Raw genomic sequence first — 56,284 nt, 5'->3', positions numbered from 1 at the left:
GGCCGTCGCGCTCGCCGGGGCACCGGACTGGGAGGCGGCGTTCGAGGCGCGGGCCGCCCGGATGGACCATGAGGGCACGGGCGCCGTCCTCACCGTCCTCCAGGCCGCCGACCCCGGCGCCGTGGACCGGCTCCAGGCACGGCGGGACGACCTCGTCCGGTCCGCCCGGGAGGTGCGCGACCGGCGCGTCGAGGAGGCCCGCGACCTGATCGCGCGGTCCCTCCGCGACGGCCTGCTCACCGAGGACCAGGTCCGCGGCACCGAGGAGACGCTCCGCCCGCTGACCGCGCACCGGCACGACTTCGACCGGATCGGCGGCGAGCTGGACGGCCTGATGGCGACCCTGGCCGAGCAGCGGCGGACCGCCATCGGGCGCGAGCGGGCCCGGCTCGCGGAGCAGGCGCCCGCCCTCGACCCCGCGGACCTGGAGCGCATCGGGAAGCACGTCGACGACGGCGACCTGACCACCGCCCGGGAGTTCCTGGCACAGCTGAAGGCGGGCAACCAGCTTCCCGACAAACCCGCCGAGAACGACTTCGGCCGGTTCTACCCCGCCTTCCCCGAGGTCTTCGCCCGGCTCGCGCGCCGCTCCGGCAGCCGCGCCCGCAGGCAGGAGACCAGCGAGTACATCTCGGAGCTGAAGTCCGCGCTGGCCGTCGGACGTGACGTCGGCGACCGGGACCTGGAGACCGTGCTGGCCGGCGCCGGTGTCAGCATCCCCGGCCTGCGCAACGCCAGCAGGCAGGTGGCCAGCGAGGGGCTCCGGCACTGGCGGGCCTGCGGGCAGGGCCACAAGAGCGCCGGTAACCTCCGGTCGTCCATCACCGCGATACTCAAGATGATCGGCCTGGAGGGGGAGCAGAGCGCGGCCGACACCGCGCCCGACCGGCTCTGGATCGACCTCGACCGCGTCCACCATGTCGGCTCGGACGGGGCGCTGCTCCCCGCGTTCGGGACCCGGATGAGCCCGTCGGGGGACAGGCTGCGGCTCCTGCTGGTCTGGCGGCGCCCGGCGCCGCGGCAGCTCGTCGAGCTCCTCAAGGGGCAGCCCGAGAGCCAGACCGTGCTCGTGTGCTACTTCGGCGTCCTGTCCGCCGACGACCGCGCGCAGCTCGCCCTGGCCGCCCGGGGCCGCCCGGCGCCCGTCGCCGGCGTCCTCGACGACGCCGCGATCGGCTACCTGGCGTGCCATCCCGAGAACTGGACCGCGACCGTCGCGGTGATGGCGCCGTTCACCGCCACCAACCCGTACACGCCCGCCGGCGACGTCCCCGACGAGATGTTCTACGGACGCGACGCCCAGGTCCGCGAGGTCACCGACCGCAACGGCTCCTCGTTCGTCTACGGGGGGCGGCAGCTCGGCAAGTCGGCGCTGCTGCGCAAGGCCGAGCGCGGCATCCGCGACACCGACCCGCACCGCACCGTCATCCTGGAGAACATCCAGACGGTGGGGAAGGTCCCGTCGAACTCGCTGTGGCCGAGGCTCGCCGACCGGCTGGCGAAGGCCGGGGTGGTCCGCCCGGGGCTGATGCGCCGCGGCCAGGTCATCGAGGCGGTCCGCGAGTGGACGGCGGCCGATCCGCACCGCCAGCTGCTGATCCTCCTGGACGAGGCGGACCGTTTCCTCAACCAGGACGCCGACCAGGGACGGTTCGAGAGCGTCACCGCGCTGCGCGACCTGATGTCCGCGACCGACCGCCGCGTCAAGGTCGTCTGGGCCGGGCTGCACCAGACGGCCCGGTTCCTGAGCCTGCCGAACCAGCCGCTGGCCCACCTCGGCACCCCGATCGCGGTTGGCCCGCTCGATCCGCAGGACGCGTTCGACCTGCTCGTCCGGCCCCTCGCGACGCTCGGCTTCCTCTTCCCGGAGACCCTGGCGGCGCGGGTCATCGCCGAGGCCAACAACGCCCCGGCCCTCGTCCAGCTGTTCGCTGAGAAACTCCTCGCGCGGCTGCGGGACACCTCCGCGACGGCGCGCCACCTGCCGTACCAGATCACCCGCGAGGACGTGAACGGCGTCTGGCGCGACAAGAAGCTGGCCCGGGGCTTCCGCGACCGCTTCGAATGGACGCTGAACCTGGACAAGCGCTACAAGGTCATCGCCTACACGGTGGCCTTGCACGCCCTCGCCGAGGGCGCCGCCGCGACCCTCAGCGTCGACGAGCTCCGGGCCGAATGCGGTGACTGGTGGCCGGACGGCTTCAGGGACTGCACGAGCGACGGCTTCCGCGGCCTGCTCGACGAATGCGTCAACCTCGGCGTGCTCGGCGTCGACACCGACCGGTACCGCCTGCGGACCCCGCACATCCTGAACCTCCTGGGCGGGGTGCGCGAGGTCGAGAACGTACTGCAGAACACCGAGGACTTCGAGCCCCCGGACCAGTTCGACGCCCACTCCTACCGCATGCCCTTCCACTCCGGGCCCGAACGGTCGCCGCTCAGCATCGGCCAGCTCGCGCGGCTCCTGCGGGCGCGGCCGCCCATCCACGTCGTGGTCGGGTCGCTGGCCATGCACGCCGAGCGTGTGGCCGCCTCGCTGAAGAACGAGGAGACGACCCAGCCGGACCTCAGGGTGTGGCTCGTCCGGGCGGGCGAGCTGTCCCTGGACAGCGCGCTGCGCGGGGCCGCCGCGAACCGGGGCCACAGCGTGATCATCCTGGACCTGCTCAGCGGGCACGACACCGGCACCTTCGAGAGGAGGCTCATCGAAGCGGAGAAGGGCGTCGCGACCCATCCGGGCCGAGGGCTGTCGATCGTCCTGGTCGCGGGGCCGATGCTGGCCCCCGCGTGGGTGCGGATCGAGACCCGGGAGGGGATCGAGCTGGTCGGGCTGCGGCGCTACGACCTGCCGGCGATCCGGCAGTGGATGTGGGAGGACGCGCTCGGCTTCCCCGACGACGCCGGGCAGAGGGAACTGGTGGCGCGCACCGGGGGCTGGCCGACGCTGGTCGGGCGGGTGGTCACCTCGCTCACGCGGCACGGCGGCGACCGCGACCAGGCGCTGGGCCGGTGCCTGGAGCAGGTCTGGAGCAGGCCCGAGAGGATGCTCGGCGACGCCGGGGTGCGCGGTGAGGAACGGCTGGCCGCCGCGTGGCGGGTGCTGGTGGCGCACGACGAGCCCGAGACCCCCGAGGACCTCGCCGCGCTCCTGGCCGCGCACGGCGAGGAGACGACGCCGGAGCTGGCGCTCGACGCCCTGCACGCCTGCGGCTACGCCGGGCCGCGCGACCTCGTCGAGGCGCTGCGCGTGCTCGGGGTCCTCGTGCCCGCCGGCGGGAGGCTGGCCTGCGAGCCCGTCCTCGCGGAGGCGACCCGCCGGGCGGAGGGCCGGTGACCGCCGACGCGGAGGCGCTCGCCGCGGTCCTGCGCGCCGTCGCCGTCGCGGTGCTCGCCCGCCCCGGGGCCGCGGCGCTGCCGCCCGACCCGGACCGGCTGGTCGAGGAGCGGACGCCGATGCTGCTGTCGGCGCTGGAGCGGTTCCCGGTGCTGCGCCGCCACGCGGCCGGGCACCTGGCCGCGTCGGGCGCCGACGACCGGGCCCGCGCCCTGGCGGCGGTCCTGCTGCATCCCGACGCCGGGGTCGTCCGGGCCGGCCTGGCCTGGACCAGGCCGGTCCGGGACCGGGCCGCCGAACGCGACGCCCGCAAGATCGAGGCGCTCCGGAAGCGGCTCAGGACGTCCGAAGGGCGGCTCGCCTACGCCAGGAAGGACGCGCGGGACAACGCCGAGCGCCTCGCGGAGGCCCGCGAGGCGCTCGCCGAGAAGGAGGGCCGGGTCGCCGCCATGACGCAGCTGCTGGCGATCGAGCAGCGGCGCTCCGCCGACCCGCGCGGCCTGGCCGCCGCCCTGCTCCACGTCCTGGAGCAGGGCGGGTCCGCGCCCGCCGGCGGCGCCGAGGCCCGGGATCCCCAGGCCCCCGCCCGCTCCGAGGACGCCCGGCACAACGGCCATCTGGTCGCCGCCGCCCGGGCGACCCGCCGTTCCCCGGAGGAGGTCCTGGTGTTCCTGCGGGACATGGTGGAGCCCGCCGCGCCCCCGCCCGCCGTCACGGCCGACCTCGGCCTGCGCGTCGTCCCGCTCGGCGGGCACGACCACATCGGCGGATCGTGCCTGCTCGTGGAGGCGGGCGGGACCCGGATCCTCGTCGACGCGGGCCTGCGCCCCGGCGAGCGCGCCCGGCCGCCCCGCGACATCGAGCGGGCGCTCGACGGCCGTGTGGACGCGGTGGTCGTCACCCACGCCCACAACGACCACTGCGGCTACGTCCCCAGGCTCGTCGCGGAGCGCCGGTACCTGCGGGTCCTCGCCACACCGGAGACCGTGGCGCTCATGCCGATGATGTGGGCCGACAGCGTCAAGGTGATGGCCGCCGCCGAGCGCGGTCACGCGCGCTGGGGGACGGACACGGCCGCGCTCTACGGGTCCCGGGACGTCGAGGAGGCCGCGCAGAACTGCGAGGAGCTCGCGTACGGCGTGACCCGCCGGATCGGCGAGCTGAACATCGAGCTCTTCCCGGCGGGGCACATTCTGGGCGCCGCGGGCGTGGTGATCCGCGCCGGGGACCGCCGCGTGGTCGTCACCGGCGACATCTCCGGCTTCCGGCAGGAGACCGTCGGCGGCTACGCCCTCTCCGAGTCCGCGCGCTCCGCGGACCTGCTCGTCATGGAGTCGACGTGCTGCGGCGAGGAGCACGACGACAGGGAGATCGGTGTGGGCGCGCTCGTGCGCGCCGTCGAGGAGGTCCACCGGGGCGGCGGGCGCGTGCTGATCCCCGCGTTCGCGCTCGGACGGGCCCAGGAGATCGCCCTGATCATGCGGCGGCACCTGCCGGAGGTCCCGGTCCGCCTCGACGGCATGGCCGTCGACCTGGCCGCGGTGTTCGAGGGCCTGGACCGCGGGCTGCGGATCTTCGGGGGCGGCACCGCGGTGGCGGACCGGCCCGCCGAGCTGGACACGTTCCGGACCGGGGTCGTCATCTCCACCTCCGGGATGCTGAACGGCGGGCCCGCCGTCCAGTGGGCCCGGCGGATCCTCCCCGAGCCGGGCAGCGCCGTGTTCGTCTCCGGATACCAGGACGAGGAGGCGCCCGGCCGTGCGCTGCTCGACCTGGCGGACCGGCGCGGCGGCTTCGTCCTGCCCGCGAACGGCCGCGACGTCACCGTCCCGGTCCGGGCGCGGGTGGAGATGATGCGGCTGTCCGCCCACGCCGACCGCCGCGAGCTCCTCGACATCGCCGACGAGGTCGCCGCGCGGGAGGTCATGCTCGTCCACGGCCTGCCGAAGCGGCAGGAGAGGTTCCGGGACACGCTTCGCGTCCGCGGGCACAACCCCGTCGCCACCGTCCCTTGGCGCGCCGGTTAGGTGAGTCGGCACCCGGCGCGCATCACCGGGGCGATCTGCCACGCCGTCAGGTGAGGCGGGCGATCAGCTCGCGGAGCCGGGGGGACATTTCGGCGGGGAGGGCGTCGAGGGGGCACCAGCGGGCCTCCAGGATCTCCGCGGTGTCGAGGTGGAGGCGGCCGCCCGCCACGCGGGCGTCGTAGTAGACCTCGACGCGGTAGCGGTAGCCGCCCGCGAGGTGGACGGGCGGCCCCGCGACCTCGGCCGTCAGGGACGTCTCCTCCCGGATCTCGCGGATCACCGCGTCCTCCGGCCTCTCACCGGCCTCGATGTAGCCGCCGGGCAAGCCCCAGGCGCGGTAGGCGGGCCACAGCCTGTGCCGGAGCAGCAGGATCCGGCCGTGGTCGTCGCGGACGATTCCGGCGGCGTACACCAGGAACGTGTCGTGCCGCAGGCGGGCGAGCCGCCATTGCGCGCGCCCGCCCAGGCGCTTCCACAGGCGTGCGAGCAGGCGGGGGAGCAGCGTGCCGCGATGATCGGCGGACCTTCCCCCCGGTGGGCGGATCTGTGCTTTCACGTGGGCGTCTACCTGTTCCCGTTATGTGATCTTCGCGGCGGGGCCGATGCGGGTCCATTGTCGCGGCTTCCGGCGGTACGCGGGCCGTCCCGCGCCCGCCGTGGCGATGACCTGCGTGGACGGGTGCTCTCACGAGGGCGGGAGGTAAATGTGGCGTTTCTAGGGGACAGCGTGCTTTGTCGAAGTCGTAGTGAATTCTTGAGTGGCGGAAGTTACGGTTCCGGAGGATTGAGTGCGGCAAGGGCGAAATCTGACAAAGATTGTTGATCAGAACGTGCGCTTCCCGGAAAGGCGCGCGGGGTATAAAGGGGTGGATCTTTTCCCGTTCCCCGTTCCCGTCCCGGAGTCCCGATGCGCCTCCCCCGCCCCTGCCTGCTCACCTTCGGCGCGGCCGCCTTCGCCGCCGGTTCCCTCACCTGGCCCGGGACCGCCTCGGCGGCCACGACGAACTACGTCGCCCTCGGCGACTCGTACTCGTCCGGGACCGGCGCGGGGGACTACGACCCCGCGAGCGGCGCGTGCAACCGCAGCGCCAACGCCTATCCGAAGCTGTGGGCGGCGGCCCACGCGACGGGTTCGTTCAAGTTCGTCGCCTGCTCCGGCGCGACGACCACCACGGTCGCCGACGGCCAGCTCGGCGCGCTGGGCTCGTCCACGACGCTGGTGAGCATCTCGGTCGGCGGGAACGACGCGGGCTTCTCCGACGTCATGCTGACCTGCGTACTGCAGTCGGACTCGGCGTGCGTGACCGCGGTGAACAAGGCCAAGACCTATATGAAGAACACGTTGCCGGGCAAACTCGACTCGGTGTACACGAAGATCCGGTCCAAGGCGCCGTCCGCGCAGGTCGTGGTGCTCGGGTACCCGCGGCTCTACAAGATCGTCGATGTGTGCGTGGGGCTCAGCAACACCAAGCGCACCGCGCTGAACGGCGCCGCCGACGCCCTCGACTCGGCCATCGCCTCGGCGGTGGGGCGCGCCGGCTTCACCTGGTCGGACGTGCGCGACGAGTTCTCCGGGCACGAGCTGTGCTCCGGCGAGGACTGGCTCAACTCGGTGACCGTCCCGTTCGAGTCGTCCTACCACCCCACGGCGAAGGGGCACCGGGGCGGCTATCTGCCCGCGCTCAGCGGCTCCGCCAAGGTGCCGGTGCACGCGCAGACCTGAGCCGGGGACGTCAGGCCCGGCCGCTCCGCCGGCGCCAGTACGCGACCGTGACGGCGGCCAGCAGCGGGCCCCACAGCACGAGCGGCGCGTAGGCGGAGAAGGCCAGCACGCCCTCCCAGGTGTGGAGGTCCATGGGGCCGTCGCCCTCGGCCGGGCGTCCCTGGAGGGTCCTCCCCAGGGGGATGGTGACGGCGGCGACCGTCCACAGCAGCGTCAGGGCCGCGGCGCCCAGGGCGGCGGGGATGACGGCGCCGAGGGGCGGCACGCGCCGTCCGCGCAGGAAGGGGACCCAGCGCGGGAACACCTCGCCCCATCCCGACACCAGCCCGACGGCGGTGAAGGCGAGGCCCTCCGACAGGACCGACAGGAGCACCACGTAGATCTCGATGGGCAGCCAGCCCGGGAGGCTCCCGCCGTCCTGGAGGTCGTCCCCGCCCGCGATGATCGGCAGGTGCAGGGTGATCCCGGCGATCCGCCACAGGCCGGACGGCAGGGCGAGGAACGGGATGGCGCAGGCGGCCACCCGCGCCCAGCGGGGGACACCGGCGGCGGGGGCGTGGGCGGACTTCCAGGCCGCGCCCATCCGCGCGGTCGCGAGGGTCGTCATGTCCTTGACGATCGCACGGGGCGTGGCGCCGGCTGATCGCCCCGGAGGGGGAACCGCCTCCCCCGGGCGGGGGATCTGTCTTACTACGTAAAGGTCACCGGCGGAGTGTCCGATAAGCGAACAGGCCCACCGGCACCGGCGCCCAGAACGTGATCGCGCGGAACAGCAGGACGGCCTGCAGGGCGGGCCCCGCCGCGATGCCGAGGGCGGCGAGCGCGGCGACGAGGGCCGCCTCGGTGGAGCCGACGCCGCCCGGGGACGGGACCGCCGAGCTCGCCGCGGCCCCGACCAGGTAGGCGGCCAGCAGCGCGAGGACGTCCCCGGGCCCGGTGGTGGTGCCCGGCACGGCGAGGACGCTGAGCGAGAACGCCAGCCCGAGGACGAGGGTGGTCGTCGCGGACGCGCCGAGGGTGACCGCGAGGTCGCGGGGCCGGCGGCACAGGTCGGCGAGGCCGCCGACCGCGCGTCCCACCGCGGCGGAGCGGGCGGCGCGGCGGCCCATCAGCACGGCCGCGGGGACCAGCACCCCGGCGACGACGAGCAGCGGGACGGGACGGACGAGTCCGGCGGCCTGCGCGGCGTGGCTGCCGAGGGCGTCGAGCATGCGGTCGTCCCCGCCGCCGGTGCCGAGGACGGCGGCCATCAGCAGCAGGTCGGCGGGCAGCCCGGCGACCTGCAGCACGGCCACGGCGACCGCGGCGCGGGGGAGCGGGAGGCCGCGGCAGACGAGGTAGCGGGTGTTGACGGCGACGGCGCCGAGGCCGCCCGGTGTGATCCGGTTGGCGGCCGCGGCGGTGAACTGCGTGAGCGTCGTCTCGTACAGCGGCAGCGCGCGGCCCGCCGCGCCGCGCAGCGCGACCGCGGCGAAGACGTAGTGCAGCAGGGACAGCAGGACGAGCACGGGCAGGAACCCCCACCGCATGTGCCGGACCACGGTCGCGGCCGGGCCGAGCGGGCCGGGCCCGAAGACCAGGATCGCGACGGTGGCGAGCCCTGTCAGGAGCAGGCCCGCGACGGCCCAGCGGGTCCGCGGGGACGGCGGGGGTCTTCCGGTGATCGCCGCGGCGTCGCCGCCGTCGTCGGGGAGCCTGGCGGGCGCCGCGTGTCCAGCGCCGGCGGTGATCGTCTCCACACCCTATTAGTCGGCCTTTTGTCTGAAGCGTATGCGACCGGGGGCTGCCCGGCAGCGGAACGTGCCATGGGGGGTTGGTGGCGGGCGCCGGCGGACCCGCCCGTGCGGGCCCGCCGGGGGGAGTCAGGCGGTCCAGCGGGGGTCGCGGCCGAGGTAGTGCAGGAGCGCGGCGACGTCGTCGTCGCCGTCCCCTTCGATCGCGTCGGCGTAGGCGCCGTACTGGCGCAGCGGCTCGACGATCTCCTTGGCGACGGTGAGCAGCTCGCGGGCGAGGTCGCCGGTGAGCGGCGACGGCCGTCCGGTGGCCATGGCGATGTCCCAGGCGTGGACGGCGGCGTCGAGCGCGGCGGCGCCGGCCCCGACGCGCGGGGGGAGGGCGTTCGGGGGGACGGGGACGGGCACGGTCCCGGCGTCCTTGTCGACGGTGGCCCAGGCGGCGGCGCACGCGGCCAGCATCGGCTCCAGGAACGCGCCCGGGTCGCCGTCGATGGTCCCGGACGGCGCGAAGGGGTCGAAGCCGGGGCCGGGCCCGCCGGTGATGGCGGCGGCGAAGGCCAGCTGGTCGCCGGCCGCGTGCTGGACGACCTGGGTGACGTCCCATTCGGTGCAGGGCGTGGGCCATGTCCAGGCTCCGGCGGGGACCTCCCGGACGGCGGTGCGCAGGGCCTCGTGCGCGGTGTCGAGAACGTTCCAGCCTGACGTGGTCGCGTCCATCATCGTCTCTCCCTCGGTGCGTTGCGGTGTCTCCACTATAGCAGAACGGAACGATACGTTCCACTCGTGAAGTTTTCTCGGAGCAGGCGTCGTTTTGGGCACCGTCATTGATTCTTTTCACACTATGATTAGGAAGAACTACGTTCGGTGACCATCGCCCGATGGGGGAGTGAGACGACCATGACCAGCGCCCACCAGCGATTGGGCGAGCGCATCCAGGACTTCCGCGGCGCCGTGGGCAGGCGCCGCGCACGCCCCGCCAAGGCGCCGGGGACCAGGGCGATCGTGCTGACGTGCAGCGACTATCTCGCCATCGCCGAGCATCCGGAGATCAGCGGCGCGATGATCGCGAGCCTGCGCGCGGCGGAGGGGGCGGCGCCGCTGCCCGGCCCGTGCCTGCCCGACGACCATCCGCAGATCCGGCTGGGCAGCGCCTTCGCGCGGCACATGGACGCCGGCGCCGGGGTGCTGTGCCCGTCCGGGTGGGCGGCCAACACCGGGCTGCTGCAGGTCGTCGCGGGCCCCGACGTCCCGGTCTACCTGGACGTCCTGGCGCACATGTCGCTGTGGGAGGGCGCGCGGGCGGCGGGGGCCGAGATCGCCTACTTCCGCCACAACGACCTCGGGCACCTGCGGCGCCGCATCGAGGTCGGCGGCTCCGGCGTGATCGTCGCCGACGCCGTCTACAGCACCGACGGCTCGGTCTGCCCGCTGCGCGGCCTGGTCGAGGTGGCGCGCGAGCACGGCTGCCTGCTGGTGGTCGACGAGTCGCACTCGCTCGGCACGCACGGCGAGCGCGGCGAGGGGCTGGTCTCCGCGCTCGGCCTCGCGGCGCGGGTCGACTTCCGCACCGCCAGCCTGGCCAAGGCGCTGCCCGGGCGGGCCGGCCTGATCACCTGCAACCGCGCGGACTTCGCGGAGTACTTCAAGCACACGGCGTTCCCGTCGGTCTTCAGCACGACGCTGCTGCCGCACGACATCGCCGGGCTCGCGGCGGCGCTGGAGGTCGTCCGGGAGGAGGGCTGGCGGCGGGAGCGGCTGCGCAAGGTCACCGGCCGCCTGCGCCGGGGGCTGACCGCGCTCGGCTACGACCTGGGCGAGGGCGACACGCAGATCATCGCCCTGCACGCCGCCTCGGAGGCCGACGCGATGCTGCTCCGCGACGCGCTGGCGGGCCGCGACATCTTCAGCGCCGCGCTGTTCCCGCCCGCCACGTCGCTGCGCCGCACGCTGGTCCGCCTGTCCATGCACGCGGGCCTGAGCGACGACGACGTGGAACGCATCCTGGTGGCCTGTCGCGAACTGTGTGACAAGGTGCAGATGCCCGCCTCCCCGCACCGGGCCTGAGACCGGGGGCGCGTCCGCCGGGACGGGCGGGCAGGACGGGCGGGCAGGACGGGCGGGCAGGACGGGCGGGCAGGACGGGCGGGGCAGGTTCGGCGGGGAGGACGGGCGGTCAGGCGGAGAGTTCCGCGGCGAGGGCGGCGGCGAAGGCGTCCACGTCGTCCTCGGTGAGGTCGAAGGAGCACACCCAGCGGACCTCTCCGGTCCGCTCGTCCCAGGTGTAGAACGCGAACCGCTTGCGCAGACGCTCCGCCGCGTCCTCCGGCATGACGGCGAACACCGCGTTCGCCTCGACGGGGCGGACGATCTCGACCCCCGGCAGGCCGCGCGCCGCGTCCGCCAGGCGGCGCGCCATCGCGTTGGCGTGCCGGGCGTTGCGCAGCCACAGGTCGCCGTCCAGGAGCGCGACGAGCTGGGCCGACAGGTAGCGCATCTTCGACGCCAGTTGCATGCCGGTCTTGCGCAGGAACGCCATGCCCCGCACCGCGTCCGGGTTCAGGACGACGATCGCCTCGCCCAGCAGCAGCCCGTTCTTGGTGCCGCCGAACGACAGCACGTCCACCCCGGCGTCGGCGGTGAAGGCGCGCATCGGCAGGTCGAGCGCCGCCGCCGCGTTGGCGATCCGGGCGCCGTCCATGTGGACGAGCATGCCCCGCCCGTGCGCCGCGGCCGCGACCGCCGTGATCTCCTCCGGGGTGTAGACGGTGCCCAGCTCGGTGCTCTGGGTGATCGACACCGCCGAGGGCTGGGCGCGCTGCACGTTGCCGAACCCCGTCGCGTACCGGTCGAGGAGGGCGGGGGTCATCTTGCCGTCGGGCGTGGGGACGGGGATCAGCTTCAGGCCGGCGACCTTCTCCGCGGCGCCGCACTCGTCGGTGTTGATGTGCGCGGAGTCGGGGCAGAGCACCGCGCTCCACCGTTCCGACATCGCCTGCAGCGAGACGACGTTCGCGCCCGTCCCGTTGAACACCGGGAACACCTCGGCGCGCTCGCCGAAGTGGCGCCGGACGACGTCGCCGAGCCGCGCGGTGACGGTGTCGGCGCCGTAGGCGGGCTGGTGGCCGTCGTTCACCGCGGCCAGTGCCGCGAGGACGTCGGGGTGGACGGACGCCTGGTTGTCGCTGGCGAAGCCGCGCGCCGCGGGCCCGCCGGGCGGCTCAGGAGAGCTCACGCCGTGTCCCGTTCAGCTCGGCGGCGGGCCGGATCCAGAGGCCCGCGACGGCGTCCGCCAGGTCGTCGACGTGGGTGAGGCGGCTGAAGTCGGCGTCGGGGCGCTTCTCGCGCATCTCGTCGGTGAGCAGCGCCTCGACCACCAGGATGACGGCGGCGGGGCCGGCGTCCCCGTCCGCGCCGCCCCCGGGGGCCGGGGGCGGGTCGGCGGCGAAGGAGTCGGCCATCGCGAGCGTCCACGCCTCGGACGCGGCCTTCGCGGTGGCGTACGCGGCGGCGTTCTGCTTGGGGTGGCGGGCGGCGTGCTGCGAGACGATCGCGAACCGTCCGCGTGGCGCGGCGCGCAGGTGCCGGTGGAAGGCGAGCGTCGCGTGCTGCAGCGTCCGGACGAGCTGGTCGTGCAGGAACGTCCAGTCGTCCAGGTCGGTGTCCTCGAAGGGGGTGCCGCCGCGCCAGCCGCCCACCAGGTGGACGAGCCCGTCGACGCGGCCGTGCCGCTCGGCGACGCCGGCGGCCCACGCGCGGGTGGCGGCGGCGTCCAGCAGGTCCACCACGGCGGGGGAGACGCGGTCGTCGCCCCAGTCGAGGGGGCGGCGGCCCGCGGCGACGACGTGCGTGCCGCCCGCCGCGAGGCGCCGCGTCACCGCCTGCCCGGCTGCGCCGTTCGCGCCGGTCACCACGACGACCCGTCCGGTCCCGCCTTCGCCGCCCGCAGATTCCGTCATGCGGCCCATTCTCGCGGATCACCGCGGCGCGCGGGACCCCGGGCCGGGCGGCCCGGGGCCGGTGGTATCGGTGTGGCAGGTGCGTGTGGCAGGCGGGTGTCAGGCGGGACGGTCGGTGACGTGCTCGGCGGGGTGCGGCGGGGACGGCTCGGGGACGGGGGCGGGAGCGGGCGTGTCGGCCGTGCGGGCGCCGGCGCGGACGCGGAGGGCGTCGACGTCGTCGCCGAGCCTGGCCATGGTCGCCTGCAGGTCGCGCCAGAGCCCGGCGCGCTGCTCGGTCTGGGCGAGCTTGGTGCGCAGGTCGCCGATGCGCCGCTCGGCGGCGTCGAGGCGGGCGCGGTTCCCGGCGGTGTCGCGGCCCGTGCGGATGAGGCTGGTGGCGACGGCGGCCAGGTCGCGCTCGGTGTCGTCCATCCGCTCGTCGAGGCGGGGCAGCAGCCGCTCGTTGAGCTGGGCGACGAGCGACTCCACCTCGGCGCGCAGCGCGGCCAGCTCCTCGTCGCGCGAGCGCACCGACGCCTCCAGGGTGCGTATACGCTCCGCGTACGACGGGAGGAGACGCTCCAGTTCCGCCGACCGTTCCAGGTCCCGGCCCAGTCTCGCGAGCAGGCGCGAGCCCTCGCGGACGCCCGTGCGCAGCCGCTGCTCCGCCTCGGCTGCGGCACGGCGGACGAGACCCGGGATCATGGTCATGGTGCTCCCCCCAGGGGTGGGTGTCGGATGTCCCCTCACTTTAGGCGAACTGGCATGAAACGGTTCATGTACGGTGCGTGTCGGTGCGAGAAACGGCGTGTTTTCGGACACCGTCCGGATACCGCGCCCGCGATGGGCGGGCGGGCAGGGCACCGCAGGTGCACAGTCCCCGCAGGACGATGAGCCGGGCGCGGTCGGCGGTGTAGTCGGTCCGGCTCAGGGCCGGGCGGACGCGCTGACAGGTCAGGCACAGCATGCTCTTCCTCCCCCTGGTGCCGGAGGCGGCGGCAGCGGCCCGCCCCGCCCGCCCCGCGCGCATTCCCCCCGGAGGCGCGCGGGGCGGCGGAGCCCACAGGATGGTCCGCTGCCTTCCGGCGTGGAGGTACGGTAGGCGCGGCCACGTTGCATACACGTTGCGACCATTCCATTACCGATGGTGTCCGGTTGCGGGCGGGTCGGGTTCGCGGGAACCGGTTGCGCGGCCCGGTGTCCTGGGCCGATCCTCGGACGGGCCGAGGGTTCTCCGTCCGGGAAAGGGCTGATGGTGGTGCACGATCAGGCCGCGCCGGCACCGCACGCGTGCCGCGAGCCCGGGGACCTGGCGCGCGGGCTCGCCCTCGCCCACGAGGCGGCGCACGCCGCGGGTCCCGGCGGATCTCGGGACGGGGGCGGCCGGTCCGACGCGAGCCCCGTCCCGCGCGCTCCCATCGCCGAGTCGTGGCGGCGGTCCCGGGAGGCCGGGGTGGACGCCGGGATGCCGGCGGCGCCGCTGGTGTTCGACCGCGACCGCCTCGCCGACGTGCGTGCCGCGCACCCGCTGGACCCCCACCTGCCGCTGCTGCGCGACCTGCTGCGCGGCGTCGCCGACGCGTCGGACCACCTGATGGTGATCGCCGACGCGGCGGGCCACGCGCTGTGGACGCAGGGCCCGCCCGCCGCCCGCCGCGCCGCCGACGTGGTCGGGCTGACCGAGGGGTTCTGCTGGTCGGAGGGGACGGTCGGCACCAACGGCATCGGCACCGCGCTGGCCACCGGCCGCCCCGAGTACGTGTACGCCGCCGAGCACGTCGCGCACGTCCTGCACCGCTGGTCATGCGCCGGCGCCCCGATCACCGATCCCGACTCCGGGCAGGTGATCGGCTGCGTCGACGTCAGCGCCGTCGCCGACGCGCTGCATCCCGCGACGCTCGCGCTCGTCGCCGCGGTGGCGCGGCTCGCCGAGGCCCGCCTGGAGGTCGACATGCGGCGGCGGGACGAGCGGCTCCGCGAGCGGTTCCTGCCGCGGCTGCGGGGGCTGCGCGGCGGCGGGCTGCTGGTGACCGCCACCGGCCGCGTCCTGGCCGCCGGGCCGGACGGGTGGCGCGGGCGGCGCCTCGGCGTCCCCGTCCCGGGGGGCGTCCTGACGCTGCCCGACGGCCGCGCCGCGGTCGCCGAGCCGCTCGGCGAGGTGTTCCTGCTGCGGATGCCGTCCGCGCGCCGCGCCGGGTCCGCCGCCGGGGCACCGGCCTCCGCGCGGGCCGCGGGCGGGGGGCCGCTGCTGTCGCTGTCGCTGCTCGGCACGGACCGCCCGTCCGCGCGGCTGGACGGCGTGCACCTGCCGCTCACGCCGCGGCACGCCGAGATCCTCGCGCTGCTGGCGCTGCACCCGGAGGGCCTGAACGGCGACCGGCTGTCGGCGCACCTGTACGGGGACGGGGGCAGCCCCGGCACCGTCCGCGCCGAGATCCACCGGCTGCGCGGGCAGCTCGGCGGCCTGGTCCGCGCCAAGCCCTACCGGCTCGCCTGCGCGGTGGACGCCGATTTCCTCACCGTCCGGCGGCTGCTGGACGAGGGGGACGTCGCCGCGGCCGTGCGGCTGTACGGGGGAGAGCTGCTGCCCCGCTCCGACGCGCCCGCCGTCCGCGCCGAGCGCGACGAGCTGGCGGTGCGGATCCGCGGGCTCGCGCTGGACCGCGGCGGCGCCGACGCGCTGTGGACCTACGCCCAGACCGAGCCGGGCCGCGCCGACCTGGAGGCGCTGGAGCGGCTCCGGTCCGTGCTGCCGCCGGGGGACCCGCGGCTGCCCACCGTCGCCTCCCGCCGGGCGCGCCTGCTCAGCGGCGACTGACGGCCGGGGGTCAGCCCGCGGGCGATCCCGCGGAGGTCAGGTGCGAGACGTCGTTGTAGCAGACGGCGACCAGCCCGCCGCCGTCGTGGCGCCAGCGGCTCAGCGAGGCGTTGCCGACCGGTGCCCGCTCGATGTCCAGGACCTCCCGCTCCGACAGCCCCTCCACCAGGTAGCGGGTCAGCACCACGATCGCGTCGTGCGCCACGACCAGCACCCGGCCGCCCGGCGCCGCCGCCTCCAGGTCGCGGTAGAAGCCGCGCAGGCGCAGCGCCACGTCCGTCCACGACTCGCCGCCGGGCGGGCGGTAGTAGAACTTGCCGAGCCGCCGCAGCCGCTCGGCCTCCGCGGGGAACCGGCTCCGGACCCCGGCGGGGGTGAGCCCTTCCAGGACGCCCTGCTCGCGGTCGCGGAGCCGCTCGTCGACCCGCGGGACCAGCCCGCCGGGGTCCCGCGGCGCGGCGTAGGAGGTCTGGGCGAGGGCGATCCGCGCGGTGTCGAGGGCGCGCAGGTAAGGGGACGCGACGACCATGGTGGGGCGCTCGTCCTCGGGGAGGGCGGCGAGCCGGTGCCCGAGCGCCGCCGCCTGCGCGCGGCCCTTCTCCGACAGCGGGACGTCGGCGTCGCGTTCACGGACGCCGGTCTCCTCGGCGCCGGACTCCAGCGCGGTCCCGTTCGCGACGTTGCCGGTGCTCTCACCGTGCCGGGTCAGGTTGAGCCATTGGAGGGCGTTCACCCACGCCATGCTGCCACGTCCCGCCGTCCCCCGGCGCCCGGACGGAGGGGCCCGGGAGCGCCGGAGGACGCCCGCGCGGCGTCCTCTACAGGGCGTAGTACTCTTTTCTCCCGTGACGGACGTCCTGGCCACCGTGATCATCGTGGTGGCGCTGCTGGCCGCCGCCCACGCCCTGGTGTCGGCGCTGCGCGACCGGGCGATGGGCGTCCCGCACCTGGTGGTGCTCGGGGTCCTGGAGGCGTTGCTGGTGGCGCAGGCCGTGGTCGGCTTCGTCAAGCTCGGCGGCGACGGGGGGCCCGGCGCCACGGCCACGTTCGTCGGCTACCTGCTGGGCGTGCTGCTCATCCCCGTCGCGGGCGCCGGGTGGGGCCTGCTGGAGCGCTCCCGCTACGGGCCGGGTGTGATCGTCGTCGCCTGCCTGGCCGTCGCGGTGATGATCGTCAGGATGCAGCAGATCTGGGACGGCACCGGTGCCTGAGCCCGAGGAGGTCGGGCCCGGAGCCCGTGCGGACGCCGGTGCCCGCGCCGGCACCGACCCCCGCACGGGCACCGCGGGGGCCCGCGCCGCCACGGGCACCGGGCCCGGGCGGCTGCTGGTCGCCGTCTACGCGATCTTCGCGCTGGCCGCGGGGGCGCGGGCCGGCGTGCAGATCGCCACGCGGTTCTCCGACGCGCCGGTCGCCTACACGCTGTCGGCGCTCGCCGCGGTCGTCTACGTCCTGGCGACGGCCGCGCTGGCCCGCGGCGGACGCGCCTCGTTCCGCGTCGCCGTCGCAGCGTGCACGGTGGAACTGGCCGGCGTGCTGGTCGTGGGCACGCTGAGCGTCGTCGACGCGTCGGCGTTCCCGGACGAGACGGTGTGGTCCGGCTTCGGGCGGGGCTATGGATTCGTGCCCCTCGTCCTGCCGGTGGTGGGACTTGTGTGGCTGCGCCGCACCGCCCGCACGGGTGGCGGTCCCCGTACGGGCGGTGGGCGCCCTGTGGGCGGCGGGTGAGCCCTCCGGCCACAGGTGCTGGGGCCACACGTGCGCGGGCGCGTCGTCGACGCGGCGTCCTGCGTCCGTGCGGCGGTCCGTTCCGGCGCCGGTGCGGCGCCCGGGAGCCGGACGGTCGGTGCGGGCCATCACTGCGCCGTCGGGACGGCGGCCGGCATGACGCGCCCGCCGATCGGCAGCGCGTGGACGGCGGCGCGCGTGATCTCCTCGACCTGGTCGGCGGTGTAGTCGGCGGTGGGGTTGCGGCGCATCCAGCGCACCAGCCTCAGCGGGCGCGCGAACGTGATGCCGTCCGCCTGGAAGGGCGTCCGGCGCGGCATCCGCCCGCCGTGGACGGCCAGCACCGGGGTCACCTTCACCGGCGTCCCCGCCCGCTCGGAGATCAGCCGCGCGGCGGCCTCGGCCCGCGCGGTCAGGCCGCCGACGAGCTTGGACTGCGTGCGGCCCTCGATGAACAGGCGCCCGCCGTGGTGGGAGAGCTCGAAGTCGGGCTGCCATGCCTCGTTGTGCACCAGCCACACGCCGCCGGGTCCGATGACGAGCTGGTCGGCGGGCCCGTGGCCGGGCACCATCCGCGCGATCAGCGTGCGGTGGCCGCGGCGTTCCAGGGTGAGGCGCAGCAGCCGGTTCATCCGGTCCTCGCCGCGCAGCCCGCGCCGCCACACGCTCGACGCCTGGTAAATCCGCCAATGCACCAGGGTGTCGGCGCCCGCGACCAGCAGTCCGGCCACGATTCCGAAAACGGCGTTGACCAGCGCCCCGCACAGTCCGAGCGCCACCAACGCCAGAATTGCGCGGGTCCGCAATCGCCCTTTTCGGTCCTTCTGCCAGAGTTCCTCGTAAACCGCCTGCGGCGAGCCCCCCGTGAACGCCGCCCTATCCCTGAGGTAGATGGAGCTGCCGATCATCCCGAACCTCCCGGCACCCTGCGATGACGACCTCATTATGGGGATACCCGAGGCTTTGTCGCCACACTTACCTTGGTGAGAGAAGTCAGTCCGCATGGCAACTTCGAGGGTCGAAGGTGCTGCTTACCTGGCCTTTCGTGAGGATTGGCCGGGCAAATTCCGGGGATGCTCTTAGAACGTTCTAGAGGAATGGACGAAATGCTCGATGCAACTATCACCGTAACCCGCACCGCGTTGTTCACGCCGGTGGCATTTCTCACATGGACGATCACCTGGCGGGCGCGGTAGTGACCACTGCCGCCACACTGGGGTGATGCAGCACACCCGCTCCCCGCGCCTGCCGGACGCGGAGGGCCTGCCCGTCCGCCGCGCCGTCCCCGCCCTGCGCGCGGCGCTCACCGGTCACGGCGCGGCCGTCCTCGCCGCCCCGCCGGGGACGGGCAAGACCACCCTCGTCCCCCTGGCCCTCGCGGGACTGGCCCTCGGCGGCCCGCCCGCCGACGGCAAGGTCCTCGTCCTGGAGCCGCGCCGCCTCGCCGCCCGCGCCGCGGCCCGCCGGATGGCCTGGCTGCTCGGCGAGCGGGTGGGCGGCCGCGTCGGCGTCGCCGTCCGCGGCGAGGCCCGCCCCGGCTCCCGCGTCGACGTCGTCACCACCGGCGTGCTGCTCCAGCGCCTCCAGTCCGACCCCGAGATCGCCGACGTCGGCACCGTGATCCTGGACGAGTGCCACGAGCGCCACCTGGACGCCGACACCGCGCTGGCCTTCCTGCTCGACGTGCGCGCCACGCTGCGCCCCGCGCTGCGGCTGGTCGCGGCGTCCGCCACCGCCGACACCGGCCCGTGGGCGCGGCTGCTCGGCGGAGCCTCCGGCCCGGCGCCGGTCGTGGAGACCGAGGCCGCCCTGCACCCCGTCGCGACGGTGTGGGCGCCGCCGCCCCGTCCCGTCCCGCCGCCCCACGGCACGCGCGTGGACCCGGCGTTCCTCGCCCACGTCGCCGGGACCGTCCGCCGCGCGCTCGATGAACGGGACGGCGACGTCCTGTGCTTCCTGCCGGGCGTGGGGGAGATCGCCCGCGTCGCGGGGCTGCTGGACGGCGTCCCCGCGGAGGTCCTGCGGATCCACGGGCAGGCGCCGCCCGCCATCCAGGACGCGGTGCTCGCCCCCGCCGCGGGCCGCCGCGTCGTCCTCGCCACCTCCGTCGCCGAGTCGAGCCTCACCGTCCCGGGGGTGCGCGTCGTCGTCGACGCGGGCCTGGCGCGCGAGCCGCGCACCGACCACGCCCGCGGCCTGGGGTCGCTGACCACCGTCCGCGCGTCCCGCGCCACCGCCGGGCAGCGCGCCGGACGCGCCGGGCGCGAGGCCCCCGGCACCGTCTACCGCTGCTGGGACGAGGCCGGGCACGACCGCCTCCCCGCCCGCCCGCGCCCCGAGATCGAGCTGGCCGACCTCACCTCCTTCGCCCTCCAGGCCGCGTGCTGGGGCGATCCCGCGGCGAGCGGCCTCGCCCTGCCCGACCCCCCGCCCGCCGCCGCCCTGGACGCCGCCCGCGCCACCCTCGGCGCGCTCGGCGCCGTCCACGGCGGCCGCGTCACCGCCCGGGGCCGCGCCCTCGCCCGCGTCGGCGTCCACCCCCGCCTGGCCCGCGCCCTGATCGACGGCGCCCGCGAGGTGGGCCCCCGCGACGCCGCCCAGATCGTCGCGCTGCTGTCGGAGCCGCCGCCCCGGGCGTCCGGCGACGACCTCACCGCCACCTGGCGCGCCCTCCGCCGCCCCGGCCGCCCCGAAGGCCCCCACGCCGCCCGCTGGCACGAGGAGACCCGCCGCCTCCGCACGGCCCTGGAGGCCGTCTCCGGCCGGGAGCCGGGCGGGGGTCCCGCCCGGAAGGCGGGGGACGACCTCGTGGCGGGGGCCGTGGTGGCGCTGGCGTTCCCGGAGCGGGTGGCGCGGGCGCGTCCGGGCGGGGGGTATCTGATGGCGTCGGGGACCGGGGCGGTGCTCGCGGACGGGTCGGCGCTGGCCGGGGCGCGTCCGGAGTGGCTGGCGATCGCGGCGGCCGACCGCCCGGCCGGGAACGCGTCGGCGCGGGTGCGGCAGGCGGTGGTGATCGACGAGGACGTGGCCCGGTCGGCGGCGGCCGCGCTGCTGGAGGCGGGCGAGGAGGTCGTCTGGCGGGACGGGGACGTGGTCGCGCGGCACGTCGAGCGGCTCGGCGCGATCGAGCTGGGGGCGCGGCCGCTGCGGGACCCCGGCCCGGGGCTCGTGCGGGCGGCGCTGCTGGAGGGCGTGCGCGCCGAGGGGCTCGGGCTGCTGACCTGGACGCCGGGAGCCGTCGCGCTGCGGCGGCGGCTGGCGTTCCTGCACGGCGCGCTGGGCGCGCCCTGGCCCGCGGTGGACGACGCGGCGCTGCTGGAGCGGCTCCCGGAACGGCTCGGCGGGGCGCGGCGGCGGGCCGACCTCGCGCGGGTGGACGTCGCGGCGCTGCTGCGGGGGCTGCTGCCGTGGGAGGCCGCGGCGCGGCTGGACGAGCTGGCGCCCGAACGGGTGCGGGTGCCGTCCGGGGCCCGGATCCGGGTGGACTACGCGGGGGAGCGGCCCGTCCTCGCGGCGCGGGTGCAGGAGCTGTTCGGCTGGGACGAGGCGCCCCGGCTCGCGGGCGGGCGGGTGCCGCTGGTGGTGCACCTGCTGTCCCCGGCGGGACGGCCCGCGGCGGTGACCTCCGACCTGGCGTCCTTCTGGGGCGAGGGGTACCGGGCCGTCCGGGCGGAGCTGCGGGGCCGCTACCCCCGGCACGCCTGGCCCGAGGACCCCCGCCGCGGTGACCCCCGGCGCGGTTGACGGCGGTCGGGGGGAGGCGGGTCAGCGGGAGGCGATCAGCGTCTCGATGCCGTCCAGGATGCGCGCCAGGCCGAACTCGAAGGCCCGGTCCGGGGCGACGGCGGCGTTGTACTCCTGGCCCGCGGCGGTGCCGACCCGGCCGCCGACCGGGTAGTCGGCCGGGTCGATGAGCCGCTCCAGCAGCGGCGCGGTGGCCTCCCACCACTCCAGGTCGCTGACGCCGCTGCGCCGCTCGGCCTCGGCGGCGTTCACCGACACGCGCGCGGCGCTCTCGGCGAAGCCGGTGACCAGCGCGACGACCGCGTCCATCTCCAGGTCGGTGAGCCCGACGCCCTCGATGGCCCGCAGCTCGTACTCGTACTTGGCGAGCATGTTCGGGCCCATCGGCGGGCGCGCGACGGCGACTTGGAGCATCCACGGGTGGCGGTGGAACAGCGCCCAGTTGTCGCGGGCGATGTGCTCCAGCCGGGCCCGCCAGGACGGGGCGGACGGCGGGGTCAGCCCGCCGACGGCGCGGTCCAGCATCACGTCGATCAGCTCGGCCTTGCCCGGCACGTAGGTGTAGATCGACATCGTGGCGACGCCGAGCTCGTCGGCGATGCGGCGCATGGACAGCGCGTCCAGGCCCTCGGCGTCGGCGATACCGACCGCGGCCCGGACGATGGCGTCCACGCTGAGGCGGGGCTTCGGGCCGCGCCGGGGCCTGTCCTGGACGCCCCACAGCAGCTCCAGGCTGCGCTTGGGGTCGCCGGTCCCGCTGAACTCGGTCGTCACCGTCGCATCCTCCCAGGGATGAAACTCCGTACTCCGTACGTTATAGTCGCCATGATGGTAAATCCGTATAGCGTACGGAGTTATGGGAGACCCATGAGCGAACCAGTCTTCGCGGTCGTGGCCGAGGGGCTGCGCAAGCGCTACGGCGACACCGACGCCCTCGCCGGGCTCGACCTGCGGGTGCCCGCCGGGACGGTGCACGGGCTGCTCGGCCCCAACGGCGCCGGCAAGACGACCGCCGTCCGCGTCCTGACCACCCTGACCCGCCCCGACGGCGGCACCGCCAGCGTCGCCGGGCACGACGTGGTGCGCGGCGCCGCCCGGGTCCGGACCCGGGTCGGCCTCGTCGGGCAGCACGCCGCGGTGGACGAGGTGCTCAGCGGGCGGCAGAACCTCGTCATGTTCGGCCGCCTCTACCACCTCGGCGCGCGCGCCGCCCGCAGGCGGGCCGACGAGCTGCTCGAACGGTTCCGGCTCACCGAGGCCGCCGGGCGTCCCGCCGGGGGGTACTCCGGCGGGATGCGGCGGCGCCTCGACCTGGCCGCGTCGATGATCCTCGCGCCGCCCGTGCTGTTCCTGGACGAGCCGACCACCGGCCTGGACCCCCGCGCCCGCGCCGAGGTGTGGGACGAGGTCCGCGCCCTGGTCGCCGGCGGGACGACCGTCCTGCTCACCACCCAGTACCTGGAGGAGGCCGACCGCCTCGCCGACGCGGTCTCGGTGATCGACCGCGGCCGCGTCATCGCCGAGGGCGCCCCCGACCGGCTCAAGGCCCGGCTCGGCGGCGACCGCGTCGAGGTCGTCGTGCAGGACCCGGCCGCGCTGCCGGTGGCCGCGGCGATCGTCTCCCGCGCCGCCGGGGCCGAGGCGGACGTCGACGCCGGGGCGCTGCGGGTGGGCGCGCCCGCGGCCGACCGCGCCGCCGCGCTCACCACGGCCGTCCGGGAACTGGACGCCGCGGGCGTGCGCGTCGCCGACGTCGGGCTGCGCCGGCCCACGCTGGACGAGGTGTTCCTGCACCTCACCGGGAACGCGACCACGGAGGTGCCCGCATGACGACCCTGCCGGAGACCCCGGCCGGACGGCTCCGCTGGGCCGTCGCCGACAGCCGGACCCTGACCGTCCGCGCCCTCGCGCACTGGGCCCGCAGTCCCGGCGACGTCGTCGTCGGGCTGCTGTTCCCGGTGATGGTCGTGCTGATGATGGGCTACCTGTTCGGCGGCCAGATGGACGTGCCCGGCGGCGGGCGCTACCGGGAGTTCATCGTGCCCGGCATGTTCGCGATGACGATGGTGTTCGGCGTGGAGACCACCTTCGCCGCCGTCGCCGGGGACGCCGCCAAGGGCGTGACCGACCGGTTCCGCTCCATGCCGACCGCGCCGTCGGCGGTCATCGCCGGGCGCGGCGCCGCCGACATGCTGCACTCGGCCGCCGCGCTGGCGGTCATGGCCGTCTGCGGCCTGCTCATCGGCTGGCGCGCGCACGAGGGCCCCGCGAAGGCGCTGGCCGGGCTCGGGCTGCTGCTGCTCCTGCGGTTCGCGCTCGTCTGGGTGGGCGTCTACCTGGGGCTGGTCGCCAAGGGGCCGGAGTCGGTCGTCACCGTCCAGATCCTGGTGTGGCCGATCGGGTTCCTGTCCAGCGCCCTCGTCGCGCCCGGGACCATGCCGGGATGGCTCGGCGCGATCGCCGAGTGGAACCCGATGTCGGCGACCGTCACCGCCTGCCGCGGGCTGTTCGGCGACCCGGCGGCCACGGGCGGGTCGTGGGCGGCGCAGCACGGCGTCCTGATGGCCGTGGCCTGGCCGCTGCTGATCACGGCGGTGTTCTTCCCCCTCGCCGCGCGCCGCTACCGCACCATGGGCCGGTGAACGGGTCCCGCCTGGGACGGGCGTCTCAGGCGGACGGGAGGAGCGCGGCGCGGTGGCGGGCGAGGGCCAGCGCCGGGTAGCACGCCCCGGGCGGGGCCTCCGGGCCGTCCAGCGCGGCGCGGAGCCTCGCCCCGGCCACCGCCGCGCCGTACGGCTGGACGGTGCACAGCTCCGCCGCCACCGCCTGCCGGGCCGCCGCCATGAGCGCCGGGACGTCGCCGACGACCACGACCTCGGAGAGGACGCCGCCGTGCGTCAGCCGGACGGCCAGCGCGTGCGTCCCGGCCGGGCCCTGCCCCTCATGGCGGAACTCGCAGACCAGCCGGTCCCCGTCCAGCGGCCCTTCCTGGATCAGCCAGACCCCGCCGGGGGCGACACGGCCGAGCGACGCCTCCCACGGCGCGGGCGGGACGCCGCCGAGCGCGTCCGCAGCCCGTCCCGCCGCGCGGCGGGTCTCCGGCGGGCCGATCGCCGCCAGCGCCCGCAGGAACGCCCGCGCGCCCGGCGTCGCCGCCGCCCGCAGGCGGACGACCAGGTCGCCGAGCGCCGCGCGGCGCGCCCGCGCGTGCGGCGCCGCGGCCTCCAGGGTCCCGAGCCGCTCCGAGGTCCACACCTCCGCCCGCAGCGCGTCCGGCAGCGCGGGCAGGGCGGCCGCCTCCCGCACGTAGGCGTCGTAGACCTCACGGAGGCCGGGCAGCATCAGCGGAGGTCCGGGGGCCGGTCGGGTCGCGCTCACCGTCCCAGGCTAGGGGACGCCCACGGCGGGACGCGGCGCGCCGCCGGGCCGGTGCGGCCGGACGGGCGGCGCGCCGCGCGCGGCACTGCCCCTGGCCGGGTGGTGCTGGGCGGGACGCCTCAGGCGGGCACGGTCAGGATCGCGCGGCCGTCGCCCATCGTGCGGACCTCGAAGCGGCTGATGTCGCCGGGCTTGAGGGCCGTCCCGCCCTGCAGCATGAGCTGCCGCATGGGGGACCCGGGCAGCCCGTACCCCTTGGCGGGGACGGACCAGCCGGCGACGGTGTGCGGGCGGCCCGCCCCGTCCACGGCGACGAGCTGGCATTCCAGCGGTCCCTTGACCCTGGTCAGCAGCAGCCCGACCCGGCTGCCCCACATCCTCGGCTCCATCGCCACCGTCCCCGACACGCCGGTCCCGGCGTTGCCGGCGGTGAGCCGCTGCCCGTTCTGGAACAGCGCCTCCATGCCGTCCGGCGGCGGCGCGGCGGTGGTGCCGCCGCCGCGGTCGGCGCCGAGCGTGAACCCGGTGCCCAGCGCCCCGCCCAGCAGGACGATCCCGGCGGCCAGCCCGGCCAGCGCCCGTCCCGTGCGCCGCTTGCGCTCGCGGCGGGCACGGTGGCGCAGCAGGTCCGACACCACGGCGGGCGCGGGCGGCGCGGGCGGCGGCACCGACGGATCGGCGATCGGCGCGATCCCGTCCAGCGTGGCCGCGATCCCGCGCAGCGCGCCGAGCTCCTCCTGGCAGGACGCGCAGGCCGGCAGGTGCGCCTCGAACGCGCGCCGGTCGCGCTCCTCCAGCAGCCCGAGGGCGTAGGCGCCGACGTCGATGTGCAGCAGTTCCGCGCTCATGGCGTCACGCCCCTCTCCTCCAGGGCGACGCGCAGCGCCCGGAGCGCGTAGTAGACCCGGGACTTCACCGTGCCCACGGGGATGCCGAGATGCTTGGCGGCCTCGTTGACGGAACGGTCCCGGAAGAAGGTCTCGTTGAGGATCTCGCGGTGTGCGGGGGACAGCGCGAGGAGGGCTTCGGAGACGACGACCGAGCGCAGGAGGTCCTCCAACCCGTCGGGCACGCGCAGGTTCTCCAGCGGGCCCTCGCCCGCCTCCTGCGGCCGCGCGTTCTTGCGGCGCTGGTCGTCGATGACGATCCGGCGCGCGACCGTCGCCAGCCAGGGCAGCAGCGACGCCGCGTTCTCATCGAGCTGGTGGGCGCTGCGCCATGCCCGGATCATGGTCTCCTGCACCACGTCCTCGGCCCAGTGCCGGTCGCCGCCGGTGAGGCGGAGCACGAACGACAGCAGCGGCCGCCCGTACACCCGGTACAGCTCCGTCACGATCACCTGGTCGTCCACGCCCCCCGCGGGCGGCTGCCCGCGGAACCAGCTCCACGGCGAGGGGGGTTGCTCGCGGGCGGCCGGCGCTGCGGCCGGTGATCTACGGGCCATCGGTGTCTCCGGCTGGTGCGGGGGCGGGGACGGACTGCGCGGTGACCGTGAGCCAGGTGTCACGTTGGTGGGCAGTACGGCGGGGCGGGGCCGCGCGGTTCAATGAGGATCCGCGGAACCGGAGATCAGGCCGTCCGCCGTCGTCGATCCGATTGATCACTTACTTGTTCGCCACTAGTTCCTTACTCCGGGCGCCGGTGCCGCCGAGGCGGCGTCAGAGTTGGCGTCCATGAGGGCGCCCGGACGGAACGGCCGGTGCGGACGCCCGGGGCACGCGTCCATCGGCGGTACACCGGATAAGGAGGGAGTGCACCCGGCGTCACTCGTCTAACCTCACGGAAGTCCTCCACCAAGCAACACTCACTCCACATGTGGAGCGAATGTGGGCAACCGGCCCTCTTTGCTCGGTGGACGACCGAGGGGCGGATCGGGAGTGACGGGAAACGGGCAACATCAGCTGGTCTACCGGCTCCTTCTGGCGGTGGACATCCAGGGATACAGCAAGCGGGACGTGCGGGAGCAGTTGCTCGCGCAGCGCCAGCTGTCGGACGCGCTGGACCGGGCCGCGCGCGGTGTCGGCCTGGACCGCGCGCAGTGGGACAAGCAGGTGGGCGGGGACGGGGAACTGGCGACCCTGCCCGAAGGCGTCGATCCGGCGCCGGTGGCCGGCGACTTCGCGATCGGCCTCGCCGAGGCGCTCCGGGAGGTCAACGGCGAGGCGGCCGGAGGTCGCGGCCGGCTGCGGGTGCGGCTCGCGCTGCACCACGGCACGCTGATGGCCGGGCCGTTCGGGCCGGCCGGAGACGCGCCCATCGTCGTCCAGCGGCTGCTGGACGCGGGGCCGCTGCGGCGGCTGCTGGCCGAGGACGCGCACCGCGACCTGGCCTACGTCGTGTCGGACTCGCTGTTCGAGGACGTCGTGCAGACCGGGTTCTGCGCGCTGTCCCCGAGGGCGTTCCAGCCGATCAAGGTCACCGCGAAGGGCGCGGTGTTCCGCGGGTACATCCACACCGGGCGGATCGCCCGGGACGGTGACGCGGGCGGAGGAGAGCGCGGCGGGCCGGAGGACCGGCCCGCCGCCGACGCCCGGGTCTTCGACTTCCCGGCGCTGGTGGCGCGGTAGCGGCCGGTGCCCGCCGCCGGGAAGGGGAAGCCGCCGGGCGTCCGCGGGGTTGACCCCTCCTGACGGGCGACACTCGATGGAGGCGGACGATGACGGCCAACGCCGATAACGCGAGCAAGACGGAGAACACGGCCAACACGGGCAACGCGCACAACACCGACACGGGTGACACGGGTGACACCGCGCTGGCGAGGCTGCTGGCCGGGCGGGACCTCGGGGTGCTGGCCACCCTCAAGCGCGACGGGCGGCCCCAGCTGTCCAACGTCAACTACCACTTCGACGCGGGCCGCCGGCTCGTCCGGGTGTCGGTCACCGCCGACCGGGCCAAGGCCCGCAACCTGCGCCGCGATCCCCGGGCCAGCCTGCACGTCAGCTCGCCGGACGGCTGGTCGTGGGTGGTCGCCGAGGGCACCGCGGAGCTGTCGGAGGTCGCCGCCGACCCCGCCGACGCCGCCGTCGAGGAGCTCGTCGAGGTGTACCGCGACATCCGCGGCGACCACCCCGACTGGGACGACTACCGCCGCGTCATGGTCGCCGACGGCCGTCTCGTCGTTCGCCTGCACGTCGAACGGCTGTACGGGCAGGCCCGGGACTGACCGGCGACGGGCGGGCCGTCACCGGCGCCCGCGGGCCCGCGCCATCACCTCCCGGACGGCCGCGGGCGGCACGCCCAGGAACTCGGCGATCTGCTCCGGCGTGTGCTCGTGCAGGACGAGTTCCATGACCAGGCGCTCGCGGGGACGCAGCCGGCGCAGCCACTCGTCCTCCGGCACCGGGTCCGGCACGGGGCACGGCGCGGTGCCCGGCGCGCGCGGCGCGCCGGCGGCCGGGTCCGGTCCCGCCGGCCGCCCGCGCGGCGGCGCCACACGGCGGGCGGAGGCGTCGGGCGAATGCATCGGACCTCCCGGATGTCGGGGGCGCGGTCCTTCGAGCGTGACCGGAACGGCCCGCCCGCGATGAGTCGCGAGGCGCAGACGGCGCACCCGGGGGAGTGGCGTTCCGCGCGGGCGGGCATTGGTAGTCCGGCGGAGGCCGATCCCCTGTGGCGGGAGGATGTCCGGTGGGCGTGTCCCGGCTGCCGGAGCACCTGGAGGTGCTCCTGACCGACGAACCCGTGCTCGACGTGTACGCCGAGGGCCCGTGGAGGGTGCCCTCCGGCCTGTACGAGCGGCTGCGCGAGCGGGCGAGGGAGCTCGGCGGCGACCCGCGCGCGCTCGTCCTGGCGCGGCCGCTCAGCGACTTCTACGATCCCGGGACCGGCGTCGCCGGAGCCGAGCAGTGGTCGCTGCTGACGTTCCTGCTCGGCGCGTCCGCCGTGCGGGGCGGGTCGCGCGGCGACGTCGACTACGAGCTGCTGTCGGGCTTCCTCGCCGCGCCGGAGCCGGCCGTCCGCGACCCCGCCGCGTGGTTCACCCAGGGCGGGCGGTGGCGGCCGCCCGGGCTGTGGCTGCCCGAGCCCGCCGGCGACGACCCCGGGCGCCGCCTCGCGATGTACGGGCTGGCACGGGCGTGCCTGGACGTCTTCGAGGGCCTCGAACCCCTCGAACGGCGGCGCCGCGCGCTGGTCGCGCTGCACGAGCGGCGCACCGGCGGCCCGTCCCCGCTGGAGCGGGACGCGGCCGTCCCGCACGGCCTCCTGGAGGACGCGTGGGCCGCCGACGCACCGGAGGAGGTCCTCGACGCCCTGCCGGAGCTGGCCGGCCCGGTCGGCTACCTCGGCTGGGCGTGCGCCGGGCTCGCCGCCGCGCACGAGCGGCTCGGCGCCGCCGACGGCGCCCCGCCCCTGGACGGCGCGCTCGCGCGGCTGCTGCTCGCGGCGGGCGCCGACGACGTCCCCCCGCAGATGTCCGCCGCGGTCGGCGCGGCCCTCTACGAGAACCTGCGCGACCGGCTGGCCGCCCTGCGCGACGGCTTCGAGATCGGCGGCTGGCAGCGGGACGTGCGCGGCTGGCTGGCCCGCGGGCTCGTCGCCGGCGAGGCCGACGCCTGCCGCGCCTGGCTGGACATGGCCGTCCGGATCACCGGCGCCGTCCAGGGCCTGCCGGACGCCGCGACCAGCCCGGACTGCCGCGTGCCCGTCCGCGGGTTCCAGCTCGACCTGCGGAGGATGTTCGGCCGCCGCCGCGTCGCCAACCCGCTGTCCCGGAGGCTCACCGCCGGGCGGCGCGCCGGTGGCCCCGGGGACGCCGTGGCCGGTGGCGACCCGTTCGGCGGGATCCTCGGGCCCGCCGCGCTCGCCGGCGTCCTGCGCGACGCGGTCGCCGACGCCCACCGCCCCGTCCGCCTGCTGATCTGCGGGCCGGAGGGGTCGGGACGCCGGACGGCCGCCGCCGCGGTCGAGCGGGTGCTCGCCGGCGACGGCCGGGCCCGCGACGCGCTGCGCCTGTCCGACCAGGTGTTCGCCGACCTCGGCGTCAGCGACGCCGTCCTGTGGGTGCAGGCCCGCGTCGGGGAGTGCGCGGCGGCCGGGAACGTCCTGGTGATCCGCCACCTGGACGCGATCCTCGGCTACGACGCCGCGGGCCCCGCGGTCGTGGAGGAACTGCGCCGGGCCATGGCCGACCATCCCGGCCTGCACGTCGTCGCGCTGTGCCGGACGGGCGGCGAGGAGCGCCTGCTGGCCGCGAACCCGGCGCTCGTCCACGGGATGCGGATCGCCCGCACCGCCGACTTCGGCGTGCAGGACCACGCCGAGCTGTTCCGCCGCGCGGTCGGGACCGGGGGAGGGCGGGTCGAGCGGCGGGTGGCGCGCGCGGCCGGGGCGCTGCTCGTCCGCACGCCCGCGCAGCTCAACATGCGCAACGCCCGGCTGGCCGGGCACCTGGCGGAGGTGTGCCTGCAACGCGCCCGCCGGAGGACCGGCGCGCCCGCCGGCGCGGGCGTCGAGGTGACGGAGGCCGACCTGCCCGCCCGTCCCGCGCTGCCCGGCGCGGCCGCCGCCGACCCGCTCGCCGAGCTGGCCGCCTGCGTCGGCATCGCCTCGGTCAAGCGGGAGGTCCGCGCCCTGGTCGCGGAGGCGAAAGGCGCGCGGCTGCGGAAGGAGGCGGGGATGACCGCCCACACCCGGCCCCGGCACCTGACGTTCGCCGGGAACCCCGGCACGGGCAAGTCCACCGTCGCCGGGGTCCTCGGCCGCCTGTACGCCGAGCTGGGCGTGCTGCCGTCCGGGCACCTGGTCCGCGCCGAGCGCGCCGACCTCGTCGGCGCGCACGCGGGGGACGGCGCCGCCAAGATCCGCCGCGTGTTCGAGCGCGCGGCGGGCGGGGTGCTGCTGATCGCCTGCGCGGACCCGCTCGACCCCGCGGCGTCCGCGCGCGACGCCGAGGCCGCCGACGCGCTCGCCGCCGCGATCGAGTCCTGCCCGGACGACCTGGTCGTCGTCCTCAGCGGCCCCGGGTCCGGGCACGGCGGGCTCCTCGCCGCGCGCCCCGCGCTGGCCCGGCTGTTCCCGACCACCGTGCGGTTCCCCGACCTGAGCGACGCCGAGCTGGTCACGGTGTTCGCCGCCCGGGCCGCCGCCGACCGGTTCCTGCTCGCGCCGGGCGTGCTCGACCGCGTCCGCGAGCTGGTCGCGTCCGGGCCGCCCGCCGCGCGGCCCGGCAACGCCCGGCTCATGGCCGCGCTGCTGGAGCGCACCGTCGCCCGGCAGGCGCTGCGCGTCATGACCGGCCCGGACGAGGACGAGTCGCTGGACATGCTCGTCCCCGACGACGTCCCCGCCTCCCTCGCGCCCGTCGGCCGGGTCGAGCCCGCCGACGACCCGCTCGCGGAGATCGACCGGCTCGTCGGCCTCGGCGCCGTCAAGCAGGAGGTCGGGCTGCTGGTCGCCGAGGCCCGCACCGAGCGGCTGCGCCGCGACGCCGGGATCACCGCCGCGCGCCCGACCCGGCACATGGTCTTCACCGGCAACCCCGGCACCGCCAAGACGACCGTCGCGCGGCTGCTCGCCGACGTCTACGCCCGGCTGGGGCTGCTGTCGTCGGGGCACCTGGTCGAGGTCTCCCGTGCCGACCTGGTCGCCGAGTTCGTCGGGCAGACCGCGCCGCGCGTGCGGGCCGCCGTGGAGAGCGCGCTCGGCGGCGTGCTGTTCGTGGACGAGGCGTACGCGCTGCACGCCCCCGGCGCCGACTTCGGCCCCGAGGCGGTCGCCGAGCTGCTGCGGCTGATGGAGGAGCACCGCCACGACCTCGTGGTGATCGTCGCCGGGTACGACCGGGAGATGCGCGAGTTCCTGGCCTGCAACCCCGGCCTGGCGTCCCGCTTCCCGCGGGTGCTGCGCTTCCCCGACTACACCGACGACGAGCTCACCGAGATCTTCGCGGCGATGGCCGCCGACGCCGGGTTCCGCGTCCCGCCGGGCGCGCTGGCCGCCGTCCGCAGGCTGCTGCCCCGCCGCGGCCGAGGCGCCCGGTTCGGCAACGCCCGCGAGATGCGCAACCTGCTCGACCGGGCGGTCGCCGTCCAGGCCCGGCGGATCACCGCCCCCGGCGGCGCGGAGGACGGGCCGCCCGACGGCGAGGCGGTCCGGACGCTGCGCCGCGCCGACATCGAGGCCGCCGCCGAGGCCGCCCCCGCCGCCGACGGCCCCGGCCACTACCTCTGAGCCACGCACCTCTGAACGCGGGCGCCGCCGCGGACGAAGGTGCGGGCCGAGAGCACCCCGCAGTTCTCTCGGCCCGCACGAACCTGGACGGTCCCCCTCAGTCGAGGTCGGGACCGTAGACCTCCCACAGCTCCCCGGCGAAGAACCTGCCGAAGCTGACCAGCTTCCCGGCACCGCCCGGCCCGGTCGTGCGGAACGTCGTCAGTTGCCGGGCGAAGTCGGTGAGCTGGATGTGCAGGACCCCCGCGGCCAGCACCTCCGCGCCGTCCTCGGCGTGCTCGCCGACGTGGCCCCGCAGGATCCGGACGTACAGCGTGGACGTGTCGGGCCAGATCCGCGTCGGCGGGCCGTGCAGCACGTTCTTGTGGCCGACCAGGGTGCGGGGCCGGTTCTCGCCGTCGGTGAAGTACAGCCGGTACCTCATCAGCCGACGATCCTCCGCGCCACCCGGCGCGAACAGGTTGAACCAGCCCCGCCGGACGGGACGCCGGCCCCCGCGGCCAGCGGCGTCGATCCATCCCTCGGCCCTCGCGGCGTGCTCGGGCTCGGCCAGGAAGCGGTCGGTGTCCTCGGCGGTGATCGTCAGCCGGAACGCCAGCCGCACGCGCTCGTCCGCGAGTTCCCCCGCCCGCGGATCGGTCACGCCATAGGTGACGAACCCCTTCATCTCCTCGGTGAACGACAGCGACGTACGGTCCAGGGCCACGGCGATCGATCCCCCGACGCCGCCGCGGCCCTCCGGAACCGGTTCGCTCCGGGGGAGGGGCGTGATCGTCCCCCCGCCGGAACGCGGACCGTACGCCGTGCCGTTCCCCGGAACGCCCCCCGCCCCGTCAGGCGGGCCGGCCCCCCCGGCCGGCCCGGCCCCCGTGTCGTCGGGGACGGAGACCACCGTGCCCGCACCCCCGCGTGCGGGCACGCCCTCCAGCAGCCGCGTGGCCAGGCGATCGGCCTGCGCGGCGATGGTGAGCGAGGGATTCGGGCCCACCGGCCCGGGCATCGCCGCCCCGTCGGCGATGTAGAGGCCCGGGAACCCGAACACCTCGCCGAAGGCGTCGCAGACGCCCTCGTCCTTGGTGGCGCCCATCGGCGCCCCGCCCAGCGGATGGACGGTGATGATGCGCTTGCGGAACCACATCGGGTTGTCCGCGTACTCCGCGCCGAGCACGTCCGCGATGCCCTGCATCGTCTTGCGGACGCGCCTGAAGTGCTCCTCGCTGGTCCGCGAGGTCCAGTCGGCGGCCAGCCGCCCCTCCCGCAGGTGCAGCCGCCCGTCCGCGATGTCGCGGCCCATGCCGAGCAGCGGCAGCGAGCTGACCGTCAGCGCCCCGTCGCCGATCAGGTCCGACAGCTCCTGGGACAGGTTCGTGTCCGGCGCGTCCTTGAAGAACTCGGTGAACCGGTTCCACAGGAACTTCACCGCGCGCTCGATCTCGTTCCCGGCGTCGAAGCCCTGGATGATCCAGTCCGCGAACCCCGGGTAGCCGCCGTCCTCGATGTAGGCGCCGCGGCCCGCGCCGGGCACGGCGTCCAGCTCGTCCGCCAGCCGGATCGCGCTGGTGATCACCGGGCCGCGCGCGGCGTCCAGCGGCCGGACCCGGTTGCGGTCCTTGGCCTTCAGCAGGAACGTCAGCAGGTCGCCGTTGCCGCTGAACCGGGTGCCGAGCGCCCGGCTCAGCCCCGGGAACGCCTTCCGCGACTTCAGCAGCAGGAACGTCGTGCCGTACGTGCCGGCGCCCAGGACCAGCCGGTCGCACGACATCGTCACCACCGGCGGGCGGGCCTTCTTCGCGGTCAGGTCGGTGTGGTGGACGTAGTCGACCTCGTACCCGCCGCCCGGCCGCGGCCGGATCGCCTTCACCTCGCGGGAGGTGCGGATGTCGGCGCCGTGGTGCGCCGCCGCCGACAGGTAGGTGTGGTCGAGGCTGTTCTTCGCGCCCTCGTTGCAGCCGATGTTGCACTCGCCGCACAGCTTGCACGTCCGGCGGCCGACGCCGTGGATGTTGCGGTGCCCGGCATCGGCGATCGGCAGGCTCAGCCCGGGCGCGCCCCCCGGCGTGGCGGAGAAGCTCACCGCGAGCGGCGGCAGCGTGCACTGCAGCCCCAGCTCCGCGGCCGCGTCCTGCATCGCGTGCGCCTTCGGGGTGTCGTCGAACGGCGGGCGGTCCAGCGGGTAGGGGGCCGCGCCGAGCATCCGCTCCACCACGTCGTAGTGCGGATCGAGGTCGGCGCGCGAGATCGGCCACGACTCGTACCCGCCGCCCGGCAGCGGCTCGTCGTGGACGAACCAGCGCTCGTCCTTGCGCAGGAGCACGCTGGCGTAGATCAGCGAGCCGCCGCCGAGCCCCGCCGACACGACCGAGTCGCACCCCTTGAAGGACCACACGTCGAACATGCCGTACAGGCCCGCGGCCGGGTCCCAGAACGCGCGTCCCATCTGCTGCGGCGAGCGCGGGAAGCTGCCGGGCGGGTACGGCTGGCCGCGCTCCAAGAGCACGACCGACCGTCCGGCCTCGGCCAGCCGGTACGCGGCGACCGAGCCGCCGAATCCGGAGCCGATGACCACGGCGTCCACGTGTTCCATACCAGTCACCAGTCAGTGGGCTTTCCGCTAGTGCGCCGCCGGGACCTCATGCGCTGTGCCGCTTGAGGAAGTCGACGATGCGCGGGAAGACGTCGATGTAGGAGTTCTTTCCGATCAGGGGGTCGAGGTGCCCGTAGCCGGGCAGCACCGCCAGCTCGTGGCGTCCGGGCGCGGCCCTCTCCAGGATCTTGTGGAGGTGGACGTTGGAGTCGGTGAAGACCCGGTTGCGGTCGGGGGCGAGCAGCAGCAGGGGCGTCCGCACGTCGGCCGCGTTCTGCAGGTAGTCGCGCGGCAGGCCCGCGTAGCGCGCGTCGTCCGGCGCGTATTTCACGGCGCGTCCGGAGGAGACCATCTTGCGGACGTGCCGGTAGTAGTGCAGGCCCGACGCCGAGCAGATGTCGGCGACCCGCGCGTGCGTCTCGGGCAGCAGGTTGGAGTGCTCGTACATCGCCGGCTTGCCCGAGCCCCACTGGAAGCTCTGCATGTGGCAGGCGCGCTCCCTGCACTCGCCGTGGAAGAGCGACACCGCGCGCGAGAGCATCCACGGGCGGGTGAGGAACGGGGCGTCGCCGAACCTCGGGTCGAGGAACGGGAGGCCGACGACGTACTCCAGCAGCCACGTCCCGAGGGACAGCTTCACCTTCGAGAAGGCCGGCACCCGCGGTGTCAGCGACACGCTGTTGCAGGTCAGGGTGGTGATGCCGTCGACCGCGCCGGCGAACAGGCTCATCGAGAACGACACCGCGCCCAGGCAGTGCGCGATGACGTGCACCCGGCGGTCGCCGACGTGCCTGCGCAGCTCCTTCAGCGTGGCCGGGAAGTCGTACAGCGCGATGTCGTCCAGGGTGTAGCGGTGCGTCTCGGCGTCGTAGGGGAAACGGCCGCTCATCCGGAAGTCCACGGCCCAGACGTCCCCGAAGCCGTTGTCGAGCAGGTGGCTCGTCAGGTTCCGGTGCTCGGGCATGATGTAGACGTCGCTCGCGGAGGTGAGGCCGTGGACGAGCAGGACGACGTCCTCGCCCTCCGTGCGCAGGAAGCGCGTCAGGCTGAGCCCGAGACCGTCCCCCGTCGCGAACGGGTGCACCGATACTTCGGCGTCCGACACGCCTTCGTGCGTGAAACGCGTGATCGTCCGTGTCATGTCCTTCACCTCCGTCGTTCCGGAACGATGATGCTGTGACCGGCTTAATCGGGCCATCGTGGTAAACCCGTACTTTGCCCCCGAGCCCGGTCAGCAGGTACGGAGCGGTTCCGCGTGGGCATACGTAACGTCTGTGACGCACGGAGTCGGGCAGAGGTTCTGGAACCGGTAGCGCGTGGCGTAAACAGGACAGAATCGAACGGTCCACATCGTTTCAGCCGACCGAATCCGGGAAGCGGTCAGCCGCCCTGGCCGTCCGCGTCGGCCTCGGTGCGTGTCAGCGCGCTCACCACGCCGACGCGCGAGTTCACCCCGAACTTGGCGAAGATGTGCGACAGGTGCGTCTCCACGGTGCGGATGCTGACGAACAGCCGCTCGGCGATCTGGGAGTTGGAGCACCCCTCGACGACCAGCGTGGCCACCTCGTACTCGCGCTTGGACAGCCCGCCGGGGAGCCCGGAGCTGCGGCCGCCCTTGGTCGGCACCCGCACGCCGATCCGGCGCTGCTCGCGGACGGCCTGGGCGTGCAGCGTCCGCGCGCCGCAGCCGGAGAAGATCCCGGCCGCCGTGCGCAGCTGCTCGCGGGCGGCGGCGCGGTCGTCGGCCTCGGCGTAGGCGGTGCCGGCGCGCAGCCGGGCGCGGCCGGTCTCGATCTGGTGCCCGGCCGTCTCGAACATCTCCGCCGCCGTGAGGGCCTCCCGCGCGGCCTCCGCCGGGTCGGTGAGCTGCAGGGCGTGCGCCCGGGCCAGGTGCGCCAGCGCGTTGTGGGCCTCCATGCCGGGGATGACGAAGCCCTCGGTGCGCTTGACCCACTCCATCGCCTCGTCGGCGCGGCCGCGGCCGGCCTCCAGGCCCGCCATCGTCTCGCACAGCGACAGGTGCGTCCGCTGGTCCAGCGGCCCGCCGAACGCGGCCTGGACGGCGCCGGCCGCGTCGTCGGGCCGGCCGAGGCCGATCAGCGCCATCGCGCGCGCGTAGCGGGCCATCGACCCCCACCACTCGCCGACGCCCGCGCCGATCTCGATGGCCTCCTCGGCGAGCCGCAGCGCCGAGTCGTCGTCGCCCGACCAGCCCGCCACGAGGCTCTGCTGGGTCAGCGCGAACACCAGCTGCTGCCCGGAGTTCAGCAGCCGGGCCTCCTCCACGGCCTCCTCGGCGGCGCCCGCGGCCTCCTCCAGCCGCCCGAGCATCCCGTAGGCGCGGGCCTGGCCCGCCCTCAGGTTGGTCACGATGTAGAGCTGCCCGGTCGCGCGCGCGACGGTGACGGCGCGCTGGAACCGGTCGGCCGCGCTGAGGAAATGGCCCATGAACGTCGAGGCCCAGCACAGCCAGGCGATGGCGTCCATCCACTCCGCCAGGTGCTCGTCGGGCGCCGCGTCGACCAGCACCCCGGCCGCCTCCAGGTACCGCAGCGCGTCCTCGATGCGCCCCGCCGCGAGCGCGGGCATCGGGCGCAGCGCGGCGACCGCGAGCTTCAGGCCGGGCTCCCAGTCCTCGGAGTCGTCGGGCATCAGGTCCAGCACCGCCTGCGCGGCGCGGAAGTCGATGCGCATCATCCGCTCGGCGACCAGCCGCATCCGCAGCGGCACCGCGGCGGGCGAGCGGGGGTCGGGCATGCGGCGCAGCTCGTCCAGCAGCAGGGCGCGGGCCTCGTGCGGCCGGTCGAGCTGCCGCTCCATCAGCGCGGCGAGCCGGGCCGCGCGCGCCCGGCGCTCGTAGTCGTCCTCCGGCAGCATCTTCAGCACGTTGCGCGCGGTCTCGCGGCCCTCGGTCAGGTGGCCGCCGACGGTCTGGACCTGCGCCAGCTCCATCATCAGCTCCAGCCGCGACGGCAGGACGGGACCGCCGGGCTCCGCGGGCAGCGGCGTCTCCGGCCGCGTCTCCGGCATCAGCCGCAGCGCCGACTGCAGCCAGTGCGCGGCGGTCGCCGGCGCCTGCGTGGCGAACGCGCGCGCCGCCTCCACCAGCGTCGCGATGGCGACCCTGTCGCCGGCCCGCCCCGACCGCTCGATGTGCCGGGCGCGGACGGCGGCGGGCGCGCCGATCTCGGTGAGGTAGGCCGCGATCCGGCCGTGCGCCGCCAGCCGCCACCCGGCCGCGGCGGAGCGGTAGGCGGCGTGCCGGACGAGCGGATGCCGGAACCGGAACCGCTCGGCCCGGGGCCGCACGATGTCGCGGGCGACCAGCTCGTCCAGCGCCGCCAGCGCCGTCTCCTCGCCCACCTCGGCCGCCGCGGCGGCCAGCAGCGGCGGGAACTCGTCGGCCGCCACCGCCGCGCTCTGCGCGATCAGCAGCGCGTTCGGCGACAGCCCGCTCAGCTCCAGCTGGAGCGCGGCGCGCACGGCGGGCGGCAGGTCGCCGCCTGGCTCGCCGGCGGTCAGCGGCTCCCGGCTGCGGGCCAGCGCCTCCAGGTAGAACGGGTTGCCGCCGCTCGCCTTGTACAGCTCGCGGCAGCGGGCCCCGCTGACCTGCGGGCCGAGCAGCTCGGCGACCTCGGACTCGGTCAGCGGCTCCACCGACAGCCGGTGCCCGCCCACCGCCTGCACCGACGCCTGCACCAGCGCGGCGAGCCGCGCCGACGCCTGCGCCGGGCGGTAGGCGAGCGCGATCAGCACCCGGGCGCGCGGCGGATGCCGGACGAGATGGTCCAGCAGCTCGATCGTCGCGTCGTCGGCCCAGTGGACGTCGTCGACGATCAGCACCAGGCCCGACGGCGCGGCCAGCTCCTCCAGCAGGTGCCGCACCGCCCGGTACAGCTGGTAGCGGGCGACGGGCGTCGTCTCCGGGCCGCCGCCGGGCGCCGCGCCGGGCAGGCCGTCGCCGAGGACCGTGGACAGCGCGGGGAACACCGGGGCCAGCAGCCGGACCGTCGCCGGATTGAGGTCGGGGAAGTGGTCCTCAAGATGGTCGTCGAGCGCGTCGACGATGGCGCCGAACGGCATTTCCTGCTCGAACTCGGCCGCGCGCCCGGACAGCAGGCTCAGCTTCCGCGCGTCCGCCGCCGCCGACAGCTCGCTCAGCAGCCGGGTCTTGCCCGCGCCCGGCTCCCCGACCAGGGCCAGGAAACGGAAGGAGGCGGACGCGGCGGCGTCCAGGGCCTCCTCGAATTCGCGGAGGACGGACCGCCGTCCGACCAGGGGAACGCCGTTCCCGGGCGCTGTGCCCTGCCGGGTCGTACGACCCTCCATGTCCACACCCCAACAGCGACAGGCGGTCGATGCGCCATTACCTGAGAATCCGCCGGATTTACCCTATAGGGTCATTCGTCAATAAGGCGGGACAACGCACCCCATCCCTGCGGCCTGGCCCCTACAGGCCAGCCTCTCCCGTGACCATGTTGTTCATAGCTATCAACCGTCGCCGGGCGCCCCATGTCAACCTCGGGGAGGTAAACCGTTCCGCGCTCGTCACCCCCCGTACCCCGTCCGGCCGGCCGGCTCAGCCGGTCAGGCGCGCCCATGAGCGGCGCGGGGAGTCGGCGACGCGGCTCAGCGCCACCACCGCCGCGGGCGGGCGCGCCGACCGCGGGCCGCCGAGCCCGCGCATGAAGGACAGCTGTTCGAGGGTGGGAGGGCCGAGCGCGAGGCTGCGCCGCGTCGCGGCGGCGGCGTCCGCGCGGCCCGTCCGGACGAGGTAGGCGGCGGCCATCGCACCGGTCCGCCCGACGCCCGCGCCGCAGTGCACGAACACCGGGCCCCGGGCCCGGCCCACCTCCGCCAGGAAACGCTCGACCTGCGCGGGGGACGGGGCCTGCCCGTCCCGCATCGGGATCCGCACGACCGTCAGCCCGGCCCGGCCGGGACGGGCGAGGACCTCGGCGGGCAGATCCTCCGCGCGCAGGTCCACGACCGTCCGCACGCCCTGGGAGGCGAGCCACCGGTACCCGTCGCCGGTGGGGGCCGCCCCGCGCCAGAGGTGCCCGTCGACCACCGCGAACTTCCCGATCCCGGGGACGTCGCGCGTCCCCGCCCGCGCCGCGTCGTCCGCCCGGGCGGATCCGCTCATCCCGAGGATCGTCAGGCTCACGCCCATCCACGCCAGCGCGTAGACCGTCGCCCCGCCGATCAGCGACCACCCGAGGATCCGCCGGCGCCATCGCATCCGCAGAGCATAACCGCGGCCCGCCGGTGCCGGACGCGGACCGGCGGGTCACCCCGCGAGCAGCACCTCCAGGATCCGCGGCCCGTGCACGCCCTCGACGCGGGACAGCTCGATGTCGCTCGTCGCGGACGGCCCCGACACCAGCGTCAGGGGGCGGAGCGGGTCGAGCCGCTCCAGGGCCTCGGGGACGTCGGCGGCGACCTGGCCCGCCCGCACGACGATCAGATGGAAGTCCGGGACGAGCGACAGCGCGCGCGGCCCCTGGTCCGGGCCGTGGTCGAGGACGATCGTGCCCGTCTCGGCGATGGCGGCCGCGCAGGCGGTGACGGCGCCGGCCAGCCCGTCCAGGTCCCGGACGGGCGGGTCGCGGACGACGCGGGCGCCCGCCGTCCACGCGGCGGGGAGCCCGGCCGGGACCGCGACGGCGCCCGGCCGCGCGGACAGCCGCCCGGTGACCGCCGCGGGGAGGTCCGCCTCGGGCACGCGCAGGACGGCCGCGCGGTAGTCGGCGACCCGCGCGGCGAACAGGTCGAGCACGCCCTCGCCGTGGTGGCGGCGCAGGTAACCCCGTTCGATCCGGCCGTAGGAGGCCGCGATCTCGGCCTCCGGACGCCCGGGCGCGGCCCGCTCGATCCGCCGCAGGATCTCCTCCCGCGCGCTCACGATCCCACCCGCCCGCCCGAGCCGCGTCCGCCGCCGGAGTCACCTCCGCCGCCGCCGTGAGCGCCGCCGTCCGTGGCGCCGTTCGCCCCGCTGTTCGTGCCGCCGTGAGCGCTGCGGATGCCGCCGCCGTCGGTGCCGCCGTCTGCCCTGGTGTGGGTGTCGTCGCCGTCGGTGCCGCCGTGGGTGCGTGCCCACCAGGCGCGGAACGACTCGGGGGGTGGCGCGGGTGCGTCGCGGGTCTCGGTCCACGCGGCGAGCGGGCCGGGCAGCCGCCGGATCCGGCCGCGGCGGGCGATCAGGCGGCGGGACGCGGACGCGGCGCGCTGGGCCGGCGCCAGGCGGGCGGAGGAGCGCAGCACCCACCCGGCGGCCGCCATCGCGGCGCGCTCCAGCGGGCGCCGCGGCCCCTGCTCCACCACGCGGGACCGCAGGTGCACGAGCACCTCGGGGATGTCGATCGCGACCGGGCATGCGTCCAAGCACGCCCCGCACAGCGACGACGCGTAGGGCAGCGAGGCGTCGAGCTCCGATCCGACGCCCCTGAGCTGCGGCGACAGGATCGCGCCGATCGGCCCCGGGTAGGGCGAGCCGTAGGCGTGGCCGCCCGCGCGCCGGTACACCGGGCACACGTTGAGGCACGCCGAGCAGCGGATGCAGCGCAGCGCCTGCCGCCCGACGCCGTCGGCGAGGACGTCGGAGCGGCCGTTGTCGAGCAGCACCAGATGGACGTCGCGCGGCCCGTCGCCGGGGTGGACGCCCGTCCAGGCGGAGGTGTAGGGGTTCATCCGCTCGGCCGTGGACGAGCGGGGGAGCAGCTGGAGGAACACCTCCAGGTCCCGCCAGGTCGGCACGACCTTTTCCACGCCCATCACCGAGATGAGCGTCTCGGGGAGCGTCAGGCACATCCGCCCGTTCCCCTCCGACTCCAGGACGACGAGCGTCCCGGTGTCGGCCACGGCGAAGTTCACGCCCGAGATCGCGACCTTCGCCGACAGGAACTTGGCGCGCAGGTACCGCCGGGCGGCCTCGGCCAGCGCGGCGGGCTCGTCCGTCAGGCCCTCCGGCGCGCCGTCCATGGCGCGCAGGAATATGTCGCGGATGTCGGACCGGTTCCGGTGGATCGCCGGGACGAGCAGGTGCGAGGGCCGGTCGCCGCCGAGCTGGACGATCAGCTCGGCGAGATCGGTCTCCCACACCGTCACGCCCTCCGCGGCGAGCGCCTCGTTCAGCCCGATCTCCTGGGTGGCCATCGACTTGACCTTGACGACCTCGGTCTCGCCGGTCGCCCGCACCAGCCCGGCGACGATCCGGTTCGCCTCGGCGGCGTCCCGCGCCCAGTGCACGGTCCCGCCGGCCGCCGTGAACCTCTCCTCCAGCAGCCGCAGGTAGTGCCCGAGGTCCGCGAGGACGTGGTCCTTGATCTGCCGTCCCGACGCGCGGAGCGCGGCCCAGTCCTCCAGCTCCGCGACGGCGGCGGCGCGGCGCCCGTTGATCGTGCCGGTGGCGCGGGCCAGGTTGGCGCGCAGCCGCGCGTCGTCCACCGCGCGCGACGCCGCGTCCGGGAAGGACGGCATCCCGAGGTAGGTGGGCATCGCGGTCACAGCGGGTCCTCCTCGGTGGAGGCCAGGATCTCGGCCAGGTGGACGGTCCGGACCCCCGCGCGGGTGCGGCTGAGCGCGCCGCCGATGTGCGCCAGGCAGGAGTTGTCGGCCGCGCACAGCGCCTCGGCCCGCGTCCCGCGGACGGCGGCGACCTTGTCGGCGCACATCGCGGCCGACACCGCGGCGTTCTTCAGCGCGAACGTCCCGCCGAACCCGCAGCACTCGGCGGCGTCCGGGAGGCCGGCGAGGTCGATGCCGCGGACCCGGCGCAGCAGCCGCAGCGGCCGGTCGCCGACGCGCAGCATCCGCAGCGAGTGGCAGGTGGGGTGGTAGGCGACGCGGTGCGGGAAGTACGCGCCGACGTCGGTGACGCCGAGCACGTCCACGAGGAACTCCGACAGCTCGTACACGCGGGACGCGACGCCGGACGCGCGCGGCGCCAGCCGGGGGTGCCACTCGCGGACCATCGCGCCGCAGGACGCCGACGGCGTCACCACCGCCTCGTAGGGCGCGAACGTCTCGGCGAACCCCTTCACCATGCGGACGGCCTGCCGCCGGTACCCGGTGTTGAGGTGCATCTGGCCGCAGCATGTCTGCGCCCGCGGGAAGTCCACGTCGTGCCCGAGCCTGCGCAGCAGCCGCACCACCGCCCGTCCCGTCGCCGGATACAGGGTGTCGTTCACGCAGGTGACGAAAAGCGCGATCTTCAACCGCCGCCTCCCCTCACGCCCGCCCGACGTCGTCCTACCCGATCGGTGCCGCGGCAGTCAGGGAACGGCCGGTGCCCGGACCGTGCGCTGAGCGCACCGTCCCCACCCGGGCCACCGGCCGTCCTGGCGGGTCCGCTCGACGGCGGTCGTGCCCTGCCGGTGAACCCGAAGGGGTCAACGACCGGCGCCGCCGAGAAGTTCGCGCGGTCCCTGCCCGGCCTGTCACCGCAGGTGAGGGTGGGCTCCGGCGAGGTGGGTATGGCCGTCGGGGCGAGCGGCGGGAGGTGGACGACGGGGAGCGAGATGGGCGAGGTCATCCGGGCGCTGCTGCCCCTCACGCTGGGGGTGGCGCTCAGCCCGATCCCGATCACCGCGGTCGTGGCCCTGCTGCTGGCGCCGCGGGCCAGGAACGCGGCGCTGGGGTTCCTGGCGGGGTGGACGGCGGGCATCGTGGCCGTGACGACGCTGCTCGTGGTGATCGCGAACGGCATCGGGATGAACTCCGACACCGGCGGGCCGAAGACGCCGGTGTCGTGGATCGTGCTGCTGCTGGGCGTGCTGGTCCTGACCCTCGCCGTGCGGCAGTGGACGTCCCGGGGGACGGGCCGCGAGGGCCCGGCGCCCCTGGACGGGGTCACGCCGCTGAAGGCCGCCGAGCAGGGGCTGGTGCTGGCCGTCCTCAGCCCCGTGAACCTGCTGATGTTCGTGGCAGCCGGGATCGCCGTGTCGCTGGGGCTGCTGAGCCTCGGCGAGGAGGTCGTGGCGGTCGCGGTGTTCTCCGTCCTCGCCGCGTGCGGGGTGGCCGTCCCGGTGATCCTCTACCTCGCCGACGCCGGGAGGTGGCGGCCGAGGCTGGAGGCGCTGCGGGCGTGGGTGGAGAGCGAGCGCCGGACCGCGGTCTCGGTCCTGCTGCTGGTCATCGGCGTCGTCCTGCTGGGACAGGGCATCGGCGGGCTCATCGGCTGACGGCCCGTCGGCGGGCCCGGCCGGCGCGCCGTCAGCCGAGCAGGGACAGCTCCAGATGCGCGGAGACGACCCAGTTGGGGACGTCGACGACCTCGGAGATCTTCAGGTCGGCGGCGATGCTCGCGAGGAGGTAGGCGTCGACCGGGGCCAGTCCGGTGCGGGCGGACACCTCGTCCACCAGGTGGCGGGTCGCGTCCCTGGCGGCCCCCAGCAGGTCGGGGCCGATGCCGGTGGTGGCGAGGGCGGCGCCGGCCCGGTGCGTGCGCGGGTCGGTCTCGACGACCGGCGCGGGCGGGGCGGCGCCGGGGCGCAGGCCCACCCGGAGCCGGACGGACGCCTCGGTCTCCACCCCGGTCCCGCAGACCTCGCCGTCGCCCATCGCGGCGTGCGCGTCGCCGAGGGACAGCAGCGCCCCGTCCACCCCGACGGGCAGGACGAGCCGCGCGCCGGGCCCGATGTGCCGGATGTCCATGTTGCCGCCCCAGCGGCGCGGCGGGACGATCGAGTGCGCGCCGGGCTCGGGCGGCGCCACCCCGATCGTGCCGATCATCGGGACGACCGGGACGCGCAGCCCCGGCAGCGGCTCGGCGGCCCCGCCGGCGATCGTGGAGATGCGCAGGTGCGGATCGGGGAAGTCCTCGGCGAGCAGGCCGAAGCCGGGGATGCAGGCCGTCCAGCCCCAGCCGCCGACCGTCATGTCGAGGATCTCGACCTCCAGGGCGTCGCCGGGGCGGGCCCCCTCGACCAGGAACGGCCCGGTCACCGGGTTGACGCGGTCGAAGTCGAGCGCGGCGACCTCGGCGGTGCCCGAGCCGGGGCCGAGCTGCCCGCCGCTCGCGTCGCCGGTGTCGACGGTGATCTCGGCGCCGGGGACGAGCGCGGCGACGGGCGGGATCGCGTTGTCCCAGACGGTGTGCGCGCTGGTGCGCCGGATGTGCATCAGTCCTCCAGGGCGAGGTCGGTACCGCGGCCGGACAGCCGGTAGAACAGCAGCACGAGGACGCCGATGCCGAGCCAGGCCAGGCCGCCGGTCTTCGCGTCGGCGTCGGCGTTCCACAGCACCGAACCCGTGATCAGCAGCCCCGCCGCGGGCGCCACGACGTGCAGGTGCCAGCGGGGACTGCGGTTGCGGAGCCGGAAGTGCACGAACACCGCGACGTGCAGCATCAGGAACGCGAACAGCGCGCCGAAGTTCACCAGCTGCGACAGCAGGCTGATCTGCCCGGTGAAGAACAGGCCGAGGGCGAGGGACAGGGCGGCGACGAACAGGATGGCGCGCTCGGGCGTCCGGCGCACCGGGTGGACGTAGGCGAGGAAGGCGGGCAGCTTCCGGTCGCGGGCCATGCTGAACAGCAGCCGGGACGTCGCGGCCTGCGCGACGAGCGAGTTGGCGATGCCGGTGGCCAGCGCCGCGGCGACGGCCGTCGTCTGCTTGAGCCAGCCGCCGCCCGCGATCCACGCGATGTCGTAGAAGGCGGAGTTGGTGGCGTCGTCGCCGGTGAACTCCGTGCGTCCGGGCACCAGCAGCGCCGCGATCCACGTCTGCAGGACGAACAGCGCCGCGACCACGCACAGCGCCACCAGCGTGGCGCGCCCGACGAGCCTGCGGTCACCGTCCTTGACCTCCTCGGAGAGGGTGGAGATCGCGTCGAACCCCAGGAAGCTGAGCACCGCGATGGACAGCGCGCCGAAGATCAGGCCGGGGGTGAGCAGGTCCGGGTTCACCAGCGGGTCCAGGGAGAAGCGCGCGCCGTTCTCGCCCCGCGCGACCGCGGCGGCGCCGAACCCGACGAACAGCGCCAGCACCACCAGCTCGCCGAGCAGGAACAGCCGGTTCAGCCGCGCCGTCGACTCGATGCCGAGGAGGTTGATCGCGGTGTTGACCACCACGAACATCACCACCCAGGACCACTGCGGGACCTCCGGCATGAGCGCGTTCAGCGCCGCCGCGCTCATCACGTACAGCAGGGTCGGGACGAGCAGGTAGTCCAGCAGGATCGCCCAGCCCGCGAGGAAGCCGACCTTATCGTTGATGCCGCGCCCGGCGTAGGAGTAGACGGACCCGGCGATGGGGAACGCGCGCGACATCTCCCGGTAGCTGAGCGCGGTGAACAGCATCGCGACCAGCCCGATGAGATAGGTCAGCGCGACCATGCCCTTGGACTCGTTGAACACCGCGCCGAAGATCGTGAACGGTGCGATCGGGAGCATGATCACCAGGCCGTAGACGACCAGGTCGGGCAGCCGCAGCGAGCGTCTGAGCTCCTGGGAGTAGCCGAAGGACTCCAGCGTGGCCTCGCCCGGATCGGAACCGGAGCCGGAGGCCGGGGAGCCCGCGGGCTCGGAGCGGGTCGTCATGTGCGCACGCGCCTTTCAGGGTTTGGCTTCGCGGGCGTCGAGGACCGGGGACGGCTCTCCGGCGGTGGCCGGTGCGGGTCCGCGGTCCTTCCTCCGGCGCTGGCCGGACGGATGCGGGTGTGAGAATAAGCGGTGAAAGGTCTAAAATCTAGACCTTTCCGGGAAGTTGGCGGTCGCGGGCGGGACGTCCGCCCCGGCCGGCGTCGAGGGCGAGGAGCCGCGATGGGCAGCGACGCGCTCGGCCCGCTCCGGCCCGCGCGCACCGCCGAGCAGGTCGCGCACCGGCTGGCCACGGCCATGGCGCTCGGCGAGTACGGCCTCGGCGACCGGCTGCCGAGCGAACGCGAGCTGGCGTCGCTGCTGCAGGTCAGCCGGGAGAGCGTGCGCGCCGCGCTGCGGACCCTCGCCGGCGCCGGCCTCGTGGACATCCGCCGCGGGCGGCGCGGCGGCGCGTTCGTCGTGGCCGCGTGGGGCGAGGCGGGGGAGTCGGCCGTCCGCGGCGCCCTGCTGGAGCGGTGGGAGGAGTTCGAGGAGCTGTTCGACTACCGGCGGCTCATCGAGGGCCTGATCGCCCGGACCGCCGCCGAGCGCGCCGACGCGGGCGACCGCGCCGCCATCGCCGCCGCGCTGGCGGCGTTCGACGCCGCCCGGACGCCCGGCGAGGCCCGCGAGCACGACGTCCGGCTGCACCGCGCGGTCGCCTGCGCGACCCACAACGCGCGCCTCGTCCGGCTGCACGACGGGCTGCTGCCGGAGGTCGGCCTCGGCGTGTCGGCCGAGCCCTGCACCTGGCCGGCCCGCGACGAGGCCCGGCCGCACCACCACGCGCTCGCCGACGCCATCGCGCGCGGCGACGCCGACGGCGCGGCCCGCGTCACCGCCCGGTACTTCGCGATCACCGAGGAGGCCCTGCGGCGCCTCGCCGGGCGGGCCGCGCCGCCCGTCCCGCCGGAGACGGCGGGAGGGGACCGCTGACCAGCGGGTTCGGACCGTGCTTTCATGGGCACGATCGCCACCGCACGCGCAGGCTCAAGGGGGGACGTGAGACCGTGACCGTACCGAAGGTCGACCTCGTCGACGGGAACGCGATGCCGCAGCTCGGCTTCGGGGTGTTCCAGGTGTCCGACGCCGAGGCCGAGGCCGCGGTGACGACGGCGCTGCGGAGCGGCTACCGCAGCGTCGACACCGCGTCCGCCTACCAGAACGAGGAGGGCACCGGCCGCGCCCTGCGCGAGTCCGGGATCCCCCGCGAGGAGCTGTTCGTCACCACGAAACTGTGGAACGACGCCCAAGGCTACGATGACGCGCTGCGCGCCTTCGACGCCAGCATGTCCCGCCTCGGCCTGGAGTACCTGGACCTCTACCTGATCCACTGGCCGACGCCGTCCCGCGGCCTGTACCTGGACACCTGGCGCGCGTTCGAGAAGCTCAAGGCCGACGGCCGCGTCCGCTCGATCGGCGTCTCCAACTTCACCGTCGAGACGCTGCGGCGGCTGCTGGACGAGACCGACGTGGTCCCGGTGGTCAACCAGATCGAGCTGCACCCCTACTTCCAGCAGGCGGGCCTGCGCGCCTTCCACCGCGAGCACGGCATCCGCACCGAGGCGTGGGCGCCGCTCGGGCAGGGACGCGGGCTGCTGGACGACCCGGCGCTCACGGCCCTCGGGCGCGCCCACGGCCGCACGCCCGCCCAGATCGCGCTGCGCTGGCACGTCCAGATCGGCAACGTGGTCATCCCGAAGTCGGTGACCCCGTCCAGGATCGCCGAGAACATCGACGTGTTCGGGTTCGAGCTGAGCCCGGACGACATGAAGGCGATCGGCGACCTGGACAAGGGCGTCCGCCTGGGCCCGGACCCCGCCACGTTCAACGTCACGGGCTGACCGCGCGGGTTCACCGCCCGGCCACCCGCCCGGTGATCGTGCGTTCCGCGCGGCGGGAACGGTGCGGGCGTGAGCATCGTCCCCCGCCGCGCCGCGCCCGCGGCGCGCCTGGCCGCCGTCGCCGCGCTGGCGGCGGCCGCCGGAGCGTCCGCGCCCGTGGCCGCCCTCCGTCCCGCCCACGGCCGCATGCCCGTGCCCGCCGCCGCCGTGGCGGCCCCGCCCGGGCCGTGCCGGGCGGCCCCCCGTGACGCGCCCGCCGACTTCGACGGCGACGGCGCCTCCGACCTGGCCGCCGGCGCCCCGTACGCGGCCGTCCGCGGCCGGGTCCGGGCGGGCGCGGTGGCGGTCCGCACCGCCTCGGGCGTGACCTGGCTGTCGCGGGACGCGGCGGCGCGGCGCGGCGACGGGTTCGGCGCCGCGCTCGCCACCGGCGACTTCGACGGGGACGGCTGCGACGACCTGGCGGTCGGCGTCCCCGACCAGGTCGACGGCGCCCGCCGGGCGGGGGCCGACGGCGACGGCGCCGTGCAGGTCTTCGCGGGCTCCCCGTCGGGCCTGCGGCCGGGGCCGGGGCCGGTGCTGACCGTCCGCTCCCTGCTCCGGCGGCGAGGAACGGCCCGATCACTTGTGGGGGGACGACCCCCCACACCCCCCGGAACTGCCAGGTTCGGCGCGTCCCTCGTCGCCGCCGACCTCGACCACGACCGCGACGACGAGCTGGTCGTCGGCGCCCCCGGGCTGGACGGCGGTGGTGGCGTCGCGGTCTTCGGCCTCCGGGGCCGCGGGCTGCGCCCCGGCCCCCTCGTCACGCAGCGGACGGGGTGGGTGGACCAGTCGGCGGCGGCCACCGACGGCTTCGGGACCGTCCTCGCCGCCGGCGACTTCGACGGTGACGGCCGCGACGAGATCGCCACCGGCGCCCCGGGCGACGGTGCGCGCGGCGCGGGGACGGTGACCGTCCTCGACCCGCTGGAACGGTCCGCGAACTATGTCTCCCAGGACGAGCCGGACGTGGACGGCACCGCCGAGCGCGCCGACGGGTTCGGCTCGGCGCTCGCCGCCGCCGACTTCGACGGCGACGGCCGCGACGACCTGGCGATCGGCGCGCCCGGCGAGGACCGCGCCGGGTCGGCCGCCTACGCCGAGGGCGCCGTGCAGGTCCTCGCCGGGCCCGGCATGCGGCAGCTCGGCCCCACCCGGACCGGGGCGGGCCGCTACGACCGTCTCGGCTCCGCGCTCGCCGCGGGCGACCTCACCGGCGACGGCGTCCCCGACCTCGCGGCGGGCTCCCCGGGCGACGGCACCGTCCGTGTGTTCCCGGGGAAGGGGCGGGCGAGGACGATCACGTCACCGTTCGGCCGCTACAGCCGGTTCGGCGACGCCCTGGCCGTCCGCGGACGGACGCTGCTGGTCGGGGCGCCCGGCGCGCACGGCTTCGCCGGAGCGGTGCTGTCGCTGCCCGGCCCGTACGCGGCCGCGCGCCCGCTGCCGTTCGCGCCGCGGGGCCTGACCGGATACGCGCTGGGCTGACTCCGGGGTCAGCGCTTGTCGACGCGGAGCCGCGCGCGGTAGTCGCCGGGAGGGACGGGGCTCTCGGAGTGCCGCTCCGGCGTGAGGCCGACCAGCGCGACCACGTATCCCGGGACGGCCGTCGTCGTCGCGGCGGGCGCGGTGACGTGCAGTTCGCGCGCCGCCGGCCGCCCGTCCCCGGCGGTGACGGACACCGTCACCGTCGCGTCGCCGGCCCACACGCAGTCGACGGAGGTGGGGCACCGGCTGTCGTTCTTCACGCCGTCGAACCTGACCGTCAGCCCCCCGCCGCTCAGCCGGGCGGTCTGCCCCGGCGCGAGCGTGAACACCGCACCCGGCTGGACCGTCGCGGGGCCGTCCGGGTCGCCGGTGCCCGCGGAGGCACCCGATCCGCACGCCGCCGACGCGGCGGCACACGGGATGAGCAGCGTGACCAGGAACGGGCGGAGTCTCATGGCCGCCATGATCCCTCCTTCGGACGCGGCATCGGACAGACCTTGGACGCGACCGGCGTGTCCCCGGTTCCCGCCGGGGGCGGCCGGTCAGCGCCAGGCGCCGAGGGAGCGCGCGCCGGACGGGACGGTGAAGGCGGCGGCGACCGAGGACCGGGCGCCCCGGCGGGTGACGTGGGGGAGCGTGTGGAACTCGGCCCGCAGCTCGTCCGCGCCGGCCCGGGCCAGGACGAAGCCGCGGCGCTGGTCGATGAAGGCGATGTGCGGGTTCTCGGCGCGGACGGCGGCGTTCTCCACCGGGTCGGCGTAGCCGTCGCCGTCGCTGGAGACGGACGTGGCGACCAGCTCCACCCCGACGCGCGCCGAGGCGGGGTCGTCGAAGTCGGCGAGCAGGTCGCACGCGTGCGCCACGTGGACGTCGCCGGTGAGGACGACGGGGTTGGCCGCCCGGGACGCGACCAGCGCGCCCATGAGCCGGTCGCGCTCGGCGGCGTAGCCGTCCCAGCCGTCCAGCGCCATCCGGCGCCCCGGGCCGAGCCGGTGGTCGCGCTGGGCGAGGAACACCTGCTGGGCCAGGACGTTCCAGCGCGCGCGGGATCCGCGCAGGCCCGACTCCAGCCAGCGGAGCTGGGCGGGGCCGAGCAGCGCGCGCCGCGGGTCCAGCCGGTCGTCGCATCCCTCCCGCAGCCCGTCGTCGCAGGGCTGGTCGGAGCGGTACTGCCGGGTGTCGAGCAGGTGCAGAGCGGCCGTCGCGCCCCAGTCCAGCCGCCGCGTCAGGCGGATCCGGCCGTCCCGGTAGGCCGACGGACGCAGCGGCATGTGCTCGTAGTAGGCGCGGATCGCGGCCCGCTTGCGCGCGGGGAACCCCGGGACCGTCGATCCTGGAACGTTCCCGGCCCAGTTGTTCTCCACCTCGTGGTCGTCCCAGACCACCGCCCACGGCGCGGCGGCGTGCGCGGCCTGCAGGTCGCCGTCGGCGCGGTACTGGGCGTGGCGGCGGCGGTAGTCCGCGAGCGTCCGGCACTTGCCGGGGGTGTGCCGCCGGACGATCGGCAGCGTCTCGTGCGCGCCCGCCGCGTCCTCGTACAGGTAGTCGCCCAGATGGACCACCAGGTCGGGATGCCGCTCGGCGAGCCGCCGGTACGCGGTGAAGTAGCCGTGCTCGTAGCAGGCGCACGACACGGCCCCGAACGTCAGCGGGGACGGCGCGCCGGGCGCCGGGGCCGTCCGCGTGCGCCCGGTCGGGGAGACGTGCCCGCCCGCGCGGAACCGGTAGAAGTACTCCGCGCCCGGCCGCAGGCCGCCCACCTCGGCGTGCACGCTGTGTGCGCCTTCCCGGCGCGCGGTCACCCGGCCGCCGCGCGCCACCCGCCGGAACCGCTCGTCCTCGGCGACCTGCCACTCCACCGTGACGTCGCGGTCCGGCATGCCGCCGTGCCCGTCGTCCGCGAGGGGGTGGGGGGCGAGCCGCGTCCACAGGACGAATCCGCCCGGGTCCGGATCCCCGGACGCCACTCCCAGTTCGAACGGGTCGTTCCGGGGGGCACGGGAGGTGCGGAGGCCGGTCCCCGCATGGGTGACCGGGCCGAGCGATGTGGTGGCCAGGAACGTCCTGCGTGTTATGTCCACACCACTCAGTGCAGATCACCCGATTGAGCCGGAACCGACCATCACGGCAACGGGGCGTGAAGTCGCCGTGGCGCCCCGCCAGGGCCGTTCACCGGGCCGCCGGTCACGGTTGCCCCGGGCGTCACCGTGGCGGCGGTACGGTCCCCGCGGCGGTGATCTCCGGCGACGGACGCGCGGGACGCCGCCGCGAGAGGAGCCGACATGGTCGCGCGCATGACGGGGAAGAGGGCGGTGCTCCTGGCGGCCGCGGCGGTGCTGCTGCCGGTCGCCGCGGCGGGCGGCGTCGTGGGGGCCGCCATGGGCGCCGCCGAGGCCGCGCCGCACGCGGGGGGACCGGTCGTCTTCGGGCACCGGGGCGCGGCCGGGTACCGGCCCGAGCACACCGCCGGGTCCTACGAGCTGGCCGTCCGGATGGGCGCCGACTACATCGAGCCCGACCTCGTGCCCACCAAGGACGGCGTGCTGGTCGCCCGGCACGAGAACGAGATCGGCGGCACCACCGACGTCGGGGACCACCCCGAGTTCGCGCCCCGCAGGACGACCAAGACGATCGACGGCACGAAGGTCACCGGCTGGTTCACCGAGGACTTCACGCTCGCCGAGCTGAGGACGCTGCGGGCCGTCGAGCGGCTCCCCTCGGTCCGGCAGCGCAACACGCTCTACGACGGCCTCTACCGGGTGCCGACCCTCCAGGAGGTCATCGACCTGGCCGAGGGCCTGAGCGCCAGGTACCACCGCCGGATCGGCGTCATCCCCGAGACCAAGCACCCGACCTACTTCCGCTCGATCGGGCTGCCGCTGGAGGCCGGGCTCGTCAAGGCGCTCAAGGACAACGGCCTGGACAGCGGGGACGGGCGCGCCATCGTCCAGTCGTTCGAGCCGTCGAGCCTGCGCATCCTGCACCGGTCGCTGCGCGTCCCCGGGCTCCAGGACCTGTCGGCGGGCGGCGCCCCCTACGACACGGTCGCGACCGGCAAGGGCCCGACCTTCGCCGAGATGATCACCCCGGCGGGGCTGCGGGAGATCCGCGGCTACGCGCGATGGATCGGCCCCGACAAGTCGCTGGTGATCCCGCTGAAGGGGGACGGCACGCTCGGCCGGCCGACCACGCTGGTGAAGGACGCCCACGCCGCGAAGCTGAAGGTCGGCCCCTACACGTTCCGGAACGAGAACCAGTTCCTGCCCGCGGACCTGCGCTCCGGGACCGTCCCGTCCGACTACGGCCGGGCCCTCAAGGAGTACGACGCGTTCTTCGAGGCGGGCGTCGACGGCCTGTTCAGCGACAACCCCGACACCGCCGTCACCGCCCGCGGCGCCCTCCTCGGCGGCTGAACCCCGTATCCGAAACCCTCCCCTGACCTGGTCTTATCGCAGAAAGTCACAGAGCGTAACGTTCTGTGCATGGGGGATGAGCGGAAAGGCTGGGCCGGGCCGGACGGGCTCCAGGTGGTGGCGGTGCGGCTGACGGGGGCGCACCGGGCCTGGGCCGACCGCGCGGGGGTGCAGGGGGAGACGGCCTTCCTGGTGACCAGACGCGGCGCGCTCGTCGGCTACTACCCGACCGTGGAGCAGCTGGCGGAGGTTGTCGACCTCGCCCAGCTCGACATGGACTGACCGCCGGGCCGCCGCGCACCGCCCCCGCCGCGGTCAGGGCCGGAGGCGGTAGAGCTCGTCGGCCACGTCGTGCACGTCGGCGCCGAGGTCGAAGGCGCTGAACAGGTGGAGGTCGTCCGCGGTCTCGATCTCCAGGAGGCGGGTGCGCAGGAGCAGCCGGCGCCGCTCGTCCACCCGGATCGCGGTCACCTCGTCCCAGGGGACGCGGCGGTGGCCCGCGTAGCCCGTCACCACCGTGAGGCCCTCCCGGTCGGCCGCCACCCGGACGGGGACGAGCAGGTCGCGCAGCGCCAGCGCGGCCAGCCCCGCCGCGGCGACGCCCGCCAGCAGCAGCATCTGGACGTCCCCGGCGCCGAGGACGGCGAGCGCCGCCACCGCCGCGGCCGCCGCGCATTCGGCCACGATCTGTTTCGCCGGCACCCGCCAGCGTCGTGCGGCCTCGATGTCACCCTCCATGCCGCCACCGTAGCGGCAAGTGAGTTCTATCCCTATCAATGCTGGTCTGCCCGAACTTGTCCTAGGCCGGTCCGATAGCGTCGTCCCCATGCGACTCGGCGTGCTGGACGTGGGATCTAACACCGTGCATCTCCTGGTGGTGGACGCCCACCAGGGGGCGCGGCCGCTGCCCGCGTTCTCCCACAAGGCGGAGCTGCGCCTCGCCGCCCACCTGGAGGACGGCGACCGGCTCTCGGAGGAGGGCGAGACCCGGCTGCGCGCGTTCGTCGACGAGGCGCTGCAGATCGCCGAGGACAAGGGCGTCGAGGACCTCGTCGCCTTCGCCACCTCCGCCGTCCGGGACGCCTCCAACGGCGAGGAGGTCCTGGCGCGCCTGCGGGCCGAGACGAACGTCGACATCAGCGCGCTGTCGGGGGAGGAGGAGGCGCGGCTGACCTTCCTCGCCGTCCGCCGCTGGTTCGGCTGGTCGTCGGGACGGCTGCTGGTCGTCGACATCGGCGGCGGCTCGCTGGAGATCGGCGTCGGCATCGACGAGGAGCCGGACGCGGCGTTCTCGCTGCCGCTCGGCGCCGGGCGGCTCACCCGCGACTGGTTCACCGCCGACCCCCCGGCGCAGGACGAGGTGCGCAAGCTCCGCCGGCACGTCCGGGCGGAGATCGCCCGCCATGTCGGCGAGGTGGCCCGGTACGGGCCGCCCGACCACGCCGTCGCCACGTCCAAGACGTTCAAGCAGCTCGCCCGGATCGGCGGCGCGTCGCCGTCGGCCGATGGACCGTACCAGCGGCGGGTGCTGCGCGACTCCGACCTGACCGAGTGGGCCGAGAAGCTCGCGCTGATGCCGGCCGGCGAGCGCGCCGATCTGCCCGGCGTGTCGGAGCGGCGCGCCCCGCAGCTCCCGGCGGGCGCGATCGTCGCCGACGCGGCGATGGACCTGTTCGGGCTGACCGAGCTGGAGGTCTGCCCGTGGGCGCTGCGCGAGGGCGTGATCCTGCGCCGCCTCGACATGATCACCGCCTGAGGGCGCCCTCTGTCCGTTTGCCCGTCTGCCCGTCCGGCCGTGCGGCAGCGCGGCAGCGCGGCCTCCGGCTGTCCGGATCCGGCCGCGACCCGGCTGAGCTGCACAGTGTCGGCGAATGTCGGCTTTACCTGATGATGAAAAAACGCGATATGTCTTGACGTGGCGGGGGTTCCGGACGTAGGGAATAGGGCGGGCGGCCCACTCCCTGGGGGTTTCGGATAACTCATGACCGGCGCGAACCGTTTCTCCTCCCTGCCCTGCGGGAGGCGCAGTAAATACATCGTGCTGGGGATCTGGATCGTGATCCTCGCCATCGCGGTGCCCATGGCGGGCAAGCTCACCGGCGCGCAGACCAACGAGGCGTCGGCGTGGCTGCCGAAGGACGCCGAGTCCACCCGCGTGGTCGACGCGGCCGAGAAGTTCGTGCCCGCCGACACCATCCCCGCCGTCGTCGTCTACCACCGGGACGGCGCCCCCGTCACCGCCGCCGACCAGGCCAGGGCCGCGGCGGACGTGCCGCGCCTGAAGGCCGTCACGGGCGACCCGAAGGGCTCCTCGCCGCGACGGGCGATCACCGAGAGCGTGCAGCCGCCCGTCACCTCCAAGGACGGCAAGGCCATCCAGACGATCGTCAACGTCAAGATGGGCAACGACGGCTGGGACCTGCTCGGACCCGCCGTCAAGGACTACCGCGACATCGTCGGCAAGGGCGACCCGGGCCTGAAGACCCACGTCACCGGTCCCGCCGGATACGGAGGCGACTTCAGCAACGTCTTCTCCGGTTTCGACAAGACGCTGCTGCTCATCACCGCCGCCATCGTCATCGCGATCCTGCTGGTCACCTACCGCAGCCCGATCCTGTGGCTCGCGCCGCTGCTGTGCGTCGGCGTCGCGCTGATGGCGGCCGAGGCCGTGGTGTACCTGCTGGCCGAGAACGCCGGGCTGACGGTGAACGGGCAGGCCGCGTTCATCCTCACCGTCCTGGTGTTCGGCGCCGGGACCGACTACGCACTGCTGCTGATCGCCCGCTACCGCGAGGAACTGCGGCGGCACCGCGACCGGCACGAGGCCATGGCGATAGCGCTGCACCGCGCCGGCCCCGCGATCATCGCGAGCGGCTCGACCGTCGCCATCAGCATGCTGTGCCTGCTGATGGCCGTCCTCAACTCCACCAAGAGCATGGGCCCGGTCATGGCGATCGGCGTCGCCGTCGCGCTCGCCGCCATGGTCACGCTGCTGCCGGCGCTCCTCGTCATCTGCGGGCGCTGGATGTTCTGGCCCAAGCGGCCCTCCTTCGGCTCCCCCGAGCCGACCGAGCAGGGCATGTGGGCGCGCGTCGGGACGTTCGTCGCCGCCCGCCCCCGCGTCACCTGGGTGACCACCGCCGTGATCCTCGGCGCGCTCGCGTTCGGGCTGTTCGGGCTGAAGACCGGATCACTGCAGAACAAGGACGCCTTCAGTGCCGGCAAACCCGACTCGGTCACCGGCGAGGCCGCCCTCGTGCAGCACTTCCCCGCGGGCAGCGGCTCGCCGGTCCAGGTCGTCACCAAGGCGGGGACGCAGGACGCCGTCGCCGCGGCGCTGGCGAAGGTCCCCGACATCACCGACGTCAAGCTCGCCGGGGGACGGCCAGGGCAGGCCGTCGACGGCCTCGTCTACCTGGAGGGGACGCTCACCGCCGCGCCCGACGGGCAGCGCGGCTTCACCGCGATCGAACGGGCCCGCGACGCCGTCCACGCCGTCCCCGGCGCGGACGCCGAGGTCGGCGGCGGCTCCGCGGTCACCCTCGACATCAGCGACGCCTCCCACCGCGACCAGACCGTGGTGATCCCGATCGTCCTGGTCGTGGTGTTCCTCATCCTCGCGGTGCTGCTGCGCGCGATCGTCGCCCCGCTGCTCCTGGTGGCGACGGTCGTGCTGTCCTACGCGGCGGCGCTCGGGGTCAGCGCCCTGGTGTTCGAGCACGTCTTCGGGTTCGCCTC

The 56,284-nt window shown here is 75.5% G+C and carries 47 protein-coding genes (2 of these 47 running past the window's edge); 21 read left to right on the top strand and 26 right to left on the bottom strand.

Annotation, left to right across the window (positions count from 1 at the left end; genetic code table 11):
- On the top strand, nucleotides 1-3,334 hold the 3' portion of the coding sequence (locus AGRA3207_RS05540; RefSeq protein ID WP_231333467.1) for a hypothetical protein. Its footprint begins 2,762 nt before the window's first position; 3,334 of the gene's 6,096 nt are visible here — the last part of the coding sequence; the start codon falls outside the window, past its left edge; its stop codon occupies nucleotides 3,332-3,334.
- Nucleotides 3,331-5,361 (top strand): MBL fold metallo-hydrolase, encoded by a 2,031-nt coding sequence (locus AGRA3207_RS05535; protein ID WP_231333466.1) that lies wholly within the window; start codon nucleotides 3,331-3,333, stop codon nucleotides 5,359-5,361. The genes AGRA3207_RS05540 and AGRA3207_RS05535 overlap by 4 nt, the downstream gene beginning before the upstream one ends.
- A 46-nt stretch (nucleotides 5,362-5,407) precedes the next feature.
- On the opposite strand, the gene AGRA3207_RS05530 is transcribed toward AGRA3207_RS05535, so the two are convergent.
- Entirely contained in the window at nucleotides 5,408-5,917 is a 510-nt protein-coding gene (locus AGRA3207_RS05530; RefSeq protein WP_231333465.1) for an NUDIX domain-containing protein, read from the bottom strand.
- Nucleotides 5,918-6,268: 351 nt separating this feature from the next.
- On the opposite strand from AGRA3207_RS05530, the gene AGRA3207_RS05525 reads away from it, so the two are divergent.
- On the top strand, nucleotides 6,269-7,084 hold the full coding sequence (locus AGRA3207_RS05525; protein ID WP_231333464.1) for an SGNH/GDSL hydrolase family protein: 816 nt from the start codon (nucleotides 6,269-6,271) through the stop codon (nucleotides 7,082-7,084).
- A 10-nt stretch (nucleotides 7,085-7,094) separates the two neighbouring features.
- Here the strand turns inward: AGRA3207_RS05525 and AGRA3207_RS05520 are convergent, their stop codons facing one another.
- The 3 genes from AGRA3207_RS05520 to AGRA3207_RS05510 form a co-directional block, all read right to left on the bottom strand.
- Nucleotides 7,095-7,691, bottom strand: coding sequence for a hypothetical protein (locus AGRA3207_RS05520; RefSeq protein ID WP_231333463.1), 597 nt, complete (start codon nucleotides 7,689-7,691; stop codon nucleotides 7,095-7,097).
- A 94-nt stretch (nucleotides 7,692-7,785) separates the two neighbouring features.
- Entirely contained in the window at nucleotides 7,786-8,823 is a 1,038-nt protein-coding gene (locus AGRA3207_RS05515) for a lysylphosphatidylglycerol synthase transmembrane domain-containing protein (protein WP_231333462.1), read from the bottom strand.
- A gap of 123 nt (nucleotides 8,824-8,946) precedes the next feature.
- The gene (locus tag AGRA3207_RS05510; protein WP_231333461.1) at nucleotides 8,947-9,540 is read right to left on the bottom strand and encodes a TIGR03086 family metal-binding protein; all 594 of its coding nucleotides are present in this window, start codon (nucleotides 9,538-9,540) and stop codon (nucleotides 8,947-8,949) included.
- 177 nt (nucleotides 9,541-9,717) lie between these two features.
- Here AGRA3207_RS05510 and cqsA point away from each other — a divergent pair, with 177 nt between their 5' ends.
- The gene (cqsA, locus tag AGRA3207_RS05505) at nucleotides 9,718-10,884 is read left to right on the top strand and encodes an alpha-hydroxyketone-type quorum-sensing autoinducer synthase (RefSeq protein WP_231333460.1); all 1,167 of its coding nucleotides are present in this window, start codon (nucleotides 9,718-9,720) and stop codon (nucleotides 10,882-10,884) included.
- 109 nt (nucleotides 10,885-10,993) lie between these two features.
- Here the strand turns inward: cqsA and AGRA3207_RS05495 are convergent, their stop codons facing one another.
- From AGRA3207_RS05495 to AGRA3207_RS05485, 3 genes are all read right to left on the bottom strand, one after another.
- A complete protein-coding gene (locus AGRA3207_RS05495; RefSeq protein ID WP_231333459.1) occupies nucleotides 10,994-12,052 on the bottom strand; it encodes a threonine aldolase family protein in 1,059 nt (352 codons plus the stop codon).
- Nucleotides 12,039-12,776: an SDR family NAD(P)-dependent oxidoreductase gene (locus AGRA3207_RS05490; protein WP_231333458.1), complete on the bottom strand. Its 738-nt coding sequence runs from the start codon at nucleotides 12,774-12,776 to the stop codon at nucleotides 12,039-12,041. Before AGRA3207_RS05490 ends, AGRA3207_RS05495 begins: the two co-directional genes overlap by 14 nt.
- A gap of 99 nt (nucleotides 12,777-12,875) precedes the next feature.
- The gene (locus AGRA3207_RS05485; RefSeq protein WP_231333457.1) at nucleotides 12,876-13,469 is read right to left on the bottom strand and encodes a hypothetical protein; all 594 of its coding nucleotides are present in this window, start codon (nucleotides 13,467-13,469) and stop codon (nucleotides 12,876-12,878) included.
- Between the two features lie 541 nt (nucleotides 13,470-14,010).
- On the opposite strand from AGRA3207_RS05485, the gene AGRA3207_RS05480 reads away from it, so the two are divergent.
- Complete coding sequence (locus AGRA3207_RS05480) at nucleotides 14,011-15,576, top strand: GAF domain-containing protein (RefSeq protein WP_231333456.1); 1,566 nt, start codon at nucleotides 14,011-14,013, stop codon at nucleotides 15,574-15,576.
- A gap of 10 nt (nucleotides 15,577-15,586) precedes the next feature.
- Here the strand turns inward: AGRA3207_RS05480 and AGRA3207_RS05475 are convergent, their stop codons facing one another.
- The gene (locus AGRA3207_RS05475; RefSeq protein ID WP_231333455.1) at nucleotides 15,587-16,318 is read right to left on the bottom strand and encodes a histidine phosphatase family protein; all 732 of its coding nucleotides are present in this window, start codon (nucleotides 16,316-16,318) and stop codon (nucleotides 15,587-15,589) included.
- A 103-nt stretch (nucleotides 16,319-16,421) separates the two neighbouring features.
- Between AGRA3207_RS05475 and AGRA3207_RS05470 the strand changes: the two genes are divergently transcribed.
- Nucleotides 16,422-16,787, top strand: coding sequence for a hypothetical protein (locus AGRA3207_RS05470; protein ID WP_231333454.1), 366 nt, complete (start codon nucleotides 16,422-16,424; stop codon nucleotides 16,785-16,787).
- 112 nt (nucleotides 16,788-16,899) lie between these two features.
- Nucleotides 16,900-17,304: a hypothetical protein gene (locus tag AGRA3207_RS05465; protein ID WP_231336240.1), complete on the top strand. Its 405-nt coding sequence runs from the start codon at nucleotides 16,900-16,902 to the stop codon at nucleotides 17,302-17,304.
- A gap of 128 nt (nucleotides 17,305-17,432) precedes the next feature.
- Here AGRA3207_RS05465 and AGRA3207_RS05460 read toward each other — a convergent pair whose 3' ends face one another.
- On the bottom strand, nucleotides 17,433-18,083 hold the full coding sequence (locus tag AGRA3207_RS05460; RefSeq protein ID WP_231333453.1) for an NERD domain-containing protein: 651 nt from the start codon (nucleotides 18,081-18,083) through the stop codon (nucleotides 17,433-17,435).
- A gap of 442 nt (nucleotides 18,084-18,525) precedes the next feature.
- Here AGRA3207_RS05460 and hrpB point away from each other — a divergent pair, with 442 nt between their 5' ends.
- Entirely contained in the window at nucleotides 18,526-21,048 is a 2,523-nt protein-coding gene (hrpB, locus tag AGRA3207_RS05455; RefSeq protein ID WP_231333452.1) for an ATP-dependent helicase HrpB, read from the top strand.
- A 21-nt stretch (nucleotides 21,049-21,069) separates the two neighbouring features.
- Here the strand turns inward: hrpB and AGRA3207_RS05450 are convergent, their stop codons facing one another.
- On the bottom strand, nucleotides 21,070-21,822 hold the full coding sequence (locus tag AGRA3207_RS05450) for a TetR/AcrR family transcriptional regulator (RefSeq protein ID WP_231333451.1): 753 nt from the start codon (nucleotides 21,820-21,822) through the stop codon (nucleotides 21,070-21,072).
- Nucleotides 21,823-21,915: 93 nt separating this feature from the next.
- Here AGRA3207_RS05450 and AGRA3207_RS05445 point away from each other — a divergent pair, with 93 nt between their 5' ends.
- A complete protein-coding gene (locus AGRA3207_RS05445; RefSeq protein WP_231333450.1) occupies nucleotides 21,916-22,878 on the top strand; it encodes an ATP-binding cassette domain-containing protein in 963 nt (320 codons plus the stop codon).
- Nucleotides 22,875-23,690 carry an ABC transporter permease gene (locus AGRA3207_RS05440; protein WP_231333449.1) on the top strand — a complete coding sequence of 272 codons (816 nt, stop codon included), beginning with the start codon at nucleotides 22,875-22,877 and terminating at the stop codon, nucleotides 23,688-23,690. Before AGRA3207_RS05445 ends, AGRA3207_RS05440 begins: the two co-directional genes overlap by 4 nt.
- Before the next feature lie 25 nt (nucleotides 23,691-23,715).
- Here the strand turns inward: AGRA3207_RS05440 and AGRA3207_RS05435 are convergent, their stop codons facing one another.
- The 3 genes from AGRA3207_RS05435 to AGRA3207_RS05425 all read right to left on the bottom strand — a co-directional run bounded on the left by AGRA3207_RS05435 (nucleotide 23,716) and on the right by AGRA3207_RS05425 (nucleotide 25,870).
- The gene (locus AGRA3207_RS05435) at nucleotides 23,716-24,426 is read right to left on the bottom strand and encodes a hypothetical protein (RefSeq protein ID WP_231333448.1); all 711 of its coding nucleotides are present in this window, start codon (nucleotides 24,424-24,426) and stop codon (nucleotides 23,716-23,718) included.
- 119 nt (nucleotides 24,427-24,545) lie between these two features.
- Nucleotides 24,546-25,274 carry an anti-sigma factor family protein gene (locus AGRA3207_RS05430; RefSeq protein ID WP_231333447.1) on the bottom strand — a complete coding sequence of 243 codons (729 nt, stop codon included), beginning with the start codon at nucleotides 25,272-25,274 and terminating at the stop codon, nucleotides 24,546-24,548.
- On the bottom strand, nucleotides 25,271-25,870 hold the full coding sequence (locus AGRA3207_RS05425) for a sigma-70 family RNA polymerase sigma factor (protein WP_273700008.1): 600 nt from the start codon (nucleotides 25,868-25,870) through the stop codon (nucleotides 25,271-25,273). Before AGRA3207_RS05425 ends, AGRA3207_RS05430 begins: the two co-directional genes overlap by 4 nt.
- 433 nt (nucleotides 25,871-26,303) lie before the next feature.
- On the opposite strand from AGRA3207_RS05425, the gene AGRA3207_RS05420 reads away from it, so the two are divergent.
- Both AGRA3207_RS05420 and AGRA3207_RS05415 read left to right on the top strand, forming a co-directional pair.
- Entirely contained in the window at nucleotides 26,304-26,993 is a 690-nt protein-coding gene (locus tag AGRA3207_RS05420) for a nucleotidyl cyclase domain-containing protein (protein WP_231333446.1), read from the top strand.
- An 89-nt stretch (nucleotides 26,994-27,082) separates the two neighbouring features.
- Entirely contained in the window at nucleotides 27,083-27,589 is a 507-nt protein-coding gene (locus tag AGRA3207_RS05415) for a PPOX class F420-dependent oxidoreductase (protein ID WP_231333445.1), read from the top strand.
- Between the two features lie 18 nt (nucleotides 27,590-27,607).
- On the opposite strand, the gene AGRA3207_RS05410 is transcribed toward AGRA3207_RS05415, so the two are convergent.
- Nucleotides 27,608-27,889 carry a sigma factor-like helix-turn-helix DNA-binding protein gene (locus AGRA3207_RS05410; protein ID WP_231333444.1) on the bottom strand — a complete coding sequence of 94 codons (282 nt, stop codon included), beginning with the start codon at nucleotides 27,887-27,889 and terminating at the stop codon, nucleotides 27,608-27,610.
- A gap of 164 nt (nucleotides 27,890-28,053) precedes the next feature.
- Here AGRA3207_RS05410 and AGRA3207_RS05405 point away from each other — a divergent pair, with 164 nt between their 5' ends.
- The gene (locus AGRA3207_RS05405; protein WP_231333443.1) at nucleotides 28,054-31,596 is read left to right on the top strand and encodes an AAA family ATPase; all 3,543 of its coding nucleotides are present in this window, start codon (nucleotides 28,054-28,056) and stop codon (nucleotides 31,594-31,596) included.
- A 97-nt stretch (nucleotides 31,597-31,693) separates the two neighbouring features.
- Here AGRA3207_RS05405 and AGRA3207_RS05400 read toward each other — a convergent pair whose 3' ends face one another.
- The 7 genes from AGRA3207_RS05400 to AGRA3207_RS05370 all read right to left on the bottom strand — a co-directional run bounded on the left by AGRA3207_RS05400 (nucleotide 31,694) and on the right by AGRA3207_RS05370 (nucleotide 42,396).
- The gene (locus tag AGRA3207_RS05400; RefSeq protein ID WP_231333442.1) at nucleotides 31,694-34,180 is read right to left on the bottom strand and encodes a GMC oxidoreductase; all 2,487 of its coding nucleotides are present in this window, start codon (nucleotides 34,178-34,180) and stop codon (nucleotides 31,694-31,696) included.
- 46 nt (nucleotides 34,181-34,226) lie between these two features.
- Nucleotides 34,227-35,321: an alpha/beta hydrolase gene (locus tag AGRA3207_RS05395; protein WP_231333441.1), complete on the bottom strand. Its 1,095-nt coding sequence runs from the start codon at nucleotides 35,319-35,321 to the stop codon at nucleotides 34,227-34,229.
- A gap of 239 nt (nucleotides 35,322-35,560) precedes the next feature.
- On the bottom strand, nucleotides 35,561-38,509 hold the full coding sequence (locus AGRA3207_RS05390; protein WP_231333440.1) for a helix-turn-helix transcriptional regulator: 2,949 nt from the start codon (nucleotides 38,507-38,509) through the stop codon (nucleotides 35,561-35,563).
- A gap of 250 nt (nucleotides 38,510-38,759) precedes the next feature.
- The gene (locus tag AGRA3207_RS05385; RefSeq protein WP_231333439.1) at nucleotides 38,760-39,422 is read right to left on the bottom strand and encodes a fused DSP-PTPase phosphatase/NAD kinase-like protein; all 663 of its coding nucleotides are present in this window, start codon (nucleotides 39,420-39,422) and stop codon (nucleotides 38,760-38,762) included.
- A gap of 48 nt (nucleotides 39,423-39,470) precedes the next feature.
- The gene (locus AGRA3207_RS05380; RefSeq protein ID WP_231333438.1) at nucleotides 39,471-40,085 is read right to left on the bottom strand and encodes a LutC/YkgG family protein; all 615 of its coding nucleotides are present in this window, start codon (nucleotides 40,083-40,085) and stop codon (nucleotides 39,471-39,473) included.
- Nucleotides 40,082-41,677: a lactate utilization protein B gene (locus tag AGRA3207_RS05375; protein ID WP_231336238.1), complete on the bottom strand. Its 1,596-nt coding sequence runs from the start codon at nucleotides 41,675-41,677 to the stop codon at nucleotides 40,082-40,084. The genes AGRA3207_RS05380 and AGRA3207_RS05375 overlap by 4 nt, the downstream gene beginning before the upstream one ends.
- 5 nt (nucleotides 41,678-41,682) lie before the next feature.
- Nucleotides 41,683-42,396: a (Fe-S)-binding protein gene (locus tag AGRA3207_RS05370; protein ID WP_231333437.1), complete on the bottom strand. Its 714-nt coding sequence runs from the start codon at nucleotides 42,394-42,396 to the stop codon at nucleotides 41,683-41,685.
- Between the two features lie 159 nt (nucleotides 42,397-42,555).
- Here AGRA3207_RS05370 and AGRA3207_RS05365 point away from each other — a divergent pair, with 159 nt between their 5' ends.
- On the top strand, nucleotides 42,556-43,362 hold the full coding sequence (locus AGRA3207_RS05365; RefSeq protein WP_231333436.1) for a GAP family protein: 807 nt from the start codon (nucleotides 42,556-42,558) through the stop codon (nucleotides 43,360-43,362).
- 31 nt (nucleotides 43,363-43,393) lie between these two features.
- On the opposite strand, the gene AGRA3207_RS05360 is transcribed toward AGRA3207_RS05365, so the two are convergent.
- Both AGRA3207_RS05360 and AGRA3207_RS05355 read right to left on the bottom strand, forming a co-directional pair.
- The gene (locus tag AGRA3207_RS05360) at nucleotides 43,394-44,302 is read right to left on the bottom strand and encodes an acetamidase/formamidase family protein (RefSeq protein ID WP_231333435.1); all 909 of its coding nucleotides are present in this window, start codon (nucleotides 44,300-44,302) and stop codon (nucleotides 43,394-43,396) included.
- Nucleotides 44,302-45,720: an APC family permease gene (locus AGRA3207_RS05355; RefSeq protein ID WP_231333434.1), complete on the bottom strand. Its 1,419-nt coding sequence runs from the start codon at nucleotides 45,718-45,720 to the stop codon at nucleotides 44,302-44,304. The genes AGRA3207_RS05360 and AGRA3207_RS05355 overlap by 1 nt, the downstream gene beginning before the upstream one ends.
- 222 nt (nucleotides 45,721-45,942) lie before the next feature.
- Here AGRA3207_RS05355 and AGRA3207_RS05350 point away from each other — a divergent pair, with 222 nt between their 5' ends.
- The 3 genes from AGRA3207_RS05350 to AGRA3207_RS05340 all read left to right on the top strand — a co-directional run bounded on the left by AGRA3207_RS05350 (nucleotide 45,943) and on the right by AGRA3207_RS05340 (nucleotide 49,133).
- Nucleotides 45,943-46,695: a FadR/GntR family transcriptional regulator gene (locus AGRA3207_RS05350; RefSeq protein ID WP_231333433.1), complete on the top strand. Its 753-nt coding sequence runs from the start codon at nucleotides 45,943-45,945 to the stop codon at nucleotides 46,693-46,695.
- Between the two features lie 113 nt (nucleotides 46,696-46,808).
- Nucleotides 46,809-47,603, top strand: a complete 795-nt coding sequence (locus AGRA3207_RS05345) for an aldo/keto reductase (RefSeq protein ID WP_231336237.1) — start codon at nucleotides 46,809-46,811, stop codon at nucleotides 47,601-47,603.
- A gap of 69 nt (nucleotides 47,604-47,672) precedes the next feature.
- Nucleotides 47,673-49,133 carry an FG-GAP-like repeat-containing protein gene (locus AGRA3207_RS05340; protein WP_231333432.1) on the top strand — a complete coding sequence of 487 codons (1,461 nt, stop codon included), beginning with the start codon at nucleotides 47,673-47,675 and terminating at the stop codon, nucleotides 49,131-49,133.
- An 8-nt stretch (nucleotides 49,134-49,141) separates the two neighbouring features.
- Here the strand turns inward: AGRA3207_RS05340 and AGRA3207_RS05335 are convergent, their stop codons facing one another.
- Together AGRA3207_RS05335 and AGRA3207_RS05330 are read right to left on the bottom strand one after the other, a co-directional pair.
- Nucleotides 49,142-49,597, bottom strand: coding sequence for a hypothetical protein (locus AGRA3207_RS05335; RefSeq protein WP_231333431.1), 456 nt, complete (start codon nucleotides 49,595-49,597; stop codon nucleotides 49,142-49,144).
- Between the two features lie 78 nt (nucleotides 49,598-49,675).
- Entirely contained in the window at nucleotides 49,676-51,214 is a 1,539-nt protein-coding gene (locus tag AGRA3207_RS05330; protein WP_231333430.1) for an alkaline phosphatase D family protein, read from the bottom strand.
- 213 nt (nucleotides 51,215-51,427) lie between these two features.
- On the opposite strand from AGRA3207_RS05330, the gene AGRA3207_RS05325 reads away from it, so the two are divergent.
- Nucleotides 51,428-52,546 carry a glycerophosphodiester phosphodiesterase gene (locus AGRA3207_RS05325; RefSeq protein ID WP_231333429.1) on the top strand — a complete coding sequence of 373 codons (1,119 nt, stop codon included), beginning with the start codon at nucleotides 51,428-51,430 and terminating at the stop codon, nucleotides 52,544-52,546.
- 69 nt (nucleotides 52,547-52,615) lie between these two features.
- The gene (locus AGRA3207_RS05320; RefSeq protein ID WP_231336547.1) at nucleotides 52,616-52,828 is read left to right on the top strand and encodes a hypothetical protein; all 213 of its coding nucleotides are present in this window, start codon (nucleotides 52,616-52,618) and stop codon (nucleotides 52,826-52,828) included.
- A 33-nt stretch (nucleotides 52,829-52,861) separates the two neighbouring features.
- Here the strand turns inward: AGRA3207_RS05320 and AGRA3207_RS05315 are convergent, their stop codons facing one another.
- Entirely contained in the window at nucleotides 52,862-53,284 is a 423-nt protein-coding gene (locus AGRA3207_RS05315) for a PH domain-containing protein (protein WP_231333428.1), read from the bottom strand.
- Between the two features lie 88 nt (nucleotides 53,285-53,372).
- On the opposite strand from AGRA3207_RS05315, the gene AGRA3207_RS05310 reads away from it, so the two are divergent.
- Nucleotides 53,373-54,302, top strand: coding sequence for a Ppx/GppA family phosphatase (locus AGRA3207_RS05310; protein WP_231333427.1), 930 nt, complete (start codon nucleotides 53,373-53,375; stop codon nucleotides 54,300-54,302).
- A gap of 225 nt (nucleotides 54,303-54,527) precedes the next feature.
- A protein-coding gene (locus AGRA3207_RS05305; RefSeq protein ID WP_231333426.1) for an MMPL family transporter crosses the window boundary here: on the top strand, nucleotides 54,528-56,284 show its 5' portion. 409 nt of this gene lie beyond the right edge of the window; 1,757 of the gene's 2,166 nt are visible here — the first part of the coding sequence; it begins with the start codon at nucleotides 54,528-54,530; its stop codon lies beyond the right edge, outside the window.

Origin of the sequence: Actinomadura graeca (assembly GCF_019175365.1) — a bacterium.
In the GTDB taxonomy this organism is placed as follows: Bacteria; Actinomycetota; Actinomycetes; order Streptosporangiales; family Streptosporangiaceae; genus Spirillospora; species Spirillospora graeca.
The sequence above is the reverse complement of the archived record's forward strand: the minus strand, read 5'-3'. Positions and strand labels throughout refer to the sequence as shown.

Excerpts from the sequence above, each read along its gene's own strand:
- AGRA3207_RS05525 (WP_231333464.1), top strand. The coding sequence starts at position 6,269 with ATGCGCCTCCCCCGCCCCTGCCTGCTCACCTTCGGCGCGGCCGCCTTC.
- AGRA3207_RS05520 (WP_231333463.1), bottom strand. The coding sequence starts at position 7,691 with ATGACGACCCTCGCGACCGCGCGGATGGGCGCGGCCTGGAAGTCCGCC.
- AGRA3207_RS05510 (WP_231333461.1), bottom strand. The coding sequence starts at position 9,540 with ATGATGGACGCGACCACGTCAGGCTGGAACGTTCTCGACACCGCGCAC.
- cqsA (WP_231333460.1), top strand. The coding sequence starts at position 9,718 with ATGACCAGCGCCCACCAGCGATTGGGCGAGCGCATCCAGGACTTCCGC.
- AGRA3207_RS05490 (WP_231333458.1), bottom strand. The coding sequence starts at position 12,776 with ATGACGGAATCTGCGGGCGGCGAAGGCGGGACCGGACGGGTCGTCGTG.
- AGRA3207_RS05485 (WP_231333457.1), bottom strand. The coding sequence starts at position 13,469 with ATGACCATGATCCCGGGTCTCGTCCGCCGTGCCGCAGCCGAGGCGGAG.
- AGRA3207_RS05480 (WP_231333456.1), top strand. The coding sequence starts at position 14,011 with ATGGTGGTGCACGATCAGGCCGCGCCGGCACCGCACGCGTGCCGCGAG.
- AGRA3207_RS05475 (WP_231333455.1), bottom strand. The coding sequence starts at position 16,318 with ATGGCGTGGGTGAACGCCCTCCAATGGCTCAACCTGACCCGGCACGGT.
- hrpB (WP_231333452.1), top strand. The coding sequence starts at position 18,526 with ATGCAGCACACCCGCTCCCCGCGCCTGCCGGACGCGGAGGGCCTGCCC.
- AGRA3207_RS05445 (WP_231333450.1), top strand. The coding sequence starts at position 21,916 with ATGAGCGAACCAGTCTTCGCGGTCGTGGCCGAGGGGCTGCGCAAGCGC.
- AGRA3207_RS05440 (WP_231333449.1), top strand. The coding sequence starts at position 22,875 with ATGACGACCCTGCCGGAGACCCCGGCCGGACGGCTCCGCTGGGCCGTC.
- AGRA3207_RS05430 (WP_231333447.1), bottom strand. The coding sequence starts at position 25,274 with ATGAGCGCGGAACTGCTGCACATCGACGTCGGCGCCTACGCCCTCGGG.
- AGRA3207_RS05425 (WP_273700008.1), bottom strand. The coding sequence starts at position 25,870 with ATGGCCCGTAGATCACCGGCCGCAGCGCCGGCCGCCCGCGAGCAACCC.
- AGRA3207_RS05415 (WP_231333445.1), top strand. The coding sequence starts at position 27,083 with ATGACGGCCAACGCCGATAACGCGAGCAAGACGGAGAACACGGCCAAC.
- AGRA3207_RS05410 (WP_231333444.1), bottom strand. The coding sequence starts at position 27,889 with ATGCATTCGCCCGACGCCTCCGCCCGCCGTGTGGCGCCGCCGCGCGGG.
- AGRA3207_RS05400 (WP_231333442.1), bottom strand. The coding sequence starts at position 34,180 with ATGGAACACGTGGACGCCGTGGTCATCGGCTCCGGATTCGGCGGCTCG.
- AGRA3207_RS05395 (WP_231333441.1), bottom strand. The coding sequence starts at position 35,321 with ATGACACGGACGATCACGCGTTTCACGCACGAAGGCGTGTCGGACGCC.
- AGRA3207_RS05390 (WP_231333440.1), bottom strand. The coding sequence starts at position 38,509 with ATGGAGGGTCGTACGACCCGGCAGGGCACAGCGCCCGGGAACGGCGTT.
- AGRA3207_RS05385 (WP_231333439.1), bottom strand. The coding sequence starts at position 39,422 with ATGCGATGGCGCCGGCGGATCCTCGGGTGGTCGCTGATCGGCGGGGCG.
- AGRA3207_RS05375 (WP_231336238.1), bottom strand. The coding sequence starts at position 41,677 with ATGCCCACCTACCTCGGGATGCCGTCCTTCCCGGACGCGGCGTCGCGC.
- AGRA3207_RS05360 (WP_231333435.1), bottom strand. The coding sequence starts at position 44,302 with ATGCACATCCGGCGCACCAGCGCGCACACCGTCTGGGACAACGCGATC.
- AGRA3207_RS05355 (WP_231333434.1), bottom strand. The coding sequence starts at position 45,720 with ATGACGACCCGCTCCGAGCCCGCGGGCTCCCCGGCCTCCGGCTCCGGT.
- AGRA3207_RS05350 (WP_231333433.1), top strand. The coding sequence starts at position 45,943 with ATGGGCAGCGACGCGCTCGGCCCGCTCCGGCCCGCGCGCACCGCCGAG.
- AGRA3207_RS05345 (WP_231336237.1), top strand. The coding sequence starts at position 46,809 with ATGCCGCAGCTCGGCTTCGGGGTGTTCCAGGTGTCCGACGCCGAGGCC.
- AGRA3207_RS05335 (WP_231333431.1), bottom strand. The coding sequence starts at position 49,597 with ATGGCGGCCATGAGACTCCGCCCGTTCCTGGTCACGCTGCTCATCCCG.
- AGRA3207_RS05325 (WP_231333429.1), top strand. The coding sequence starts at position 51,428 with ATGACGGGGAAGAGGGCGGTGCTCCTGGCGGCCGCGGCGGTGCTGCTG.
- AGRA3207_RS05320 (WP_231336547.1), top strand. The coding sequence starts at position 52,616 with ATGGGGGATGAGCGGAAAGGCTGGGCCGGGCCGGACGGGCTCCAGGTG.
- AGRA3207_RS05315 (WP_231333428.1), bottom strand. The coding sequence starts at position 53,284 with ATGGAGGGTGACATCGAGGCCGCACGACGCTGGCGGGTGCCGGCGAAA.
- AGRA3207_RS05310 (WP_231333427.1), top strand. The coding sequence starts at position 53,373 with ATGCGACTCGGCGTGCTGGACGTGGGATCTAACACCGTGCATCTCCTG.